The following is a 55536-nucleotide window of genomic DNA, read 5'->3' as shown; positions in this document are numbered from 1 at the left end:
CCGACGCCGCCACCGCCGCCCGGCTGTTCACCGTGACCGCCGAGGGCACCTTCGAACACGGCACCTCGGTCCTCCAACTCCTCGCCGAACCCGAGGACTTCACAGAGTTCGAGGAGATCCGGGGGCGGATGCTGGAGGCCCGCGCCACCCGGCCCGCACCCGCCCGGGACGACAAGGTCGTCGCCGCCTGGAACGGCCTCGCCATCGCCGCCCTCGCCGAGACCGGCGCCCTGCTGGAACGCCCCGACCTCGTCGAGGCCGCCGAACGCGCCGCCGACCTGCTCCTCGCCGTCCACCTCACCCCCGACGGGCGGCTCCTGCGCACCTCCCGCGACGGCAGGCCCGGCGCCAACGCCGGCGTCCTCGAGGACTACGCCGACACCGCCGAGGGCTTCCTCGCCCTGTACGCCGTCACCGGCTCGCCCGAGTGGCTCCAACTCGCCGGCGGACTCCTCGACACCGTGCTCAAGCACTTCACCGACGAGACCTCCGGCGCGCTCTACGACACCGCCGACGACGCCGAGGAACTCATCCGCCGCCCGCAGGACCCGACCGACAACGCCACCCCCTCCGGCTGGACCGCCGCCGCCGGGGCACTGCTCGGCTATGCCGCGTACACCGGCTCCGAGCGCCACCGCACCGCCGCCGAACGCGCCCTCGGCGTCGTCGGCGCCCTCGCCGCCCGGGCACCCCGCTTCATCGGCTGGGGCCTCGCCGTCGCCGAGGCCCTGATCGACGGGCCGCGCGAGATCGCCGTCGTCGGACCGGACGGCGACCCGGCCCGCGCCGCACTGCGCCGGGCGGCGCTGCTCGCCACGGCCCCCGGGGCCGTCCTCGCGGTCGGGACCCCGGCCGACGGGGAGGTGCCGCTGCTGGCCGACCGGCCGCTCGTCGACGGGGCCTCCGCCGCGTACGTCTGCCGGCACTTCGCCTGCGACCGACCGACCACCGACCCGGCGGAGCTGGGGGCGCGGCTCGGGGTGGTCGTCGCGTAAATATGTGTTGGCGGAGGTCGTCCGAGGCGGTGAGGATGGGCCATGACTTGGACACTCTCCACCTCCCTCGACGACTTCCGCGCCGAAGCCGGAGCCTTCCTCGCCGCCCGGCCCGCCGAGAACACCGTGCTGCTCACCATCAGCCACCGGCTCGCCGTGGCCGGCCTCGAAATCTTCGGCGAGCCGCCCGTGTTCGGCTGGTGGCGCCCCGAGGTGGACGGACCGGTCGAGGCCGCCTTCCTCCAGACACCGCCCTTCGCCCCACGGCTCTCGTCCATGACGGAGGCGGCCGCCGCCGACCTCGCCACCCGACTGGCCGCCGCCGGGCCCGGGTTCACCGAACTGACCGGAGTCGGCGGCGGCGCCGCGGCCGTCCGCGCCTTCGCCGACGCCTGGACCGCCGCCACCGGCACCACCCGGACCGTCCGCGTCGAGGAACGGCTCTACCGGCTCGGCCGCCTGACCGACCCCACGCACCCGCCCACCGGCCGCCACCGCCTCGCCGCCCCGGCCGACCGCGACCTCGCCATCCGCTGGTACGCGGAGTTCCTGGCCGAGGTCGACGTCCCGCCGATGGACATCCCCAAGGCCGTCGACGACCGCATCGCCGGCGGCGGCCTCCACCTCTGGGAGGACGACGGCACGCCCGTCGCCCTCGCCGGCGCCAGCCCGATCCTCGCCGGCATGTCCCGCATCGGCCCCGTCTACACCCCCGCCCCCCTCCGCGGCCGCGGCTACGCCACCGCCGCCACCGCCGCAGCCTCCGCCCACGTCCTCACCCAGGGCGCCCAGGAGGTGCTCCTCTACACCGACCTGGCCAACCCGACCAGCAACTCCATCTACCAGCAGATCGGCTACCTGCCGGTGGAGGACTGCCTGGTCGTCGACTTCACGGCGCCGTAAGGGAGTTACGCGTCGCTCTCGAGCGGCTTGCCGCCGATGAGCTTCGTCTTGAAAGGGTCGGGGACGGTGACGGTGGGCGTGGGCGGCATCGGAAGCGTGTCGCCGCGCTGGTAGTTGTCGGCGCAGTTGATCAGGTTGCCGCCCACGCCCTTCATGTCGTTCGCGAGCCGGTCGAGCAACTTCTTCCACGCGGCACCGCAGTTCTGCAGAGGAGCCGCACTCTGCCAGCCGGCCAGGCTCGCGACCGCCCCCGTGGTCGGCTCGGCCAGCTTCGCCGTCTCGTCCGGGATCCTCCCGCCGACCGTCACCGCGTTGTTCCCGGCCGCCTTCAAGTCGTCCGGCTTGGCCATGAACCCGGTCTCGCCCGCCATCGATCTCCTCCTTGGCCTGTTCGCGTCGGATGTGGACGCTACGGTAGCGGCAGGCAGCAAGGAGATTGACGGACAGTCAGGATCTATGGGGGGTGGGGGCAGGTGGATCTGGCGAGTCTGAAGAACGCCGACCTGGCGCATCTGATCACTGCGGCGGACGCCTACGACGCGCTGCACAGGGCGTTCACCCAGCACGTCGAGGACTGGAGGAAGGGCACCGCCCTCCCGGTGCGCGACCTCTACTGGACGGGCGAGGCGGCCCGGGCCGCCGCTCCGATCATCTACGCCACCAGCAAGAAGCTGCACGGGGCCGATCTGGAGATGACGGCCATCGGCAAGAACCTGCGCGACTACGCCGACCTCTTCGCGCTGGCCCAGTCGAAGCTCCGGAAGGCGCTCGACGACGCGGCGGCCAAGGGCTTCTCCGTGGGTGACTCCGGTGCGGTGTCCTGGCTGCCGTCGACGAGCGCGTACACGGCCCCGGGCTGGGAGGACAAGCAGCGGGCGGCGGCCGAGGAGATCAACAAGCGGATCGTCGCCGCACTCACCGAGGCGACGGAGGCAGACCGGCAACTGGCGGCGCTGCTCACCACCTACACCAAGCACGCCGACACCGGGAACGGCCTGGGCATCGCCGCCGAGATGGACCTGGCGGCGGCGAACGCCACGGGCCACGAGCCCTGGAAGAAGGACATGCCGGAGGAGAAGGCGACCCCGACGGAGGTCAACGCCTGGTGGAGGAGCCTGGACCCGCAGGGGCAGGAGTGGTTCCGGAAGCAGCACGCGGACGCGATCCGGAATCTGGACGGCATTCCGGCGCAGGAGCGGGACCAGCTGAACCGGACGTATCTGAACTCCCGTCTCAATCAGCTCTGGGACGAGGGGAAGAAGGAATCGGAGGAGTACAAGAGGCTCCGGGCGATCCAACTGCGGCTCGAGGACAACCGGGCGAACCCGGCCACTCAGCCGCTCGCGTACCTGCTCGGCGTCAGCACCGAGGGCAACGGGCGGGCGGTCATCTCCTTCGGCAACCCCGACACCGCCACGGACGTCTCCGCCTACGTCCCCGGGATCACCTCCACCCCCTATTCGCTGGGCCCGAAGGGGGAGCCGTACCAACCCGGCACCAACGAGTCGGAGAACACGCTGAACCTGTGGCGCGAGGCGGACCGCAGGAAGAAGCCCGGCGGCTCGGTCGCGTCCGTCGTCTGGCTGGGCTACGACGCCCCCGACGCCGACCCGACGGCGGCCTCCGGCGAAGCGGCGGCCAAGGGCGCCCCCGACTACGCGAGGTTCCTCACCGGGCTGCGGGCGAGCCACGAAGGCGGCGCGCCGCCGCACATCACCTCCATCGGGCACAGCTACGGGTCGCTCGTGACGGGCCTCGCCACGAGGCTCACGGTCCACGATCCGTCCTACGCGCCGCCGGACGACGTGGTCTTCCTCGGCAGCCCGGGCGTCGGCACGCACAAGGCGTCCGACCTGAAGATGCCAGGCCATGTGTGGGTCGGCGCGGCGGCGGACGACCCGGTGACCCATCTGCCCTCGTACGACGACCTGAGGAACGCCACGACCTTCGGGACCGCCGTCGCGGTGGCCCAGCACCTGGCCTTCGACCCGGACGGGACCTGGTACGGGACGGACCCGGCCAGCAGGACCTTCGGGGCCACCCGCTTCTCCGTCGACGACTGGAGTGCGGCGGCCAGCCCCATGTACGGCGCGCACACCAAGTACCTCACCCCGGAGAACGGCGGCCCCTCGCTGGGCAACATCGCCGCGGTGGTCACCGGACACGGCGGCGACGTCCAGCGGGTGGACCGCAGGTGAGGGTGCGTCTGCCGGTGGTCGTGCCGGCGGTGGCCGTGATGTGCGTGATCGCCGTGGTGGTGCTGTACGAGAACAGCTACTTCTTCGCCGGGATGGGGGACCGGGCGAAGGTGCGGTTCAGCGCCGGCCAGGCGCGGGAGCGGATCGACGGCGCCCTTCGGGCGACCGTGGACGGGATATCGCCTCTGCTGACGTACGCGTCCGGTAACTACCAGGTGGCTCGGGACCCTGACCTCTACGACGGCGAGCACAGCGTGCGCTCCTCCGTATCGGGCGGGATGTACGCGGCGACCAGGATCTCTCCCGCCAAGCTGCCGCAGTTGATGGACCAGGTCGCCCTGACCTGGAACGGCCGGGGGTGCCACGTGACGGACAGGCACGAGCCGGGCGACAGGACCGGGTTTCCGGTGGGCTTCGGATGCCTGGACGGCGACGGGATGCTCCTGACGCTCCACGCGGACGAGAGGCTGGGCACGTACCTGGTCTGGTTCGTCGCGGATCTGGGCGACGTGCGGTACCGGCCGGGCGTGCCCGAGCCGCCGCTCGGCCTGCCCGCGACGACCTACGACGCCGACACCCACCGCTCGGTGACGATCGCCGTCGACGACCCGTACTGGTCGGCCTGAGCCGGCTACTCCCAGTCCCAGCCGATGCCCAGGAGGCAGGGGCGCAGGGCGGTGGCGACGAGGTGGACGCAGTGGTGGCCGTCGAGGGTCAACTCCTCAGTTTCGTAGGGGGGTTCGCCGGGGGAGCGGAGGGCGAAGCGGTGGCAGCGGACGGGCAGGGCGGTGGGGTGGAAGGTGACCTGGAGGACGTACTGGGCGGCGCCGGAGTTGAAGCCGCGGACGTACTCGCAGCTGGGGTCGGGGGCGGGGGAGTCGTCGAAGCCGTAGCCGAGGAGGTGGGTGTCGCCGGCGCGGAGGCGGCGGTCGAGGAGGAGTTCGGCGGCGAGGAGGTGGTTGGCCTGGTCGCGGCGGATGCGGCCGGGGCGGCAGTTCTCCTCGGCGCGGACGCCGACGCGGGTGATGTCGCTGCCCGGGTCGCCCTGGTAGAGGGCGAGGTAGCGGTCGATGCCGTCGCGGTGGGCGCGGAGGGCGTGTTGGGAGTCGCGGCGGGTGAGGCGGCGGTCGGGGCCGATGCGGATGCGTTCGATGTGGGTGAGGGTGTGCAGGCCCGTGTCGCGGGGGCCGGAGAGGGCGGCGAGCAGGTCGTCGACGGCGGTGGCGGGGGCGATGAGGTCGCGGTAGGGGCGTACGGGCGGGCCGGCGGGGGCGGTGTCGGCGGTGCGGCGGGGGCCGAGGAGCCGGGTGAGGGAGTGCGGGGGCAGTTCGAGGACGTCCTCGAGGGCGGCGACGGCCCGCAGGGATTCGGGGCGTTCGGGGCGGCGGTGCCCCTGCTGCCAGTAACTGAGGCTGGTGAGGCCGACGTTGACGCCGCGCAGGGCGAGGTGGCGGCGCAGGCGGTGGAGGGCGAGGCCGCGGGTGGTGATGGCTGTGCGCAGGGCGAGGTGGAAGGGGCCGGTGCGCAGGGCGGCGGCGAGGTCGGCGGGGTCGCTGCGGCGGATGGCTGCCTCCTGGCGCGGAGCGGGGGACGCGGGCGTTCCGGGTTTTGACCGTGAATATTCACATCAGGGCGGTGGTTTGTCACCGGTCCCGGCGCTCCACGCGGGGGTTTTCCGGGCGGTGTTCACACCTGTGGCCGCTCGTTCACACCCGAACTTCGGTGCCTCCGAGGCCCGTTGACCACCTCGCGAGGGCGGCGCGATGCTCGTGGCGCGATCCGGACCGCACCCCCACGATCCCGGACCGCACCCCCACACCCCCACATCGCACCTCGCTCCGCTGGTGCAAGGAGGCATCCCCCATGCCAGTTCCACTTCCGCGGATTCCGCGGATACGGCCGCGCCGCGCGGTCGCCCTGCTCACCCTGGGCGTCCTGGGCCCGGCTCTCACCGCCGCCGTCTGCACCCCCGCCGTCGCCGCGCCCGCGACCGCCGCCGCTCCGGCGCACGTGCGCCAGGCCGCCGCGCCGGGCAGCACGGCCGACCTGGCCGGCACGTACAAGAAGCTCAACATCAGCATGCAGCAGCAACAGCAGACCAACTGGTGCTGGGCGGCGAGCGGCAACACGATCGCCACCTGGTTCGGCTACAACTACAGCCAGAACCAGTTCTGCAACGCCGCCTTCGGCCGCTCGGTCGACTCCTCCTGCCCCAACAGCCAGGCATCGCTGGCCGATGTGCAGAACGGCCTGGACTGGGTGGGCATCGCCCCGGGCTCGTACGTCAGCGGCTACCTGCGCTACGCCACCGTCCAGGCCGAGGTGGACGCGAACCGCCCGATCGAGACCCGCATCCAGTGGAGCTCGGGCGGCGGGCACATGCACGTCGTGTACGGGTACGACACCGGCAACAACTGGGTCTACTGGGGCGACCCGTGGCCGTCCAACTACCGCTACAACTGGGGCGACTACTGGTACTACGTCAACAACAGCACGTTCTCCTGGACCCACTCCCTCTACCGGATCGGCGCGTGAGGTGGCGACCATGACCGACTCCCAGCGCATCCTCCGGGCCGCCGCGGCCGCCCTGCTCACCGCCGGTCTCGGCCTGGCGGTGGCGGCCCCCGCCGCGCACGCCGACCAGCCCGCCGGAGCCCCGGCGCCCGTGCCCGCCGCCGAGCTGGCGCAGGCGCGGGGAGCCGTCCAGGACCCTGCCGTCCTGGACCAGGTGGGCCACTTCTTCGCCCGCAAGGGCGTCCCGCCGACGCAGCAACTCACCATCGGCGCGGCCGAGGAGGCGAGCGCGGCCAGTGCCTCCGCGCCCCGCCTGGCCGGGGACACCGTGCCGGTCTACACCCTGGACGCGGGCTTCGTCGCGGGCACCCCGGGCGCGCCGGTGGCCAAGGCGGAGTTCACCGCGAGCAAGGTGGTCGGGGCGGACGGGCAGAGCGCCTCGGTCTGGACCGTCCGCCAGGGCGGCGCCTGGCGGGTGGTGAACATCGCCTCCGGCGGCGACGAGAGCGACTACGCGGCGAAGGCGGCGAGCGGCGGCGGTACGGCCTTCCGCGAACCGCAGATCAACGCCTGGTACGTGCTGCGCGACGGGCGGGTGCTGCCGCTGGACGACGAGGCCCGGCGCTCGGTCGGCGCGGGCGGGGTGTCGCTGACGGCGTACCAGAAGCTGGTGCACCAGCGGTACGGCGACAAGCTGCCCGGCTCGGCGTACGACCGGGCCGGCGAGGGCGGCGGGTACGACGTCGCCCGGGCGGCAGAGGCGGACACGCGGGCGGGCGGAGGCTCGCCGCTCCCGGCCGTGACGGCGGCCGCGGCGCTGGGCGTCACCGCTCTGGCGGGCACGGGCGCGGTGCTGCGGCGGCGCCGCACCGCCCGCTGACTCAGCAACGCGGCGGCGGGGCCCTCGCCCGGGGGCCCCGCCGCTCCCGTCACAGCCCCGCGAACGCGCTGGTCAGCAGCTCGAAGGCCCGGTCGACGAGGTCGGTGATGTCCTCCCGCCCGTCGCTCTCCGCCCACCGCATCACCGCCTCGGTGGTGGCGGCGCCGAGGACGGCGGCGGCGACGCGCATGTCGTACGTCGGCTCCTCGACGCCCGCCCGCCTGGTGAGCACGGCGAGGAACAGCTGCTGCGGGCTGTCGTTCGCCCGGTGCAGCCCGGCGCGCAGCGAGGGCACCTCGTGGACCAGCCGCATCCGGGCGAACAGTTCCTCCCGGTCGTGTTCGCGCAGGTGCCGGATCATGCCGAGCAGCGCCGCCCGGCAGGACTCCAGGAAGGGCTCGCCGGCCGGGCGCTGGAGTACGGCGGCGAGGATCGCCGGGTCGTACTCGTCGGTGAGGACGAGGTCCTCCTTGGTGGCGAAGTACCGGAAGAAGGTGGAGGGGGAGACCTCGGCGGCGGCGGCGATCTGTTCGACGGTGGTGCTGTCGAAGCCCTGGGCGGAGAAGAGCCGGTACGCCTCGCGGCGGATGGTCTGGCGGGTCTTGAGCTTCTTGCGCTCGCGCAGCGACAGCGGCGCCTCCAGCATGGCCTGGACCTCGTCGGTCGGGGCGTCCGGGAGGGCCGCGGTCGGCTGCTCGGTAGTCATGCCCTTGATTATCGGCGATCCGCCGCGGCGGCTGGAGCCCCCGCGGCGGGCATCCGGGCCGCGACCAGGAGCGCGGAGAGCACCGCGAGCACCCCGGCGACGAGCAGTACCAGCCCCATGCCGTGGACGTACGCCGCGTGCGCGGAGGTGCTGAGCGCGGGCTGTCCGGTGGTACGGGCGAGGGCGTCGGCGGCGACCACCGAGCCGCCGGCCCGGTGTGCGGCGTCGGCGGCCAGTCCGCCGGTGTCGAGCGCGCCCCGGTAGGCCCCGGCCAGCAGGCTGCCGAAGGCGGCGATGCCGATGGCGCCGCCGACCTGGCGCAGGGTCTGGAGCAGACCGGAGCCGACGCCGGCGCGGGCGGGCGGCAGGGTGACCAGGGCGGTGGCCTGGGCGGTGATCAGGGACAGGCCCATGCCGAAGCCGAGGACGACCAGCCAGATCACGGTGCGCCCGTAGCCGTCCGAGGCGCCGGTGCGGCTGCCGAACAGCAGGGCGGCGCCGAGCATGGCCAGGCCCGCGGTGATGACCGTACGGGCGCCGATCCGGTCGACGAGCCGGTCGGTGAGCCTGGCGGCGACCAGCAGGCCGAGCATCATCGGCATGAGCCGCAGTCCGGAGCCGAGCGCGTCGGTGCCCAGCACGCTCTGGAAGTAGAGGGGCAGGACGAAGAAGGCGCCGAAGAGGACGAGCGATATCAGGGTGGCGGCGACGGCGGACCAGCGGAAGGTCGGGTCGGCGAGCAGGCCGAGGTCGAGCATCGGGTCGTCCTGGCGGCGGCTGCGCAGCACGAGGGCGGTGAGCGCGAGCACCGAGCCGATGAGGGTGGCGAGCACCAGCGGGTCGCCCCAGCCGCGGTCGGCGCCCTCGATGATCCCGTAGGTGAGGGCGCTGAGGCCGCCCGCGGCGAGGAGGGTGGCGAGCGGGTCGATCCTGGGTGCGGCGGGGTTGCGGGTCTCCGGCAGCAGCAGGAGGCAGGCGAGGATGCCGACGGCGGTCAGCGGGACGTTGACGGCGAAGACCGAGCCCCACCAGAAGTGCTGGAGCAGGAGGCCGCCGATGAGGGGGCCGAGCGGGGCTCCGGCGGCGAGCGCGGCGGCCAGGACCGCGGTGGCGCGGCGCTGTTCGGCGGCGGGGAAGAGCCCGGGGATGACGGCCAGGGCCATCGGCATGACGAGGGCGCCGGCCAGGCCCATCGCGGCCCGGGCGGCGACGAGGGTGCCGGGGGAGTCGGCGAGCATGCCGATCACGGAGGCGAGCCCGAACAGGGCGAGGCCCACGGTGAGGGTGAGGCGGCGGCCGAAGCGGTCGCCGAGCAGTCCTGCGGGGAGCATCGCGGCGGCGAAGACGACGGTGTAGGCGTCGACGATCCACTGTTGCTGCCCGGTGCCGGCGTGCAGGTCCGCGGCGAGGGTGGGCAGGGCGACGTTCATGATCGTCATGTCGAAGCCGATCACCAGGGCGCTCAGGGCGACGGCGACCAGGGCGAGCCGGCGGCGCGGGTTCGCGGTGGGGGCGGCGGTGTCCTCGGCGGTGGCGGACACGGGCGGTGCGGTGGACATGGGTGACCTCCGGCGGGCCTCGGCGGGCTCCGTGGCGGGGCCCTTGGTGAGAGTCTCTGTCAAATGACAGTAACTCTCAAATGATTGTGACCGCCACGTGAATATGAGTGACCGCACGGCTGCGGAGTGTGATGTGTCCTGGAAGTGCTGCTTCCGCACACGGAATTGACGCAACGTTGATCTGTCGTTCGCCGCCCCGGGGCAGCCGCGAGTGACTGTCGGTAGATACCATGTGGCAATCGGTCAGTGCTGGCCGACGCGTGCCGAGAGCGGAGAAGGGGTGGGGCGGCAGGAGCCGACCACGAGCCCGGCGCCGGGAGAGGGGAAGCCGAAGTGGCCGACGACGGGAACGACGGGCGGGCGAGTGCCCAGGTGTGGAGCGGGGTGGTGGTCGTGGCCTCCGCGCTGGCCGTGGTCGCGGCCTATCTGATCAACGGCGCCCTGCTGGTCCTGACGGTCGCGGGCGTCGAGGTGCTGCTCGTCATGGTCCACGTGGCCCGCCGCTGGAGGGCGCTGCACCGGTCGCCCTCGCCCTCGCCCGCCGGGCACCGCCCGTCCCGGGGCATCCCCGATGCCGCGCACTGCGAGCGCTGCCGCCGGGCCCGCGAGGCGCTGGACGCCCGGCAGGCGCGCGGTCGCACCGCGTCGGCCGGGCGGCGGCCCGTGGCGGAGGCGGTGCTCCCCGAGGTCGGAGCGGACCTGCCGGGCATCGACGGTCCCGGCGTGGCCGAGCAGCTTCCGTACCCGCGCAGGTCGCCGGGCCGGGCTCCGTACGAGCGGCCCTGGACGGCGGAACGGGCGGCCGCCAGGTCCGTGGACCGTGCGACCGCCCGTCACAACGCGCCGGGTTCAGCCGGCCGTGCTGTACGCCACCAGTGAGACGCCGACGTACTGGACGATGAAGGCGCCGAGGGTGAAGGCGTGGAACACCTCGTGGAAGCCGAACCAGCGCGGTGAGGGGTTGGGCCGCTTGAGCCCGTACACCACGCCGCCGATGCTGTAGAGGACTCCGCCGACGATCATCAGCACCAGGACGGCGACGCCGCCGGTGCGCAGGAAGTCCGGCAGGAAGAAGACGGCGGCCCAGCCCAGCGCCAGGTAGACCGGGGTGTAGAGCCAGCGTGGCGCGCCGACCCAGAACACCCGGAAGGCGATCCCGGCGAGCGCCCCGCCCCAGGCGACCCAGAGCAGCACCTGCTGGTCGGCGCCCTTGAGCAGCAGCATCGTGAACGGCGTGTAGGTGCCCGCGATGATCAGGAAGATGTTCGCGTGGTCGAGCCGGCGCAGCACGGCGTCACCGCGCGGGCCCCAGTTGAAGCGGTGGTACACCGCGCTGACCCCGAACAACAGCCAGGCGCTGACCGAGTAGATCGCGCACGCGATCTTGGCGGGCGTGGAGTCGGCCAGGCAGATCAGGACGATCCCGGCGGCCACTGTCGCGGGGAACATTCCGGCGTGCAGCCAGCCCCGCCACTTCGGCTTGGCCTCGGTGGGCGCACTCTCCGAGAGCGCAGCAGCAGTCATGCGCAGCATGCTACCCGCTACCTACGCATCCGTAGGTTACTGATGCGTACGGAAGTGACGATCGCCACTCTTGGACGTTTTGGAGTATTCGAGGCCATGTTCGAAGCCTCCTGGACCGGCCGCCGAGGCCCTGTTACTGGCCAGTAATCATACTGACTGTAGTAAAAGATGCGTCAATTTCGCCTCGCCGCCCCAATCGGGCCCGAACCCCGGAGCTACGCTGCAAGCACCCTCAGACCCCCGCTACGCCGTCTCCTCGCCGAGATGGCGTGAAGGAGCGATCGTGTCGTACGAGATCTCTGCTCTCAGCGCCTCCGCGCCCACCCGCCACAAGCAGCTGCTTGCCTGGGTGAGTGAGATCGCCGAGCTCACCAAGCCGGACCGCATCGAGTGGTGCGACGGCTCCGACGAGGAGTACCAGCGCCTCGCGGACCTTCTGGTGGCTCAGGGCACCTTCAAGAAGCTGAACGAGGAGAAGCGCCCCAACTCCTACTACGCCGCCTCGGACCCGACGGACGTGGCGCGCGTGGAGGACCGCACCTACATCTGCTCCGAGCAGGAGAAGGACGCCGGCCCGACCAACAACTGGAAGGCCCCCGCCGAGATGCGGGAGCTGTTCCAGGGCGAGAAGGGCCTGTTCCGCGGCTCGATGAAGGGCCGCACGATGTACGTCGTGCCCTTCTCGATGGGCCCGGTCGGCTCCCCGCTGGCCGCCTACGGCGTCGAGATCACCGACTCCGCCTACGTCGCCGTCTCCATGCGCGTCATGACCCGCATGGGACAGGCCGTCCTGGACCAGCTCGGCGAGGACGGCGACTTCGTCAAGGCCGTGCACACCGTCGGCGCCCCGCTGGCCGAGGGCCAGGCGGACGTGGCGTGGCCGTGCAACACCACCAAGTACATCTCGCACTTCCCGGAGACCAAGGAGATCTGGTCCTTCGGCTCGGGCTACGGCGGCAACGCCCTGCTCGGCAAGAAGTGCTACGCGCTGCGCATCGCCTCGACCATGGCCCGCGACGAGGGCTGGCTGGCCGAGCACATGCTCATCCTCAAGCTCACCCCGCCGGCCGGCGGCGAGCCCAAGTACGTCACCGCCGCCTTCCCCTCGGCCTGCGGCAAGACCAACCTGGCCATGCTCCAGCCCACCATCGAGGGCTGGAAGGTCGAGACGATCGGCGACGACATCGCCTGGATGCGCTTCGGCGCCGACGGCCGCCTCTACGCCATCAACCCCGAGGCCGGCTTCTTCGGCGTCGCCCCCGGCACCGGCGTGGACACCAACGCCAACGCCATCGACACCCTGCACAGCAACACGGTGTTCACCAACGTCGCCCTCACCGACGACGGCGACGTGTGGTGGGAGGGCCTCACCGAGGAGCCCCCGGCGCACCTCACCGACTGGCGCGGCAACGACTGGACCCCCGAGTCCGGCACCCCGGCCGCCCACCCGAACGCCCGCTTCGCCGTCCCGGCCGCGCAGTGCCCGACCATCGCCCCGGAGTGGGAGGACCCGGCGGGCGTGCCGATCTCGGCGATCCTGTTCGGCGGCCGCCGCGCCACCGCCGTCCCGCTGGTGACGGAGTCCTTCGACTGGCAGCACGGCGTCTTCCTCGGCGCCAACATCGCCTCCGAGAAGACCGCCGCCGCCGAGGGCACCGTGGGCGAGCTGCGCCGCGACCCGTTCGCGATGCTGCCGTTCTGCGGCTACAACATGGGCGACTACTTCGCCCACTGGCTCAAGGTCGGCGCCGAGGCGGACGCCGCCAAGCTGCCGAAGATCTACTACGTCAACTGGTTCCGCAAGAACGCCGAGGGCAAGTTCGTCTGGCCCGGCTACGGCGAGAACAGCCGCGTGCTCAAGTGGATCGTCGAGCGCCTGCAGGGCACCGGCGAGGGCGTGGAGACCCCGATCGGCGTGCTGCCCACCGTCGAGGGCTTCGACCTCGGCGACCTGGAACTGTCCAAGGAGGACCTCGACCTGCTCTTCACCGTGGACGCCGACATCTGGCGCCAGGAGGCCGCGCTCGTGCCGGCCCACCTGGAGCTGTTCGGCGAGCACACCCCGAAGGAGCTGTGGGACGAGTACCGGAACCTCGTCGCGCGTCTGGGCTGAGCCTGAGCCTCGGACGAGACACAGGCGGACGCGCGGCACGAACCGCGCGCCCGCCGAGCGACAGGACGGCCGGAGTTCCGCCGGGCGGTCTTTCCCCGACCAAGGAGACCGCACGGCCCGGGACTCCGGCCGTAGTGTTACTACGGATGTAGTGGCACTACGCATGTAGTGCCACTACCGGAGTAGTGCCGCCGCGGCTACGGCTGCGGCTACGGCTGCGCGTAGCCGCCGAGGAAGTCGCCGATGCGGGTGACGGCGTCGGTGATCTCCTCGGGGCGGGGGAGGGTGACCAGGCGGAAGTGGTCGGGTTCGGGCCAGTTGAAGCCGGTGCCCTGGACGAGCAGGATGCGCTGGGAGCGCAGGAGGTCAAGGACCATCTGGGCGTCGTCCTTGATCTTGTGGACCTTCGGGTCGAGCCGGGGGAAGGCGTAGAGCGCGCCCTTGGGCTTGACGCAGCTGACGCCGGGGATCTGGTTGAGCAGCTCGTAGGCGGCGTCGCGGGAGGCGAGGAGGCGGCCGCCGGGCAGCAGCAGGTCCTTGATCGACTGGCGTCCGCCGAGTGCGGCGGCCACCGCGTGCTGGGCGGGCATGTTGGCGCACAGGCGCATCGAGGCGAGCACGGTGAGGCCCTCGATGTAGCTGCGGGCGCGGCTGCGGTCGCCGGAGAGCACCATCCAGCCGGAGCGGAAGCCCGCGACGCGGTACGCCTTGGAGAGTCCGTTGAAGGTGACGCAGAAGAGGTCGGGCGCCAGGGTGGCCAGCGGGACGTGCACGGCGTCGTCGTAGAGGATCTTGTCGTAGATCTCGTCGGCGTAGACGACCAGTTGGTGGCGGCGGGCGATCTCGGCCAGGCCCTCCAGCACCTCGCGCGGGTAGACCGCGCCGGTGGGGTTGTTGGGGTTGATCACGACCAGGGCCCTGGTCCGGTCGGTGATCCTGGCCTCGATGTCGGCGAGGTCCGGGTACCACTCGGACTGCTCGTCGCAGCGGTAGTGCACGGCGGTGCCGCCGGCCAGGGAGACGGAGGCCGTCCACAGCGGGTAGTCCGGAGCCGGGACGAGTACCTCGTCGCCGTCGTCCAGCAGTGCGGTCATGGCCAGCTGGATCAGTTCGGAGACGCCGTTGCCGAGGAAGACGTCGTCGACGCTCAGCCCGTGCAGGCCCCGCTCCTCGTAGTGCATGACGATGGCGCGCCGCGCGGAGAGCAGGCCCTTGGAGTCGCCGTAGCCGTGTGCGTTGGCGAGGTTGCGCAGGATGTCCTGCAGGATCTCCGGGGGCGCCTCGAAGCCGAAGGTGGCCGGGTTTCCGGTGTTGAGCTTGAGGATGCGGTGGCCCTGCTCCTCCAGCCGCATCGCCTCGTCGAGTACCGGGCCGCGGATGTCGTAGCAGACGTTGGCGAGCTTGCTGGACTGAATGACCTGCATGTCCGCCTACTTTAGGGGTACAAACGGTCCGCTCGGCGGGTCTCGGAAGGGGGGCTTCCGAGGGCTCGAACAGCCCCTCCGGGGCGGCCTTGGATCGACAGGCGGGGGCGTCGGGCGGCCTTCCAAACCGGCCGCAGGATGTCCGGAATGCTCGCGTATGCGAGGAGCACTGCCGCCCTCCCGTGGAGAAGGAGACGCACGGCACATGGCCCGGCACCCCTGCCGGCACGGCAGGATGTGGCCGACAGCCGGGTGGAGGAGGGGTGCGTCCGTGGTGACGGTCGTGGTCGTGGCGGTGTTGGTCGCTCTCCTGGCGGCCCCGGGGCAGCGCGCCCTGGTCGCCAGGTTCGCCGTGCCGGAGGGCGAACCCTGGTGCAGGGCCTGCCCGTCCTGCGGGCGGGGCTTCCGGCTGCTGCCGCCGACCGGGCGGTGCCCGCACTGCCGGGAGCGCCTCGGTTCCGGCCCCTGGTCGGTGGAGGCGGCGGCCGTGGCGGTGGCCGTCGCGGTGGCGTACGCGGCACACCGCCTGCCGGCCATGGCGCCGGCGCTGGGCTGGGCCGCCGCCGTCGGCGTGGTGCTCGGCGTCGTCGACGCCCGGGTGCGGAGGCTGCCCTACCGGCTGACCGTGCCGCTGATCGCCGGGGTGGCCGCCGCACTGGTCCTGGCGGCGGTGGCCGAGGGCCGGCCGGAGGCACTGCCGCGCTGCCTGCTGGTCGCGCTGGCGGTCGGCGCCGTGCTTGAACTCGCCGTCTGGCTGGGCGCGTTGGGCCCCGGAGACTCCCCGCTCGGCTTCGCCCTGGGCGGGCTGCTCGGCTGGTACGGCTGGTCGGCGGCGCTGAGCGGGCTGTTCGCCGCGGGGGTGCTCGCCGGCCTGTGGGCCGTCGTCCGGGCCGCCGCCGCGCTCGCCCGCCGCCGCCCGGTGCGCGGACTCCACCTCCCGGTGGGCCCCGCCGTACCGGGTGGGGTACGGCGGGCCCTGCCGCCGGCGCGCAGGCCCCACCCTCAAGGAGCGGCGCGCCGGGGGGAGTTGGGCTCAGGGGTGGAACCTCACGGCATCTTGTGCACGAAGGGGCCGACCGTGGTGGAGAACGCGTTGCCGTTGTTGGCGTCCCAGTTGGTGGACCAGGTCATCGCGCCCCGGATGGTGGGCCACTTGGCCGGCGGCACGAAGGTGCCGCAGTTGTTGCCGGTGGCCAGGCAGTCCAGCGCGTTGTTCACCACGGTCGGCGAGACGTAGCCGCCGCCGGCCGCCCGCGAGGAGGCGGGGACGCCGATGCCGACCTGGTCGGGCCGCAGGCCGCCCTGGATGTGGGTGCAGACCTGCGAGGTGATGAAGTCGATGGTGCCCTGGTTGTAGACCTTGCCGTCGCAGCCGTTCATGCCGCCCGAGTTGTAGAACTGGGTGTTGACGACGGTCAGGATGTCCTTGGTGTTCAGCGCCAGCTGGAAGTACGCGCCCGCGGTGCTGTACATCCCGATGGTCTCCGGGGCCATCGTCAGGATGAAGCCCGGGCCGACCTTGGCCTGGAGGGCGTGCAGCGCGTTGCCGAGCGGACCGGCCTGGACGCCGTTCTCCAGGTCGACGTCGACGCCGTCGAAGCCGTAGTCCTTGATGATCCCGTAGGCGCTGTTGGCGAAGTTGTTGCCGGCCGTCGCGTCGCCCACCGTGATGGCGCCGTTCTGGCCGCCGATGGAGAGGACGACCTTCTTGCCGGCGGCCTGCTTGGCCTTGATGTCGGCGCGGAACTGCGCGTCGGTGTAGCCGCCGAGCGCCTTGGACAGGCCCGGGTCCAGGGTGAAGCTGATCGCGCCGGTCTGCGTGGGCACCGCGTCGGCGAAGGAGACCGCGATGATGTCGTACGCGCTCTGCACGTCGCTCAGGCGCTGCGCGGTCGAGCCGTTGTCGAAGTTCTGCCAGTAGCCGGTGATCGCGTGGGCGGGCAGGCCCGTGACCGGCGGGGTGGTGCCGGTCGGGGTGGCGGTCGGCGTGGCCGTGGGGGTCGGGGTCGCCGTCGGGGTGGCGGTCGCCGTGGGAGTGGGCGTCGCGGTCTGCGTGGGCGTGGCGGTGGCGGTCGGGGTGGCGGTCGGGGACGGCGTGGAGGTGCCGCCGGGGCCGATCAGCTGGACGTCGTCGGCCACGTACGCGCTCTGCCCGTACCAGCCGTGCAGGTAGACGGTCACGCTGGTGGTGTTCGCGCCGGTGGTGAAGCTGGTGGAGAGCTGGTTCCAGCTGTTCTGGTTCGACCAGGTCGACGGGTCGGTGCCGCCGGTGCCGCGGGCGCCGAGGTAGACGTACGGGCCCTGCACCCAGGAGCTCAGCGTGTAGCTGGAGTTGGGCAGGACGCTGATGGTCTGGGTGCACTCGCCGGTGTCGCCCGCGCCGGGGGTGGCCTGCAGCGCGCCGGTGCCGGAGTGGACCGGGGAGGAGACGGCGGCCGCGGCACCGGTGCAGGACCAGCCGCTCAGGCCGTTCTCGAACCCGCCGTTGGAGGCCAGGTTGCCGACGGCCGCGCTGGCGCCGCCGGCGAAGAGGGCGAGGCCGCCGCCGGCGATGGCGAGGGCGGTGGCACCGGCCGCGACGGCCGGGAGGGGGCTGCGCCGGCGCTTGTGGGCAGGCTGGTTCGGCGTACGGGCCATGGGGTGACGCTCCTGGGGGAGGAGCGGCCGCTGCGGTGGGGGGCGCGGCGGCCGCGTGTGGGGGAGGGCGTTGCGTCTGGAGTGAGCCGGTGAGGCGAGCGGGGGTCGCTGCGTCCTGGGTCACAAGCTGGACTAGACCATTGCCGGTCGTCAAGCATTGGACGAACGGTTTACGGATTACTTAAGGAATCGGAGACCGTTCCGTGTTCATGGCGCAAACGCCCTCCGGAGCCCCGCGACACGCCGCGCGACACGCGCCGCGGCAGGCCCCCGCCACACCCCCGACACGCCTGCCGGGACAGACTCCGTACAGGACCGTGACCAGACCGCTACCTGCGGCTTTACCGGGTGCCTGCCCACCGGAGTAGGCTGCGCCGGGGGCTGAGACGCACCACCTGAACGAAGCACGGAGGGGCCGGGAACCATGGGTCTGCGCGATGTCGCCGAACGGACGCCGGGGCTGCGCACCCTGCTGGACGGGATGTACGGGCTCTACGGCCGCCGCGTCGAGGTGCACCTCGCGCGCACCCCGCACCACATCGGCGTGATCCTGGACGGCAACCGCCGCTGGGCGAAGGCGACCGGCGGCTCCACCGCCTACGGCCACCAGCGCGGCGCCGACAAGATCACCGAGTTCCTCGGCTGGTGCGACGAGACCCACGTCAAGGTCGTCACCCTCTGGATGCTCTCCACCGACAACCTCGACCGCCCGGCCGACGAGCTCGTCCCGCTGCTCGGCATCATCGAGGAGGCCGTCACGGGCCTGGCCGCCGCCCGCCGCTGGCGGGTCAACCCGGTCGGCGCCCTGGACCTGCTGCCCGAGCACACCGCCGGCGTCCTCAAGCGCGCGGCCGAGCAGACCGCCGGGATCGACGGCATCACCGTCAACGTCGCCGTCGGCTACGGCGGCCGGCACGAGATCGCCGACGCCGTCCGCTCGCTGCTCCAGGAGCAGGCCGGCCGCGGCACCTCGATCGAACAGCTGGCCGAGGTCCTGACCGTCGAGCACATCTCCGAGCACCTCTACACCCGCGACCAGCCCGACCCGGACCTCATCATCCGCACCTCGGGCGAGCAGAGGCTGTCCGGATTCCTGCTCTGGCAGAGCGCCCACAGCGAGTTCTACTTCTGCGAGGCGTACTGGCCGGCCTTCCGCAAGGTGGACTTCCTGCGGGCCCTGCGCGCGTACGAACAGCGTCAGCGCCGAATGGGTCTCTGACCCCCGACGGGGGTCCGACAGGGGTCCGTTGGCGGGCCCGCCCGCCGAATGACCGCCGTAGGGCTGGCCTACCCGAGCCCCTCGCGAGGCCAAACGTTCACCGGCAATGATCCGTCAGTTCGCCGGGGGCGCGAATGCACCGCCGCTCGCCTGGGAATACTCCCTTCCAGACCGGCCTCGAGGCCACCGGGGCAGCGGGGGCCGGCATGCCGCGGATGACGCAGGGTCATCCGCTCTGGAGGCCACGTGGTCAGTTCCAAGAGCCGCCGGACACCAGACCGGCGCACGTACGTTCTCGACACCAGCGTGCTCCTGGCGGACCCTCTCGCCATGACCCGCTTCGAGGAGCACGAGGTCGTGCTCCCCGTGGTGGTGGTCACCGAGCTGGAGGACAAGCGACACCACCCGGAGCTGGGGTACTTCGCCCGGCAGGCGCTGCGCCTGCTCGACGACTACCGCATCCGCTTCGGCCGGCTCGACGAGCCGATCCCGGTGGGGGAGCTGGGCGGCACGATCCGCGTCGAGCTCAACCACTCCGACCTGTCGATACTGCCGGCCGGTTACCGCGCCGGTGGAGGTGAGGCCGACGCCCGCATCCTGGCCGTCGCCCGCAACCTGCAGGCCGAGGGCTACGACGTCACGGTGGTCTCCAAGGACCTCCCGCTGCGGATCAAGGCCAGCTCGGTGGGCCTGCTCGCCGAGGAGTACCGGGCCGAGTTGGCGATCACCTCGGGCTGGACGGGCATGTCCGAGCTGCACGTCCCGGCGGACCAGGTGGACGCGCTGTTCGGTGCCGGTCACGACGCCTCGGTGGACATCGACGGCGCCGGCGAACTGCCCGTCCACACGGGCCTGGTGCTCACCTCGGAGCGCGGCCGGGCGCTGGGCCGGGTCACCGGTGACGGGCGGGTGCGGCTGGTGCGGGGGGAGCGCGAGGCGTTCGGGCTGCGGGGACGCAGCGCCGAGCAGAGGGTCGCGCTGGACCTCCTGCTGGACCCGGAGATCGGCATCGTCTCGATGGGCGGCCGGGCCGGCACCGGGAAGTCGGCGCTGGCGCTGTGCGCGGGCCTGGAAGCGGTCCTGGAGCGGGGCCAGCACCGCAAGGTGATGGTCTTCCGGCCGCTGTACGCGGTGGGCGGGCAGGAACTGGGCTACCTCCCGGGCAGCGAGGCGGAGAAGATGGGCCCCTGGGCCCAGGCGGTGTTCGACACCCTCTCCGCGGTGACCACGCCGGACGTGATCGAGGAGGTCATCTCCCGCGGGATGCTGGAGGTGCTGCCGCTCACCCACATCCGCGGGCGCTCGCTGCACGACGCCTTCGTGATCGTGGACGAGGCGCAGTCGCTGGAACGCAACGTCCTGCTGACGGTGCTGTCCCGGATCGGCCAGAACTCGCGGGTGGTGCTCACCCACGACGTGGCGCAGCGGGACAACCTTCGGGTGGGCCGGTACGACGGCGTGGTGGCGGTGGTGGAGAAGTTGAAGGGGCATCCGCTCTTCGCTCACATCACGCTCACGCGCTCGGAGCGTTCGCCGATCGCGGCGCTGGTCACGGAGATGCTGGAGGACATCCAGCCGTGATCCGCCCCTGATCGGGGCATAGTCGGACAATACGGTCAACTGGCCGCGCGGGGCCCGCTTCTGAGGGAGCGGGCCCCGCTTCCCGTGCGCCTGTGACGTCACGGTGAATGTGACATGCGCCACGCGGGCGGGAATTGCGTCGACACCGTCGCTTGCGGCATGGTGAGGGTTCTGTCAGGCCCCGCGTACGGCGCGGCAGGGCCTCCGAGTATCGGGGGTCAGGCCCCGGATGGTCCGCCAACTCCGGTCGGTGGACACACAATTGAAGACCGATGGGCCGTACGCCGCCCGATCCAAACGCTCGGTCGCCTCATCTCGACCGGACGCCGGGCCAGCACCTCCCGTGACCAGAGCACCGTGCGGAGGTCCGTGTTCAGGGGCATCTTGCGCCCGTACGGTCACGCGTGGGCGATGCTGGAAGGAATCCATGTGACTCGGATCTCGGTCCGGGGAGTCGCTGTGGCCTCTGCCACCGCCGTCACCGCAGTCGGTGCCGTCGTGGGCATGGCCTCGGGCAGCGAGGGCAAGACCACGCAGACGGTCGACGTCGCCGGCGCGACCCTGCTTGCCGAAGTCCCCTCTGGCGCCCAGGCGCAGACCATCAGCGACAACATCGGTCAGCAGGCGACCGCCCAGCAGGCTTCCGCCGACGCCGCCGTCAAGGCCGCCGCCGAGCAGAAGGCCGCCGAGGAGGCCGCGCGCCAGAAGGCCGCCGCGGACGCCCAGGCGAAGGCCGCTGCCCAGGCGAAGGCCGACGCCGACGCCAAGGCCGCGGACGACGCCCGCAAGGCCGAGGCCGCCAACCGGTCCAAGGCCCGGTCGGCGCTGACCGCCACCGACAGCGCGCCCCCGGTCTCGGTCAGCCCGGGTTCCGTCCAGGACATCGCCCGCCAGATCGTCGGCGACGACGCCCAGTTCCAGTGCTTCAGCAACATCGTGAAGCGCGAGAGCGGCTGGGACTACACCGCGACGAACAAGGGCTCCGGCGCGTACGGCCTGGTCCAGGCGCTGCCCGGCTCCAAGATGGCCTCCGCCGGTGCCGACTGGCGCACCAACCCCGCCACCCAGATCAAGTGGGGCCTCGGCTACATGAACAGCCGCTACGGCAGCCCCTGCGGCGCCTGGTCGTTCTGGCAGAGCCACAGCTGGTACTAAGGAGCCCCCGCTCTTTCCGACGGCCCCCGGCCGACCCGTCCGCGTGACGGGCCGACCGGGGGCCGTCGCCGTTCCGGCTGCCGCCGGTCCCCGAGGGGTGCGGACGCGGCGCGCGGGGAGGGGTCCTGGTGCTCCCCGCGCGGCCGGTCCGCCGGCGGTTGGCTCTCGATCCGCTGCCGGTAGGGCTCCCCGTTCGGAGTCCTCCCCGGAGGTTTCCGTCCGAAACGGTTGGAACATAGGTATTTGTCCACTTTTTTCGAATGAGTGGATCGAGTCGAACGCGCTGTGGGGCGGACCGGCCGCCCCCACGCCCGGTAGCGTCATCCCTGACGGCCGTGGCGGGACCCACGGCGTCCCGCCGTGGGCGGGAGGGAGCGGCAGGGAAGCGGTGGGCACGAGGATGGCGCGGGGCGGAAAGGCTTTCAAGGCCGTGGCCAAGGGCATGGCCGTGGTCGCGAGCGCGGCCGCCGTGATCGAACGGCGCCGGCGCGCCGCGATGGCGGCCGAACCGCACGAACTCGCCGCCGCCGACGCGGCCGGAACGGCGGCGGAACCGCACATCGACCAGGCCCCCTCGGCCTCTCCTGCGCTCTCGGCCTCCTCGGTCTCCTCAGCATCCGGGGCCGTCGCGGTGCCGCAGCCCGCGCCGGCCGCGCCCGCGCCGCTGCCCGCCGTGCCGACGGCGGGGGCGGCCGCGGCGCCCAGGCCCGTCGCCGTGGCCACCGCGCCGCCCGCGCAGGCCACCCTCGGGCGCGAGTACCACCCGGGCCGGCCGGCGACCCCCGCCGAGGCGGTGCCCTGGGGGTTGCGGGTGGCCGCCGAGTCGACCTGGCGGCTGCTGCTGCTCGGCGCCGCGCTCTACGTCGTCTTCTACGTCGTCGACATGCTGCGGCTGGTCGCGCTGTCGATGCTGGCCTCCCTGCTGATCACCGCGCTGCTGGAGCCCTCGGTCTCCTGGCTGCGCCGGCGCGGGGTGCCGCGCGCCCTGGCGGCGGGCGGGGTGTTCCTGAGCGGTCTGGCCGGGATCGGGCTGGTCGGCTGGTTCGTCGTCTGGCAGGTGACGGACAACGTGGGCACCGTCACCACCAAGGTGAAGACCGGTGTCGACCAGATGCGGGACTGGCTGATCGACGGGCCGTTCCACCTGACCCACCAGCAGATCACCGACTTCGCCAACCAGATCACCGGGGCGATCACCACCAACACGGATCAGCTCACCTCGGTCTCCATCACCGGGGCGCAGATCGCCGTCGAGGTGCTGACCGCGCTGATGATGACCTTCTTCACCACCTTCTTCTTCCTCTACGACGGCGCGAAGATCTGGAACTGGGCGCTGCGCTGCCTGCCCCGCCAGTCCCGCTTCGCGATGGCCGGGGCCGGGCCGAAGGCGTGGGCGACGCTCACCGCGTACGTGCGCGGGACGGTCTGCGTGGCCTTCATCGACGCGGTCTGCATCGGCGTCGGCGTGGACGCGCTGGGCGTGCCGCTGGCGATGCCGATGGCCGTGATCATCTTCCTGGGCGCCTTCGTGCCGCTGGTCGGCGCCCTGGTCACCGGCACCGTCGCGGTGCTGATCGCGCTGGTCACCCAGGGGCCGTGGACGGCGTTGATGGTGCTGGTGGTGCTGATCGTGGTGATGCAGGTGGAGAGCCACATCCTGCAGCCGCTGATCCTCGGACGGGCCGTGCGGGTGCACCCGCTGGGCGTGGTGCTGGGCGTCGCGGCCGGCGGCATCGTCGGCGGGATCGGGGGCGCGGTGGTCGCCGTCCCGCTGATCGCGGTGACCAACACCGTGATCGGCCACCTGCGGCGGCGCAACGAGGCCGGGCAGGCCGTCTTCACCGCGCTGGAGGCCGCCCGGGAGGCCGCCGAGCGCACCGCCGCGGCCCCGCAGCCCCAGCCCGAGGAGCACCACGAGCCCGTGAAGCACCACGAGCCCGTGAAGCACCATGAACCCGAGAGGCACCCGGAGCCGCATCCGCACCCTCAGGTGCAGCCCGCGACGGAGTAGCCGGCGACGGAGCAGTCGGCACGGTACGGCGAAGGGCCCCGCCCGGACGTGGTGTCCGGGCGGGGCCCTTCGCGCGTGGACCGCGGGGTGGTGCGGGTGCGTCAGGCGTCGATGGAGGCCAGCGCGGCCTCGGAGTCGAGGACGCTCGCCACGGCCTGCAGCACGGAGGCGATCTTGACCGACGCCTGGACGACCTCGCGGTCGACCCCGGCCTTGCGCAGCACGGCCTCGTGGGAGTCGAGGCACTGGCCGCAGCCGTTGATGGCCGAGACGGCGAAGCACCACAGCTCGAAGTCGATCTTCTCGACGCCCGGGGTGCCGATGATGTTCATCCGCAGACCGGCCCGCATCGTGCTGTACTCCTTGTCGGAGAGCAGGTGCAGCGTCCGGTAGTAGACGTTGTTCATCCCCATGATCGCGGCCGCGCCCTTGGCGGCGGTGTACGCCTCCGGGGAGAGGTTGGCCTTGGCCTCGGGCTCCAGCTCGCGGAGCAGGCCGGGGCTGCGGGTGGCCATCGCGCAGGAGAGCACGGTGCCCCAGAGCTGCTGGGCGGGGAGGTCGGAGTTGCCGATGACCGAGCCCAGGTTGAGCTTGAGGTCCTTGGCGTAGTCCGGGAGGGCGGCCTTCAGGTCGTCGAGGGCCATGGGTCAGCCGGCCAGCAGGGACTCGGCGTCGAGGGTGTCCTCGCCCTTGTTCCAGTTGCAGGGGCACAGCTCGTCGGTCTGCAGGGCGTCCAGCACCCGCAGGACCTCCTTGGGGTTACGGCCGACGGAGCCGGCGGTCACCATGACGAACTGGATCTCGTTGTTCGGGTCGACGATGAACACGGCGCGCTGGGCGGTGCCGTCCTCGTTCTCGACGCCGCAGTCGCGCATCAGGTCGTGCTTGATGTCGGCCAGCATCGGGAAGGGCAGGTCGCGCAGGTCCTTGTGGTCCTTGCGCCAGGCGTGGTGCACGAACTCGGAGTCGCCGGAGACGCCGAGGATCTGGGCGTCGCGGTCGGCGAACTCGTCGTTCAGCTTGCCGAACGCGGCGATCTCGGTCGGGCAGACGAAGGTGAAGTCCATCGGCCAGAAGAAGACGACCTTCCACTTGCCCTCGTAGGACTTGTGGTTGATGTCGGCGAAGGCGCTCGCGGCATCCAGGTCGACACAAGCCTTGAGGTCGAACTCGGGGAACTTGTCACCGATCGTGAGCACGTGCGCTTCTCCTGAGGTGAGACTGAGGGAAATTTGTCCGGATTCCGGACGCGTTCCACATTTCCACATCGTGGACTGATCAGGGAAATCGCTACCCTGGATGTGTCTGATCGGAGGTTGTTATCAGTACCGAATCGTCCACGTCGCGCCCGGGCGCCCGCAGGGGCTCCGCGGCCAAACACGACGGGCCTGTGGCGAGCGCCACAGTCCGCTCCCCGCGCACGCCCACCGTCGCCCAGCTGCGGGCCTTCGTCGCCGTCGCCGAGCACCGGCACTTCCGGGAGGCCGCCGCGGCCACCGGGACCAGCCAGCCCGCGCTGTCGGGGGCCGTCGCCGCCCTGGAGGAGTCGCTCGGGGCGCAGCTCATCGAGCGTACGACGCGCAAGGTGATCGTCACCCCTCTGGGGGAGCGCGTGCGCGTTCACGCGCGCCGGGTGCTGGCCTCGCTGCAGGCGCTCACCGAGGAGGTCGAGGCCGCCCGCCGGCCGTTCACCGGGCCGCTGCACCTGGGTGTCATCCCGACGGTGGCGCCCTACCTGCTGCCCACCGTGCTGCGGCTGGTCCGCGACCGCTTCAAGGAACTGGAGCTGCACGTCCACGAGGAGCGCACCCCCTCGCTGCTCGAGGGCCTGGCCTCCGGGCGACTCGACGTGCTGCTGCTCGCGCTGCCGGCCGGCGGCAGCTCGCCGACCCGGGACATCCCGCTGTTCGACGAGGACTTCGTGCTGGTCACCCCGCCCGGGCACCCGCTGGCCGGGCGGATCGACGTGCCGCGCGACGTGCTGCTCGACCTGGAGGTGCTGCTGCTCGAGGAGGGGCACTGCCTGCGCGACCAGGCGCTGGACATCTGCCGCGAGGTGGGCGCCGACCCGGGGGGCTCCACCACCCGGGCGGCGGGGCTGTCCACGCTCGTCCAGCTCGTCGCCGGGGGGCTCGGGGTGACGCTGCTCCCGGCCACCGCGCTGGACGTCGAGGCGGGGCGCACCGACCGGCTGGCCGCCGTGCGCTTCGCCGGCCCGGCGCCGGGCCGGCGGATCGGGCTGGCCACCCGGCCGGGGTCGGCGCGCAGCGCCGAGTACGAGTGGTTCGCTGCGGCGCTGCGGGAGGTGCTGGCGGAGCTGCCGGTGCGGATCGTCAGCTGACGGGGTGCGGCCGGCCGACCGCGGGCTCGCCCAGGCAGAGTCCGACGGTCGTGGCGACGAGCAGTTCCAGTCCGCGCAGGGTCTCGGGGTCCGGCTCGTCGTCGGTGCTGCGCAGTGTGAGGTGGCGGGCGGTCAGGCCGTCGAAGCCGCTGAGGAAGTGGACGGCGATCAGGTTCGCGGGGAGTGCCAGGGTCAGGCCGTGGGCCTCGGCCAGCGCGGTGAGCATCTCGGTGGCGGTGCCCTCGATCTCGCGCTGGAAGCCCTGCATGATCTCCTTCACGTCCGCGTCGCGCATCGCCAGCGCGCCGAACTCGCTCAGCAGCATGCAGTGCCCGTCCGCGCAGGTGGCGGCCTCCCAGATGGCGTGGACGAGGGTACTGACCTGCTCGCCGAAGGTGCCGTCGCCGGGGGAGGAGGCGCGCACCGCGCCCATGAAGTCGGCGGTGACCTGCTCGACGACGGCCCGGTAGAGGTCCTTCTTGGTGCCGAAGGTGTAGTGCACCGTCGCCTGGGCCACGCCGAGTTCGGCCGCGATGGCCCGAGTGCTGGCGGCCGTGACCCCCACGCGGGTCATCAACTCGATGGCGGCCTGGACCAGCTGTGGGCGGCGTTCGGAGGCGGGGACGTGTGCCATGGCGCCAGGGTATCGCCATGGTCGACCAACTGCGTCAAACGATCCTGTCGGCCGATTGGGTCGCTCAACTTTGTCACTCGACAAAGTTGAGCGTACGGTGGTTGACCGAGACCAGCGCCAGGCGTCCGCCTGCCCGAGGAACGAGCCGCGAGAGGTCACCCATGGCCACGTACCTGTACCGATTGGGCCGCTACTGCTTCCGGCGGAGGCGGGCCGTCCTGGCCGTCTGGATCGCCGTGCTCATCGCCGTCGGCGCTGCCGCGGGGGCCTTCGCCGACAAGCCCAGCACCGAGTTCAAGGTGCCCGGCACCGAGGCCCAGGCCACCCTGGACAGGATCACCGGCGCCTTCCCGGAGCAGGGCCACGGCTCCGCCCGCGTCGTCTTCGCCGCCCCTGCGGCCGCAGGAGCCACCGCCCCCGAGGCGGGCAAGGCCGTCAAGGAAGCGGTCGGCAGGATCGCGGCCGTCCCGGGCGTGGCCGCCGTGCCCGACCCGTACGCCACCGGCGCGATCTCGCCGGACGGCCGGGTCGTCATCGCCCTGGTCTCCTTCGACCACAAGCTCGCCGACGTCACCGACCGGCAGCGCGAGGCCGTCAAGGCCGCCGCCGAACCCGCGAAGGCCGCCGGGCTGGACGTCGCCTACGGCGGCGACGTCTACCAGGAGATGGCCAAGGTCGAGGGCGGCAGCGAGTCGATCGGCCTGCTGGTCGCCGGGGTCGTGCTGGTGATCACCCTGGGCAGCCTGGTCGCCGCCGGGCTGCCGCTGCTGACCGCGCTGATCGGCGTCGCAGTGGCGATGGCCGGCCTGCTCGCGCTCACCGGCCCGTTCGAGATCATCACCACCGCACCGGTGCTCGCCCTGATGGTCGGCCTCGCCGTCGGCATCGACTACGCGCTGTTCATCCTCTTCCGGCACCGCCGCCACCTGCACGAGGGCCTGGAGCCCGAGGAGGCCGCCGCCCGCGCCACCGCGACCGCCGGCAGCGCCGTCGTCTTCGCCGGGCTCACCGTGGTCGTCGCGCTCGCCGGGCTCGCCGTCGCCGGCGTCCCCTTCCTGACCGTGATGGGCCTGGCCTCCTCCGGGGCCGTCGTCGTCGCCGTCCTGATCGCGATCACCCTGCTGCCCGCAGTCCTCGGCTTCGCCGGGCGCTCCCTCGACAGGCTGCCGGTCTGGAAGCGGGCGCTGACCACCGGCGGCGGGACCACCATGGGCGAGCGCTGGGCCCGCTTCGTGGTCCGCCGCCCGCTGCCCGTCCTGCTCATCGGCCTCGCCGGGCTGGGCACGCTCGCCGTGCCCGCCGCCAGCCTGAACCTCGGCCTGCCGGGCGCCGGCTCCCAGGCCACCAGTACGGACGCCCGCAAGGCGTACGACCTGATCAGCGACAGCTTCGGGCCCGGCTTCAACGCCCCGCTGGTCGTCGTCGTGAACACCCACGGCCACGGGCAGCCCGAGCAGGCCGTCCAGGGCGTCGCGGCCGAGCTCCAGGCCCTGCCCGGCGTGAAGACGCTGCTGCCGCCCGCCGTCGACCGGGCCAGCGGCACCGCCCTGGTGACCGTCATCCCGCAGACCGGCCCCGACCACGCCGACACCAAGGCGCTCGTCAACGAGATCCGCGACCGGCGCGCCGCGCTCGAGACCTCCACCGGCGCCGAGATCGCCGTCACCGGCACCACGGCCGCCAACATCGACGTCTCCACCAAGCTCGGCCAGGCCCTGCCGCCGTTCCTCGCGGTCATCGTCGGCATCGCGGTGGTGCTCCTGGGCATCGCCTTCCGCTCGGTGCTCGTCCCGCTCAAGGCCGTGGCCGGCTTCCTGCTCAGCATCACCGCCTCGCTCGGCGCCGTCGTCGCCGTCTACCAGTGGGGCTGGCTCGACGGGATCATCGACGTGCCCAAGGTCGGGCCGGTGGTCAGCTTCGTGCCGATCCTGCTGATCGGCGTGCTGTTCGGGCTCGCCATGGACTACGAACTGTTCCTGGTCTCCGGCATGAAGGAGCAGTACGTCCACGGCGCCACCCCGCGCGAGGCGGTCGTCGGCGGTGTGCGGGGCGGCGCCCGGGTGGTGACGGCGGCCGCGCTGATCATGGTCTCGGTGTTCGGCGCCTTCGTCCTCGGCCACGACCCGATCGTCCAGCCGATCGGCTTCGCCCTGGCGATCGGCGTGCTGGTGGACGCCTTCGTGGTGCGGATGGCCCTGGTACCGGCCGCCATGGCCCTGTTCGGCAGGGCCGCCTGGTGGTTCCCCGAGCGGCTGGAGAAGGTCGTTCCGCGCGTCGACATGGAGGGCGAGCAGCTGATCGCCGAACTGGAGGCGCAGCAGCGGCCCGTGACGAAGGAACCCGCCGGGGTGTGACGTTCCGCCGGTCCTGGGGAGCCCTGTTCCGACAGACCCTAGGACCGGCTCTGCGTCGGCAGCCGCTGCTCGAACCAGACCACCTTGCCCGTGCCCAGCCTGGTCGCACCCCAGCGCTCCGCGCACCGGGCCACTATCTGCAGCCCGCGCCCGCGCTCGTCCTCCGGGCCGGTGCGGCGCGGGCGCGGCAGCAGCGGGCTGTCGTCCCCGACCTCGCAGCGCAGCCGGGTGGTGCGCACCAGGCTCAGGGTGACGGGCCGGGTCGCGTGCTGGACGGCGTTGGTCACCAGCTCGCTGACCATCAACTCGGTGGCCTCGCTCAGCTCCTCCAGCCCCCAGCGGCGCAGCGTGTGCGCGGCCAGCCGGCGGGCCCGGCCCGGCGTCTCGTTGCGCGGCTGCAGGTACCAGTGGGCGACGTCCCCGGCCGGGATGCCGTCGAAGCAGGCGCCCAACAGCGCGATGTCGTCGCCCCGGTCGCCCGGCGGCAGGATGCGCAGGGCCTCCTGGCACAGCTGCTCGGGCGAGCGCCAGCGGGCGCTCTCGATCCGGGCGCGCAGCAGCTCCAGTCCGTCGCTGAGCGGGCGGCTGCGGGTCTCCACCAGGCCGTCCGTGAACAGCAGCAGCGCCGAACCGGGCGGCGCGGCCAGCTCCACCGAGTTGAAGTCCACCCCGCCGACGCCGATCGGCGCCCCCGAGTCCAGCTCCACCAACTCGGCCGTGCCGTCCGGGCGGACGAGTACCGGCGGGACGTGCCCGGCGTTGGCCAGTACCAGCCGGTTGGCGATCGGGTCGTACACCGCGTACACGCAGGTTGCCAGGTGCTGCTCTCGGCCGAGCCGCTGCGCCTGCTCGTCCAGGTGGTAGAGCACCTCGTGCGGCGGTAGGTCGAGGGCGGCCAACGTCTGGGCGCTGGTGCGCAGTTGGCCCATGATGGCGGCCGAGGTGAGGGAGTGCCCCATCACGTCCCCGACGATCAGGGCGACGCGGTTGCCGGGCAGCGGCACGGCGTCGTACCAGTCGCCGCCGACCTGCGCGCCGCGCTCGCCGGGCAGGTAGCGCTGGGCGAGCCGGACACCGTGCGGCTGCGGCAGGCGCAACGGCAGCATGCTGCGCTGGAGTTCGTTGGCGATCTCCCACTCGCGCGCGTACCGCAGCGCGGTGTCCACGGCCAGTCCGGCCTGGGTCGCCAGCAGGGCGGCCGTCGCGATGTCGGCCGCGTCGAACGCCGGACGGCCGGTGCGTTCGGGCGGCCGGCGTATCAGCACCAGCAGCCCGAGGACGGCCTTGCGGCCGCGCAGCGGCAGGGCGATCACGGAGGTGCCGGGGGCCAGCCGGGCCGGGCCGCGGGTGCCGTACAGCTCGCGCAGCAGGGCGGTGGCGCGCTCGTCCCCCGGGGTGCCGAGGACGGCGGCCTCGGCGGGGCGGCGGCTCAGCAGGGCGTGCGCGAGCGCGCCGCCGCGGGTCACCGGGGTGGCGGGGCCGTCGTCGGCGGAGGAGCGGGAGCCGTACCGGTGGCGGTTGCGGTCGTCCGGGCTGTTGCGCCGGCCGCGGCGGCCGATCCGGGTGCCTGCGCTGTGGTGGATGCGCAGCTCGTCCGGAAAGCCGGGCTCGCGCTCGACGTTGGGCAGCGGGTCGCGCAGGTGGATCACGGCGGCGTCGGCGAGCGTCGGCACCAGCACCCGGCCGATGTTGCGCAGGGTCGCGGCCAGGTCGAGGGCGGTGTTGATCCGGCGGGTGGCGGAGTCGAGGTAGGCGAGGCGGTCCGCCATCCCGGGAAGGGCCGCCGCACGTCGGGGCGCTTCGGCGCGGGGCGTCGCCGGGGCCGGGAGACGACGACGCGGGCCCGGGACGGCGGGCGGCTGCTCCGCCTCGGTCTTGAGCTGGTCGCGCACGGCTGCCTGTCCTGGAATCGGTGTGGTCGATGGGTCGTCGTTCAGTGGTGCTCTTGGTGCCCTCTTTTGGTGCCCTTTTACCGTGCTCGCCCTGGTCAGCCGACGCGTCGACAGCACAGGAACAGCTGTTCCTCCGGCGGCAGCGCGGTACTGGCCGGAGCGTACGGATGCCCCGAGCACTCCTCGACGGCGAAACCTGCGGCAACCAGAACCCGCTCCAAATCCTCCCTCAGATAACCACTGATCCGCAGCTCTCTGCCAAGGAACGGAAGCGGAACGTGATCCAAGTCCGTTTCCACCGTGCCGAGCGCCAGCAGCCCGCCCGGCCGCAGCAGGCTCCGCAGCCTGGTCAGGACGGCCGGGATGTCGTCCTGCGGCAGCATGATCAATGAGAAGAACGCGGTGACGGCGGAGAATGTCTCAACGCCCGCAGGACCGAGTCCGGGGAGGTTCCAGGCGCGGGCGGCGCGCTCGGTGGCCAGATCGTAGAGGTCGATCCGATGGAATGAGGGCGGGTGCGGGCCGGGGTGGTGTGCGGCCCGGGCGAGCGCGAGCATCCCGTCCGAGAGGTCCACACCGGTCACCCGCAGCCCGCCGGCCGTCAGCTGCCGGACCGTCGGGTCCCCGCTGCCGCACCCGACGTCCAGGACCCTGGCGCCGGGCTCCAGCTCCTCCAGGAGGCGGCGCCCGCAGGCCAGTTGCCCGTTCTTGGCGGGGAACGCCTCGCCGTACCCGGTGCCGATCGAGTCGAACTCGGCGGCCTGCAGGGCCCGGGCCGCCCGGCGGCGGTGCTCGTCGGCCTCCTCGCCCCCGCCCACGGGGAACGCGTCTGATATCCGTCCGGTCGTCACGATGAGAGGCACCCTTCCACCCGTGGCCTCCGCCCGCACCGGCCCCGCCGGGGTGTTGCCGACAGACACTCGTGTGTGCACTTGGCATCCGAGAATAAGCGTGATCACCGGGCGATGGGGTCCCTTTCCGGCCAACTCGTCATGGTTGGGCCGATGCGCGCGGTCTTGCGGAAGCACATCGGTACGGCCAGGGTGGTGCACTCGGCTCCGCACGCCGCCTGGCGCGCCGGGCTGGCGGTTCCGACCTGCGGTTTTACGTACTCCGCAGGCTGACAATAGGACGTTTATCGAACGTCAATCGCCGAGGTGCAGAGTAGAACCCAGCGCCGGGGAAGCGTTGAGGGCGCTCCCGCAGCCGGGGGGCTGCGGGAGCGCCGTGACGCGAAACGGGGGAGGCGCTCCGTCGGGGGACGGAGACCTCACGGCGCGGGGGGAGATGAAGGAGGCTCGGTGTGCTGCCGGGAGATGAGATCCGCCACGGGCGAGGACTCAGGCACACCGAGCCGCGTGAAGATCGCGTGGGCCTCGGAGAGGCACGCGAGACCACGGGCCGGCTGGGCGAGGGCGAGTAGCGCCTCGCCGAGTGCGGCGTTGGCGAGGCCCTGGCAGTAGGCGGAGTCGAGTTCCTGTCCGATCGCCAGGGAATCACCCGCCGCCTCGGCCGCCTCGGCGTGCTGGTCCGCAGCGAGCAGCGCGGATGCCAGGCGGGCGAGGGTGTAGCCCTCCCAGAGCGGGTTCTGATGGGACTTGTACAGCTGGTGAGCCTCTTGGAGGTGGGGAACTGCCTCGGCGCCGGGGAGCACCACGCCCAACTGGTAGAGCGTCTGGGCGAGCAGTGGGCCGTCCCTGGACTCGCGGGCGGCGGCGACACCGTCGCTGGCGGACTTGATCGCCGTGTCGATCATGCCCAGACGGTGCTGGACCCGCGCGATGTTGCCGATCAGCCGGGCCTCGCCGATCGACGTGCCGATCTGCCGGTTGATGGAGAGGGCCTGTTCGAGGAACGGCAGGGCTTCGGTCGGGCGGTTCCCGACGCTCAGCATGATGCCCAGGGTGTTGGCCGTGGCCAGCAGCATGATGGTCGGCTCGTCCGGCGCCTGGTGGTGGAGGCTGCGGCGCAACGACTGCTCGGCCCCAGGGAAGTCGCTGGTGACGGACTGGAGGGTGCCGAGGGCGAAGTACGCGCGCGCGAGTACCGGCGAGTCCCCGCGGAGTTCCGCGTCACGGTTGATGGTCTCCAGGACCCGGCTCACCCGGGGGCCGCGGGTCGGGTCCGGGTCGATGCTGAACATCAGGTTCAACAGGTCGATGGCAGGGCGTTGCAGGGCGCCGGAGCCGTGTGCGGCCGCTTCGACGGAACTCAGCAGCAGGGAGCCCTCGGTGCGGAGCCAGTCCCGTGCGGCGCCGCTGGTCGGCAGGCCGATGCCCGGGGAGACGGGCGTGGTAAGCAGTTCCGGCAGTGTTCCGTTCGGTTCGATGACCTCGGCGGCGTTTCGCATGGTCGGGACCAGCAGGTCGAACAGCCGGTGGACCGCCTCACTCTGGGCTTCGGCGTCGCCGCTCCGTTCGTTCTGCCGCTGGGCGTAGAGGCGGAGCAGGTCGTGGTACCGGTAGCGGCCGGGGGAGAAGCACTCCAGCATGTTCGCCTCGACCAGTGCCTCGGCGAGGTCTTCGGCGGTGTCCTCGTCCGTTCCGAGCAACGCGGCCGCGGCGGGCAACGGGATGTCCGGCGAGTCGATCAGGGCGAGAAACCGAAAGGCACGGGCCTCCGATTCCGAGAGCTGCCCGTAACCGAGCCCGATGGTGGTCTCCACCGCGAGGTTGCCGAGTTGGAGTTCGTCCAGCCGTCGCCGCTGATCGGCTAACCGTCTGGCCAGGTCGGAAACGCTCCAGCGGGGGCGACTGGCCAGTCGGGCGGCGGCGATACGGACGGCCAGCGGCAGGAAGCCGCACGCGGTGACGACGGTCAGGGCCGCCTCCGGTTCGGCCTTGACCCGTTGCTCGCCGACGATGGCCGAGAAGAGCGCCAACGCCTCGTCCGAAGTCAGCTCCTCGACGTCGAAGAGCTGTGCGCCGGGTATGCCGGCAAGCCGGGACCGGCTGGTCGCGAGGACCGCCGAGCCGGAGACCCCGGGGATGAGCGGTCGGATCTGATCGGCGTCGTGCGCGTTGTCGAGCAGGATGAGCATGCGCCGGTTGGCGAGCAGCGAGCGGTAGAGGGCGGAGCGCTGTTCGAGCGAGTCCGGGTTCTCGGTGACGCCCAGCGCATGGAGGAAGTCGCCCAGGACGGCCACCGGGTCGGCCGGAGAGGCGCCGGCGCCGCGAAGGTCGACGTAGAGCTGGCCGTCCGGGAACACGGCTCGCACCCGGTGGGCGACGTGCACAGCGAGGGTGGTCTTGCCGACGCCGCCGATTCCGGCCAGCGAAGTCACCACGACGGCCTGGCCGGTGGCGCCCATCAGGATCTCGGAGAGATCGTCCACCAGGTTGGATCGCCCACTGAAGTCCGAAATATCGGCGGGGAGTTGAGCCGGTGCCGGAGGAGCGGCCGGGCCGTCCTCGCGGGGTGCGGAGGCGGTCGCGGCCGGCAGAACCAGCGTCGGGTCCGCAGCGAGGATGCGGTTGTGCATCGTGGACAGGCCGGCGCCCGGCTCGACCCCGAGTTCCTCGATGAGCAGCTTGCGGGTGTCGGTGTAGACGCCGAGCGCCTCGGCCTGGCGCCCGCACCGGTACAACGCGAGCATCAGGAGTTCGCGCAGTCGCTCGCGGAGCGGGTGCTCGGCTGTCAGGTTGTTGAGCTCGCCGACGATCTCGGCATGCAGGCCGATGTCCAGGGCTGTGGAACAGAGTTCCTCGGAGGCGGCCACCCGGCGTTCGGCGAGCCTCAGTCGCTGGGCATCGGCGTAGGTGCCGGGGATGCCGATCAGTGGCGGGCCGCTGAACAGGTCCAGTGCCTGGGTCAGCAGTCGGTGTGCCTCGTGATGGTCGCCCGAGGCGCGGGCGGCCGCGGCCTCGGCGGTGAGACGTTCGAAGACCGTCAGGTCGAGGGCGTGGCCGGGGATGCGCAGGGCGTAGCCGTCCGCGACGGAGACCAGGAGTTCGGCGGGTTTGCGCATCTCGCGGCTGGGCTCGATGACGGCGCGCAGACGGGAGACGTACGTGCGGAGCGCGGCCACGGCCTGGGTCGGCGGGCGGTCGCCCCAGAGCCCGTCGACCAGGTCCTGGGTGGTGACCGGGCGGCCGGAATGCAGGAGGAGGGCGGCCAGAACGGCTTGCTGCTGGGGGGTGCCGAGGGTGAGGGGTTTGCCGTCCAACCAGGCTTGGACCGGGCCCAGGACTTGGAAGCGCAGCGCAGGCGTCGGCGGCGTCTCCCGAAACTCCATGAAGTCCCCCGATGGCCTGTGGTGTCGATTATGCGGAGGGCGTTCGGCGGTCCCGCCGTGGTGCCTCAGCCTAGGCGGGCGCCCGACTTGATCGATCGGCACCGCAAGCCGGGCGATGTTTATCGGACATTTAATCAACCCTACGATACTGTCCGCGCGCCCGTGCCAAGCAGGTCGGGCCGAACACAATTGATGACCGAAAGGCGGCCGCCCAATGGCCAACGACCAGAGCGCGACCCAGGTGCCGTCGACGCCTCAGAACGGGACGAAGACCGAGGCTCCTGCTACCGCTGTGGAGGCGGGCAAGGCTGTCGAGGGCGCGGTGGCCGCGGCCTCGAACCCGACCGAGTACACCGCGCCGACTGCCGACCGGAAGGCGGCGCTCGAGAACGATCTGTTCGGCGACGAGGCCGACCACGTGGTGGAGCCGGCCAAGCCGGCCGCCGACGAGCCGGGCAAGAAGTACGGGCCCCAGGATGTCATCGCCGGTCACCCGTAAGTCGGCCGGCCGTCCTGCATCCCGTGCCGCGGGGGCGCGGGATGTGTCCGCATTGTCTTGGAGCGGCGCCTCGATCGCCCATAGATCGAATGCATGTTCGATGCCAGGGTTGATCGGTTGAGCTGGAGGGGGGACCTATGAGCAAGCTCCGTCGAATTGCCGTGGTTGCGGTGTCGACCGCCGTTGTAGCTGCCGGCTACATGGTGACCGCAGTGGGGGCCTTCGCCGACACCATTGCCGGCCACCCGTAAGTCGGCTGCCCCGCCGCCCCTGTGACCACTCCGGTTGCGGGGGCGGCGTGCGTTTCGGGTGGGTCAATTCCGGGGGGATGCTGACCGGGTGGCCGATTTGTGCTCGCGGTGCACGCAAGGTGACCGTGGTTATCCGTAACGTACCCGGCGGTGCGCGGGTGGCGTTCCGGAATTCCGGATTCAGCCCGGGGGGTGGGAAAGCCCGAAATGAAGCAGTTCGCGTGGATCCTGCCGCGAATTCAGGGCAGCTGATCGCATTCGGCTGAATCGCGGGGTTCCGGCTCGGCGGCGGGGGAGATGTGGTTCGGTTCGGCGGTCCATTCGCGGCCGCCGCCCCGGGGGCGGAGGTAGTGCTCGCCGCCGAGGGTGTCCATGTAGATGCCGGTGCGACCGGTTCTGCGGTCGTGGACGAGTTCGCCTGCCCGGGGCCGGTAGGCCGGGGTGCTGCGCTGCCGGATGTTCACCGCACTGCTCCTCGCTGTGGTGGGCGACTGGCCAGCATCTCTAGAGAAGCTAATATCTCTAGAGATGTCAACGGTTGTCGTATCTCCTTACCGGCAGCCGGGGGCGCGCCTACGATTCATCCGTGGCAGAGGGAGCGGCGATGAACGGCAGCAGTGGCGAGAAACAGCCCAAGTACCAGCGGATCGCCGACTCGCTCAAGGCGGCCATCGACGCCGGCCGCTACCGCGCGGGGGACCGCCTGCCCGGTGAGAACGACCTCATGGACGAGTACGGCGTGGCCCGGATGACCGCCCGTCAGGCGCTCGGCGTCCTGCAGAGCGAGGGCATCGCGGAGGCCCGCCGCGGGGCGGGGGTGTTCGTCCGGGACTTCCGGCCGCTGCGGCGGCGGGGCATCCAGCGGCTGGCGCAGGGCCAGTGGGGGTCGGGCCGGTCGATATGGTCGGCGGACATCGACAACCGCACCCTGGTGGTGGACCAGGTGTCCGTCACCGAGCAGGGCGCGCCCGAGCACGTGGCGCGGGTGCTCGGGACCGACCCGGGGGTGCCGATGTGCGTACGGCACCGCCGCTTCGTCCTGGACGGCAAGCCGGTGCTGCTCTCCACCTCGTACCTGCCCGCCCTCCTGGTCGCGGGGACGGCCATCACCCGCGAGGACACCGGCCCCGGCGGCACCTACGCCCGGCTCGCGGAGATCGGCGCGAAGCCCGTCCACTTCCGCGAGGAGGTGCGCTCCCGCATGCCCAGCGCCGAGGAGTCCTCCCGCCTCGACCTCACCGCCGGCACCCCCGTCATCCTCATCTGCCGCACCGCCTTCGCCGACGAGGGCCAGGTCGTCGAACTCAACGAGATGATCCTCGACGCCGCCTCCTACGTCCTCGAGTACGACTTCGACGCCTGAGCACCGTGACGGATGCCACCGGAGCTACTGGTAGTGGTAGCGGGCCTTGAGGATCACCACCTGCTTCTCGTCGGCCCGGTAGACCAGCCTGTGCTCGTCGTCGATCCTGCGTGACCAGTAGCCGGCCAGGTCGCCCTTGAGTGGCTCGGGCTTGCCGATGCCACCGAACGGGTCGCGCTGGATCTCGCCGATCAGGCGGGTGATCCGCTGGGCCATTCTCCGGTTCGAGCCGAGCCAGAACAGGAGGTCTTCCCAGGCGTGCGGGTCGAAGTGGACGCTCCTCACACCTCACCCGCCAGGGCTTCCAGCTCCTCCATGGTCCTGCTGGCGCCGAGGTCGCCCGCCTTGTCGCGGGCGACGGCCTCCATGAGTCGCTGGGCGTTGGCGGGGGAGCGCAGGAGGTAGATCGTCTCCTGCCAGGAGTCGTAGTCCTCGGCGGACATGAGGACCGCGTCGCCGCTCTTCGAGGTGATTCTTATCGGGGCGTGGTCGTCGTTGACCTTCTTGATCAACGGGAACAGTTGGGTGCGTGCCTCGCTCGCGCTGATCGCCATCGATGTGCCTCCGTCGTCCGCTCGGGTTTCCTGTACGTCGATGGTACGGGTTTCCGGTACGAGAGGCCATGAGAAAACCGCCCCGGTCGCGCTGGGGGCGACCGGGGCGGTGACGTGTGCGCCGGGGTTACTCCTTGGAGCGGACGCGGAGGTTGGTGATGAGGGGGCCCTCGGTGGTCTCGCGGAAGAAGTCGTTGCCCTTGTCGTCGACGACGATGAAGGCGGGGAAGTCCTCGACCTCGATGCGCCAGACGGCCTCCATGCCGAGTTCGGCGTACTCCAGGACCTCGACCTTCTTGATGCAGTCCTGGGCGAGGCGGGCGGCGGGGCCGCCGATGGAGCCGAGGTAGAAGCCGCCGTGGGTGGCGCAGGCGTCGGTGACCTGCTTGCTGCGGTTGCCCTTGGCGAGCATGACCATGGAGCCGCCGGCGGCCTGGAACTGGTCGACGTAGGAGTCCATGCGGCCGGCGGTGGTGGGGCCGAAGGAGCCGGAGGCGTAGCCCTCGGGGGTCTTGGCGGGGCCGGCGTAGTAGACCGGGTGGTCCTGGAGGTACTTGGGCATGCCCTCGCCGGCGTCCAGGCGCTCCTTGATCTTGGCGTGGGCGATGTCGCGGGCGACGACCAGGGTGCCGGTGAGGGAGAGGCGGGTCTTGACCGGGTACCTGGAGAGCTCGGCGCGGATCGCGGACATCGGCTGGTCGAGGTCGACGCGCACCACGTCGTCGTCCAGGTGCTCGTCGGTGGTGTCCGGCAGGTACTTCGCCGGGTCGGTCTCCAGCTGCTCCAGGAAGACGCCCTCGGCGGTGATCTTGCCGAGCGCCTGGCGGTCGGCGGAGCAGGAGACGGCCATGGCGACGGGCAGCGAGGCGCCGTGGCGGGGCAGGCGGACGACGCGCACGTCGTGGCAGAAGTACTTGCCGCCGAACTGGGCGCCGATGCCGATCTTCTGGGTGAGCTCGGTGACCTTGGCCTCCAGCTCCAGGTCCCGGAAGCCGTGGCCGGTCTTCGCGTCGCCCGAGGTCGGCAGGTTGTCCAGGTAGTGCGCGGAGGCGTACTTGGCGGTCTTGAGCGCGAACTCGGCGCTGGTGCCGCCGATCACGATGGCCAGGTGGTACGGCGGGCAGGCCGCGGTGCCCAGGGAGCGGATCTTCTGCTCCAGGAACGAGAGCATGCTCGCCTCGTTCAGGATGGCCTTGGTCTCCTGGTACAGGTACGACTTGTTGGCGGAGCCGCCGCCCTTGGCCATGAAGAGGAACTTGTACGCGTCGCCGTCGGTGGCGTACAGCTCGATCTGGGCCGGCAGGTTGTTGCCCGTGTTCTTCTCGTCCCACATGGTCACGGGGGCCATCTGGGAGTAGCGCAGGTTGAGCTTGGTGTACGCGTCGTAGACGCCGCGCGCGATCGAAGCCTCGTCCGCGCCGGAGGTCAGCACGTTCTGGCCGCGCTTGCCCATGACGATCGCCGTGCCGGTGTCCTGGCACATGGGCAGGATGCCGCCGGCGGAGATGTTGACGTTCTTGAGCAGGTCGAGCGCCACGAAGCGGTCGTTGGGGCTGGCCTCCGGGTCGTCCAGGATGCGGCGCAGCTGGGCGAGGTGGGCGGGGCGCAGGTAGTGCGAGATGTCGTGCATCGCCTCGGCGGTGAGCAGGCGCAGCGCCTCGGGCTCGACCTGGAGGAAGGTGCGGCCGCCGGCCTCGAAGGTGGAGACGCCTTCGGAGGTGAGCTTGCGGTACGGGGTCGGGTCAGCGCCCAGGGGGAGCAGGTCGCTGTACTCGAAGTCTGGCGTGGGAGCCATGGGGGCGGTCCTTAGGTGTCCAGGTGGTCCGGCTGCGTCGGCGAAGCACCATCCAGGGTAGGACCCGCGCCCGGCGCCTTCGCGGACGGGGCACCGGGCGTGACCGGGCTCACTCGGGCTGGAGTGCGACCCACTAGGCTGGTGCCGTGGACAACTCGCCGCCGCAGGACGACCCGGGGCAGCCGCCGGTGCCGGCGCCCGTACCGATGACCAAGCCCGAGCACACTCCCGAACCCAGGCCCGTCCGTGAGCCGGAACCGGCCCGCAGGCCCGTGGATCACACTCCGGTCGCGCACGCGGAGATGCGCGTCTCGGACTCCGACCGCGAGCGCGTCGCGGAACTGCTGCGCGACGCGTACGCCGAGGGCCGGCTGGACGCCGAGGAGCACGCGGAGCGGATCGAGGCCGCGTACTCCGCCAAGACCTTCGGCGAACTCGTCCCGCTCACGCGGGACCTGCCGACCCACCGCCCGATCTCCTTCGAGAAGCCGCCGCTGGAGATCCCGCGCCCGGCTCCGGCCCCGGCGGCCCCGCAACTGCCGCCCGCGCGCCAGGAGTCGCCGTCGATGGTGGCGGTGTTCGGCGGGGCCTCGCGCCGGGGCCGCTGGCGGGTGGGCTCGCACCTGCGGGCGTTCGCGGCCTTCGGCGGGGTGGACATCGACCTCACGGACGCCGTGTTCGAGTCGCCCGAGGTGGAGATCGAGGTGACGGCCCTGTTCGGCGGGGTCGAGATCCGGGTGCCGGAGAACGTCAGCCTGCACGGCGGCGGGGTCGGCATCTTCGGTGGTTTCGACGTCAAGGAGCAGACCGCGGCCGATCCGTACGCGCCGGTGGTGCGGGTCAAGGGCATTGCGGTGTTCGGCGGTTGTGACGCCAAGCCGCGCCGCGGCAAGAAGGTCAGGGAGTGGGTGCGCAAGCAACTCGACTCCGAGTGACGGGCGTTGCCGCTGGCGGGTGTCGGGTCGGGGATCAACTCCCGGGTCGGCACCCGTCGTTGCGTCGAGTGCACTCCGTAGCCGATTGCGTGCAGTGTGCATGAATCGGGGCCGGGCGGGGTAGGTCCCCCCGCACATCGCTTCTTGTACGGCTGTGCACCGGAGGCGGCCCAGCGGCCGGTTCGGGGCTGGACAGCGGGGGCTCGCAGCCGGGCAGGAGAGCGAGGTTCCCCCGTGTCCGAGAGCCTCGTCAGGAGTACGGCCGTGCTGCATCCGATCGAGTCCCGCACCACCTCGCCCGTCCTCGCCGCGCAGGTGCTGGAGCGCCCCCCGGCGCCCCGGCCGCAGGCGCAGCCGCCGGTCGGCCCGGCGAGCGGGTCACCCGCGGGGGAGGACAACCCCTGGCACACCGGTGCGGCCTGCCGCAGGGACGAGGTGGGGCTGTTCTTCGCGCCGTCCAAGGAGCCCACGGCGGCCCGGCTGTCGCGCGAGGAGCAGGCCAAGCGGGTCTGTGCGCGCTGCCCGGTGCTGCTGGAGTGCCGGGAGCACGCGCTGGCCCAGCCGGAGCCGTACGGCGTCTGGGGCGGGCTGACGGCCGCCGAGCGGCGCGTGGTGCTGGCCCGCCGTCGTCGGAGGGACGCGGAGCTGCGGGAGGCGGCCCGGGTGGCGGCCGCGGGACGGCGCCGGATAGCCGGTTGAGACTCACGGGGGCGGCCGGGGGCGGCGGACGCACCGCGGCCCCGGCGGAGGGGGGATTCCGCCGGGGCCGCGAGGGGTGTCGCCGGGTGCCTCAGTTGGCGCGGTCGAAGTCGATCGCGCTGTAGGCGCGCAGCTTCGACAGCTTGTGCACCGAGTTGATCTCGCGGATGGTGCCGCTCTTGGAGCGCATCACCAGCGAGCTGGTGGTGGCGGTCTCCGAGCGGTAGTGCACGCCGCGCAGCAACTCGCCGTCGGTGATGCCGGTGGCGACGAAGAACACGTTCTCGCCGCTGACCAGGTCGTCGGTGGTGAGCACCCGGTCGAGGTCGTGCCCGGCGTCGAGGGCCTTCCGGCGCTCGGCGTCGTCCTTGGGCCACAGACGGCCCTGGATGACTCCGCCCATGCACTTCATCGCGCAGGCGGCGATGATGCCCTCGGGGGTGCCGCCGATGCCCATCAGCAGGTCGACGCCGGTGCCCTCGCGGGCGGCCATGATGGCGCCGGCGACGTCGCCGTCGGAGATGAACTTGATCCGGGCGCCCGCCTCGCGGATCTCCCGGACCAGGCCGTCGTGGCGCGGGCGGTCGAGGACGACGACGGTGACGTCCTCGACGGCGCTGCCCTTGGCCTTGGCGACCCGGCGGATGTTGACGGCCGCGGGGGCGGTGATGTCGACGAACTCGGCGGCCTCGGGGCCGGCGACCAGCTTGTCCATGTAGAACACGGCGCTGGGGTCGAACATGGTGCCGCGGTCGGCGACGGCCAGGACGGCCACCGCGTTGTTCATGCCCTTGGCGGTCAGCGTGGTGCCGTCCACCGGGTCGACCGCGACGTCGCACTCGGCGCCGGTGCCGTCGCCGACCCGCTCGCCGTTGTAGAGCATCGGGGCTTCGTCCTTCTCGCCCTCCCCGATGACGACGACGCCGTTCATCGAGACGGTCGAGACCAGGGTGCGCATCGCCTTGACGGCCGCGCCGTCCGCGCCGTTCTTGTCGCCACGGCCGACCCACCGGCCGGCGGCCATGGCCGCGGCCTCGGTGACCCGGACGAGTTCGAGCGCGAGGTTCCGGTCGGGAGCCTCGGGCGCGACCTCGAGGGAGCTGGGAAGGTGGTTCGGGTACTGCGTGGTCATCGTCGTTACCTCTCTGTACGCGACGGCCAGTGAGCGCCCGACTACTGCCTGGTCGAACGCCGTGGTGAGGGTCCTGCGATCGTATCTGCCCACGAATGGCCTGTCTGTGGCGCGGGTCCCCCTCGGCCTCCGGAACACCCCGGTTCGTCCCGCTTCACCCGTACGTGGGCACCCCTGGTGGAGGGCCCGGCGTGTGGATGAGTCACCATGTGGGGGTGGCTGGAGAGAGCAAGGGCATGAGGGGCCGGCAGACCGTACGGGACATGGTCCTGTCGATGCTGGCCGTCGGTGTCGTCGTCGGGACCGGGTACCTGTTCCTGCCGCACGACGCGAAGGGCGACGGGGTGCGGGTGGTCTCGTACACGGTGGAGGCGAGCACGGCCAAGCGCGCCGCGCCGTACCCGGTGCTCGCCCCGCAGGGGCTGTCGGACAAGTGGCGGGCCACCTCCGTCAGCTACCGGGCGGCCGCGCTGGGCGAGGGCAAGGGCAATGCCTGGCACCTGGGCTTCGTGACGCCCTCGGGCCAGTACGCGGCGATCGAGCAGAGCGACCTGCCGCGCGAGGCGATGGTCGCCGACAAGGTCGCCGGGGGGAAGCCGGACGGCACCTCCGAGGTGGCCGGGCGTACCTGGGACCGGGTGCAGGGCGACAAGGCCCGCGCACTGACCGTGCAGAACGGCGGCGGCACCACGCTGCTCACCGGCACCGCCTCGTACAAGGAGCTGGCCGAGCTGGCGCAGTCGCTGAAGTAGGACTCGTGCGGAAGGGCCCCGCACCGGACGAATCCGGTGCGGGGCCCTTCCGTGTGCGCGGGGTGCGTCAGACGGTGGTGACGACCTGGTCGTACTCCAGGCGCGGGGAGCGCGGGAACCAGGCGTCCTCGCCCGGCTTGCCGATGTTGACGACGGCCAGCACCGAGTGGTCGCCCTCGCCGAAGAACTCCTTGTTGATGCCCTCGGCGTCGAAGCCGGTCATCGGGCCGGCGGCCAGGCCGGCGGCGCGGACGCCGATGATGAAGTAGGCGGCCTGCAGGGCGCCGTTCAGCGCGGCCGAGCCCTCACGGACGGCGCGGTCCGAGAAGAAGACGTCCTTGGCCTGCGGGAAGTGCGGGAACTGGGTCGGCAGCTCCTCGTGGAACTCGTTGTCCGCGGCCAGGATGGCGACCAGCGGGGCGGCGGCGGTCTTGGCCTTGTTGCCGTCCGAGAGGTGCTGGACGAGGCGCTCGCGGCCCTCGGTCGAGCGGACCAGGACGACGCGCAGCGGCTGCTGGTTGAAGGCGGTCGGGCCGTACTTCACGAGGTCGTAGATCGCCTGGACCTGCTCCTCGGAGACGGGCTCGTCGGTGAAGGTGTTCGCGGTGCGGGCCTCGCGGAACAGCAGGTCCTGAGCGGCGGCGTCGAGTACCAGGGCGTCGGTGGTCATGCTTCTGCACCTCAAGCTGGAGGGGGTTCGTCGGTGTGACCGGCCGCGGCCGATCGCTTCCTCCAACATAGGTGAAGATTCAACGATTCCCCAAGCCGTTGTGACGCCCGTCACATCCGGCCGGAATCCTCGCCCTCCTCGGCCGCCAGCGCGGCGTCCAGCCGGGCCCGGGCGCCGTCCAGCCACCGCTGGCACACCTTCGCCAACTGCTCGCCACGCTCCCACAGGGCGAGGGACTCCTCAAGGGAGATTCCGCCGTTCTCCAGCTGCCGGACGACGTCCAGCAGCGCGTCCCGGGCGTGCTCGTAGCCCAGCGCGTCGTCCGCGCTCGGCGCCGCCGGGGCGGCCTGCTCCTGCTGCTGCTCTGCCATGCCCGAAAGCCTAGGGGCTGGAGCCGACAACCCGGGGGCCCGCCGCCGGGTGCCGGGTCTCCACCGGTTCTTGAGCGGTTCTCCAGTGATCCCTTAGCAATCCTCCGGTGATCCTCTAGCGATCCTCGACCGTCACGCCGAAGCCGCCGCCCGACACCCGGGCGTGCAGCCCCTCCCCGGCCTCGACCTGCGACGGGTCCGTCACCACCGTGCCGTCCGCCCGCTGCAGCACCGCGTAGCCGCGCTCCAGGGTGGCCGCCGGGGACAGCGCCACCACCCGGGCCAGGGTGTGCCCGAGGTCGCTCTGCGCGTGGTCCAGCCGATGCCTCAGGGTGCGCCGGGCCCGCTCCAGCAGGGCCTCGACCTCCTGCCCGCGCCCGTCCAGCATCCGGTGCGGCGCGGCCAGCGCCGGGCGGCTGCGCACGCCGTCCAGCCCGTGCTGCTCCCGCTCGACCCGCGCCAGCACGTGCCGGCGGGCGCGGTCGCGCAGCTGGCGGACCTTGGCCAGCTCCTCGCCGACGTCCGGGACCACCCGTTTGGCGGCATCGGTCGGCGTGGAGGCGCGCAGGTCGGCGACGAAGTCCAGCAGCGGCTGGTCCGGCTCGTGCCCGATCGCACTGACCACCGGCGTACGGGCGGCCGCGACCAGGCGCACCAGCGACTCGTCCGAGAACGGCAGCAGGTCCTCCACGCTGCCGCCGCCCCGGGCCACGACGATCACGTCCACCTCGGGGTGCTCGTCCAGCTCCCGGACGGCCTCGCTCACCCGCTCCACCGCGCTGACGCCCTGCACGGGCACGTTGCGCACCTCGAAGCGCACCGCCGGCCAGCGCCGCCGGGCGTTCTCCAGGACGTCCCGCTCGGCCGCCGAACCGCGCCCGGTGACCAGCCCGACGCACTGCGGCAGGAACGGCAGCGGCTTCTTGCGCTCCGCCGCGAACAGCCCCTCCGAGGCCAGCTTGCGCTTCAACTGCTCCAGCCTGGCCAGCAGTTCACCCAGGCCCACCGGCCGGATCTCCGAGGCCCGCAACGACAGCTGCCCACGCGCCGCGTACCACTCCGGCTTGGCGTGCACGACGACCCGCGCGCCCTCCTGCACCACGTCCGCGACCTGGTCGAAGACCGAGCGGAAGCAGGTGACGGTGAGCGAGACGTCCGCCTGCGGGTCACGCAGGGTCAGGAACACCACGCCCGCCCCCGGCCGGCGGCTGAGCTGGGTGATCTGACCCTCCACCCACACCGCGCCGAGCTTGTCGATCCAGCCGCCGATCAGCGCGGAGACCTTGCCGACCGGGAGCGGCGCTTCGGGGGAGCTGGAGTTGGCCATGCGTACGAGGCTAGCGGCGCTCGCCGACACCGGGCCGACAGGAGCGTCAGCGTTGCCCGCCGACACCGGGAAGAGGAGCGTCAGCGTTGCCCGCCGACAGGCACGCCTCCCTGGACGCCGAGCACCACCAGCCCCGCCGCCAGCCAGATCAGGCCCACGAGCTGCGCCGTCGTCGACGCCTCGTAGACCACGGCCGCGATCACCACGATCCCCAGGAGCGGCACGACCAGGTGCGCCAGCCACCGCCGGGAGCCGTGCCGCAGGGCGTACCAGCCGACCACGGAGGCGTGCAGCAGCGCGAAGGCCGTCAGCGCGCCCACGTTCACCACCGAGGTCAGCTGGTCGAGCCCGTCGTCCCGGCTGGCCGCCCAGACCGCCGCCGCCATGGTGATCACCGCGGCCGCGAGCAGCGCCCGGCGCGGCACCGCGCTCGACGGGTCCACCGAGCCGAGGGCCCGCGGCAGCCGCCCGTCCCGGCCCATCGCGAAGACCAGCCGCCCGGCCGCCGCTTGCCCGGCCAGCGCCGCGAAGGCCGCGCCGATCGCCTTGCCGGCCGCGACCAGTACGTGCAGCCAGTGCCCGACACCGCTCTCGACGGTGTCGTAGAAGGCCGAGCCCTGCGCGGCCGGGTCGGCGGCCAGCTGCTGCGGGGAGGCCGGCTCCAGCAGCGCCGCCAGGTACGTCTGGGCGACGAACAGCACCCCGGCCAGCGCCAGGCACCACAGCACCGCCCGCGCCACCGCCGCCGAGGCGCCGACCGCCTCCTCGACGAAGGTCGCGATGGCGTCGAAGCCCAGGTAGGAGAGCACGGCCACGGACACCGCCGAGACCACCGCCATCAGCGAGAAGTCCCCGACCGCCGTGAACGGGGTGTCCCAGCCGCGCCGGGCGCCGTCCTGGACGAGCACCACCACGGCCGCCGCCACGAACACCGCCAGCACCGCGATCTCCATCGCGAGCACCGCGAAGCCGACCGCCGCAGCCGTGCGCACCCCGACCAGGTTGAGCGCGGTGGTCACCACCACCGCCAGCGCCGTCCACACCCAGCGCGAGACACCGGGCACCAGCGAGTGCAGGGCGATCCCCGAGAAGAGGTAGGCGACGGCGGGGATGAGCAGGTAGTCGAGCATCGCCATCCACCCGGCGATGAACCCGGGTCCCTCGCCCAGCCCGGCCCGGGCGTAGGCGAACACCGAGCCGGTCTGCGGCACCGCGCGCACCATCTGGGCGTACGAGAAGGCGGTGAAGCCCATGGCCACCGTCGCCGCCAGGTACACCGAGGCGACGGCGCCGTGGCTCTTGGCGTCCAGGACGCCGAAGACGCCGACCGGGGCCATCGGGGCGATGAACAGCAGCCCGTAGACCATCAGGTCGCGTACGCCCAGGCTGCGGCGCAGCCCGCCCGGCTGTTCCGGCTCGATCACAGTGCTCATAGGCACCAGATTCGATCACCTGTGACCGTTTCCGCCCGGAAAGCTCCGCCAAGCGATGTCGGGTGGCAGCCTCCGGCCGTACGGGCGGGTGCGCACCGCCGCCGCCCGTACGATGGAGCCATGTCCAACACCGCGCAGCGCCGTGTCCTGCTCGCCGCCCCCCGGGGCTACTGCGCGGGCGTCGACCGCGCCGTGATCGCCGTGGAGAAGGCCCTGGAGCAGTACGGGGCGCCCATCTACGTCCGTAAGCAGATCGTCCACAACAAGTACGTGGTGCAGACCCTGGAGAAGAAGGGCGCGATCTTCGTCGACGAGACGGAGGAGGTGCCCGAGGGCTCGATCGTGGTGTTCTCCGCGCACGGCGTCGCGCCGTCCGTCCACGACGAGGCCGAGGCCGGCAAGCTCGCCACCATCGACGCCACCTGCCCCCTGGTCACCAAGGTGCACAAGGAGGCCGTCCGCTTCGCCGACGAGGGCTACGACATCCTGCTGGTGGGCCACGAGGGCCACGAGGAGGTCATCGGCACCATGGGCGAGGCCCCGGACCGCATCCACCTGGTGGACGGCGCCGAGGACGTGGCGAAGGTGAAGGTCCGGGACGAGTCCAAGGTCGTCTGGCTCTCCCAGACCACCCTGTCGGTGGACGAGACCATGGCCACCGTCGGCGAGCTCAAGCAGCGCTTCCCCGCGCTGGTCAGCCCGCCCAGCGACGACATCTGCTACGCCACCCAGAACCGCCAGGTCGCCGTCAAGCAGCTGGCCGAGGAGACCGACCTACTGATCGTGGTCGGCTCCAGGAACTCCTCCAACTCCGTGCGCCTGGTCGAGGTCGGCCTGGAGTACGGCGCCAAGGCGGCCCATCTGGTGGACTTCGCCGACGAGATCCAGGAGGAGTGGCTGGAGGGCGTCACCACCGTCGGCCTGACCAGCGGCGCCTCGGTGCCGGAGATCCTCGTCGAGGGCGTGCTGGAGTTCCTGGCCGCGCGCGGCTACGACACCGTCGAGACGGTCAAGACCGCCGAGGAGCACCTGATCTTCTCGCTGCCCAAGGAGCTGCGCCGCGACCTGCGCGCCGAGGCGGCGGGCAAGCTCTGACCTTCGCGACCTTCGCGACCTTCGTGACCTTCGCATGGACGGCCCGGCTCCCCGCTCCCGGGGGCCGGGCCTTCTGCTGTGCGGGCGCTTTCGTCCTCTCGTAGGTTTGGTGCACAGGCTGTGGACAGGCGGTCCACACCCGGACGGCGGAGGGCGGACGCGATGACGGCGGTATTCGGTGTGGACATCGGCGGGTCGGGCATCAAGGGGGCCCCGGTCGACCTCGCCCGGGGCGCCCTCACCCAGGAGCGCCACAAGGTGCTCACCCCGCAGCCGTCCGCCCCCGAAGCCGTGGTCGAGGCCGTCCGCGAGGTCGTGCGCCACTTCGACCACCAGGGCCCGGTCGGCCTCACCTTCCCCGGCGTGGTCGTCGACGGCCGCACGAGGACGGCGGCCAACGTCGACAAGGGCTGGATCGGCCTGGACGCGGCGGGCCTGTTCCGCGAGGCCCTCGACCTGCCCGCCGTCGTCCTCAACGACGCGGACGCCGCCGGGATCGCCGAGACCGCGCACGGCGCCGGGCGCGGCGAGCGGGGCGTCGTCCTGGTGCTCACCTTCGGTACGGGCATCGGCAGCGCGCTCTTCGTGGACGGTGTGCTGGTGCCCAACACCGAGCTGGGCCACCTCGAACTGCGCGGCAAGGACGCCGAGCGCCGGGCCTCCTCGGCCGCCAAGGAGCGGCACGACCTGAACTGGGAGCAGTGGGCCGAGCGGGTCGACGAGTACCTGGACCTGGTGGAGGGGCTGTTCTCGCCGCAGCTGATCGTGATCGGCGGCGGGGTGAGCCGCAAGCACGAGAGGTTCCTGCCGCTGCTGCGCGAGCGCGAGGCGCGGGTGGTGCCGGCCGAGCTGCGCAACGACGCGGGCATCGTCGGGGCCGCCATGGCGGCGGCCCGGGCGGCGTGAGCTGTCCCCTCGGTACTCGGCAGGCTCGGGTGCTCAGCGGGAGCGGTGGATGCGGCGCTGGGCGATGAAGCGGGCCAGCACGATCAGCGCCGCCAGCCCCGTGCCGGAGAACAGCCAGCCGGCCCGCAGCGCCAGCCCCGTCGCCAGCGCCACCACCTGGGCGGTGACGCCCGGGGACTTGACCGGCGCGAGCGCCAGCATGGCGACGGCGAAGGCGATCGGCCCGCTGATCGGCGCGGCCAGCAGGTCGGCGTAGCGGACGCGGACGGCCAGCTGGAAGCAGACCACCAGGTACCCGAGGCCGAACAGCCAGCCCAGGCCGCCGAACAGCAGCCGGTCCACGCCCGCCACGGCGAGCGTGGCCAGCACGGCGACCACGCCGGTGCCGATCGCCGTCAGCCGGGTCGGGCGGCCGGTGCGCCGCCGCCCGTACAGCGGGGCGTCGCCGCGCCGCAGCGGCAGGCGCAGCCGCAGCCGGGGTACGGACGGGCGGGCGGCGGGCTGGCCGGCCACCGGGCGCAGCCGGGAGGGGCGGGCGGCGGGGGCTCCGTCGGTCTCGGGAGCCCGGCCGGGCCCGGGCACGGCGGCACCGGCCGCGCGGTTCGGCGGCCGGCGTCTTGGCCCTGGCGTCTGGGTACGGATGCTCTGCTCCACTCGCCCAACGTACGGTCCGATCATCGCCACACTGTGTAATGGACCGTTCAGGTCTTGTCCCGTGTCTCCGGATGGCGTAGTCCTATGATCGTCGATTGATCATCGGGCGGGTAGCCGACTCGCTCGGCCGATCCGACGCAGCACGATCATCTGACGATGTGCCACGGGGGCCCGCCATGACCGACGAGTTCAGCTTCGTCCGACTCGACCACGTCCAGCTGGACATCCCGGCCGGCGCCGAGGACGAGTGCCGCGCGTTCTGGAACGGCGTCCTCGGCATGGACGAACTGCCCAAGCCCCCGGTGCTCGCGGCCCGCGGCGGCTGCTGGTTCCGCGGCGGCGGCGTCGAGGTGCACCTCGGCGTCACCCCGGACTTCCGCCCCGCCCGCAAGGGCCACCCCGGCATCCTGGTGCACTCCCTCGACGCCCTCGCCGAGCGGCTCGCCGCGCACGGCCACGAGGTGGTCTGGGACGACAACCTGCCCGGTCACCGGCGCTTCTACGCCGACGACACGGTGGGCAACCGCCTGGAGTTCCTGGAGCCGGAGGCGGCGCCCACCGAGGCGTGAGCCCGGCGCGGGGCTGCCCGTAGACTTGGGGGTCGGCCCCGCAAAGGGCCGGCCCAACTCCTCCAAGCCCCGGGACTGCGCTTCATGTCGCTCACGATCGGAATCGTCGGCCTGCCGAACGTCGGCAAGTCGACCCTGTTCAACGCCCTGACCAAGAACGACGTGCTGGCGGCCAACTACCCGTTCGCCACCATCGAGCCCAACGTCGGCGTCGTCGGCGTCCCGGACGAGCGGCTGGCCAAGCTCGCCGAGATCTTCGGCTCGCAGCGCATCCTCCCGGCCACCGTCGACTTCGTCGACATCGCCGGCATCGTGCGCGGCGCCAGCGAGGGCGAGGGCCTGGGCAACAAGTTCCTCGCCAACATCCGCGAGTCGGACGCCATCTGCCAGGTCGTGCGGGCCTTCACCGACCCCGACGTGGTGCACGTGGACGGCAAGGTGTCGCCCAAGGACGACATCGAGACCATCCACACCGAGCTGATCCTCGCCGACCTCCAGACCATCGAGAAGGTCCTGCCCCGGCTCCAGAAGGAGGCGCGCCTCAAGAAGGAGACCGCCGCCGTCCTGGCCGCCGCCGAGGCCGCGCAGGCCGTCCTGGAGACCGGCAAGACCCTCTTCGAGGCCGGCTTCGACACCACCCCGATCCGCGAGCTGCACCTCCTCACCGCCAAGCCCTTCCTCTACGTCTTCAACGTGGACGAGGACGAGCTGTCCGACGAGGACTTCAAGAACGCCCAGCGCGAGCTGGTCGCCCCGGCCGAGGCCATCTTCCTCAACGCCAAGATCGAGTCCGAGCTGATCGAGCTCGACGACGCCGAGGCCCTGGAACTCCTCCAGTCCATGGGCCAGGACGAGCCCGGCCTCGCCACCCTCGCCCGCGTCGGCTTCGACACCCTCGGCCTGCAGACCTACCTCACCGCCGGCCCCAAGGAAACCCGCGCCTGGACCATCAAGAAGGGCGCCACCGCCCCCGAGGCCGCCGGTGTCATCCACACCGACTTCCAGAAGGGCTTCATCAAGGCCGAGGTCATCGCCTTCACCGACCTCGTCGAAACCGGCTCCACCGCCGAGGCCCGCGCCAAGGGCAAGGCCCGCATCGAGGGCAAGGAATACATCATGCAGGACGGCGACGTCGTGGAGTTCCGCTTCAACGTGTGATCAAGTAGCTACTGCGTGTCACTTGATGTGGCAAGTGCGCAGGTCGGAGAGGGTCGGGCTCATGGAGTCCGACCCTCTCCTCATTTCCGTGCTGACTTGGTGCTGACTCGCGGGAGTCGGTATCGGCCGTCGATCCACCCGGAAGCCCCGCTTGAGTGGTACGTTATTCGGTACCACTCGCCGAAGGGGGTTCGCGCCATGTCCATCACCGCGAGCGAGGCCCGCAGGGATCTCTTCCCGTTGATCAAGAAGGTCAACGAGGACCATGACGCCATCGAGATCGTGTCCAAGCACGGAAATGCCGTGCTGGTCTCCGCCGAGGATTACGCCTCCTTGCGCGAGGGCTCCTATCTCTTGCGTTCGCCGGCGAACGCGCGTCGCCTGCTGAAGGCGTACGACAATGCGCTGAACGGCATAGGGCTCTCCGAGCGCACGCTCATCGACCCCGACTCGGCTGATGCCGGGCGGGGTGTCGAGTGAGGCTCTTCTTCGAAGAGCAGGGCTGGGAGGACTACACGTCCTGGCTCAAGAACGATCGCAAGATGCTCGCGAGGATCAACAAGCTCATCGAGGACGTCCTGCGCGATCCATTCACCGGGATCGGCAAGCCCGAGCCGCTGAAATACCATCTGCCAGGGGCCTGGTCGCGGCGGATCGATGACGAGCATCGCCTCCTCTATCTGGTCACCGACCGCGAAATCATCGTCCTGGCGGCCCGCTACCACTACTGATCCTCGGTCGTGCCGCTCGGCCCGCCGATCGGCAGGCCGAGCGGCACCTCCCGTTTCGGTGTCCCGTCGGCTCAGGCGAAGGTGATCTTCACTCCGGGTCCGCCGGCTCCCGTACGGTTCCTCCGCCGTTCTCCAACTCGTCTATGGAGGCCAGCAGGCGGCGGGCGTTCGCGGGGCTGCGCAGAAGGTAGGCGGTCTCCTTGAGGGACTGGTGGTCCTCCCGCGAGACGAGGACCACCGGCTCGTGTCCGGCGCGGGTGATCACGATCCCCTCACGGTCGTCGGTGACCGCGTTGAGCACCTCGGCCTAGCGTGCGCGGGACTCCGAGTAGGTCATCGTCTTCATGGCTCGACTCCTCCGCCCGCTCAGGGGTGGATGGTGAGGGTGAGGGTGCCGTCGGGGTTGGGGGTGACGGTGACGGTGGTGAGGTCGGGGGTGAGGGCGGTGGGGTGGTGGGCGGCGGCGCGGGGGCCGATGCCGAGGGTGGGGATGCCGGCGGCGTGGGCGGCGGCGAGGCCGGCGGCGGAGTCTTCGAGGGCGAGGCAGTCGGCGGGGGCGAAGCCGAGGGCGGCGGCGCCCTTGAGGAAGCCTTCGGGGTCGGGCTTGCTGGCGCCGACGGATTCGGCGGTGATCAGGACGGGCGGGAGGGGCAGGCCCGCGGCGGCCATGCGGACCTTGGCGAGGGGCAAGTCGGCGGAGGTGACGAGGGCGTGGGGGAGGCCGGCGAGGGAGGCGAGGAAGGCGTCGGCGCCGGGGATCTGGACGACGCCCTCGGTGTCGGCGCGCTCCTCGGCGAGTATCTGCGCGTTCTCGGCGAGGTTGAGCTCGGCGGGGCGGTCGGGGAGGAGGGCGGCCATGGTGGCGTGGCCCTGGCGGCCGTGGGCCACGGCGAGGACGGCGGCCGGGTCGAGGCCGTGCTTCACGGCCCAGCGGGTGAAGCAGCGTTCGACGACGGCGTCGGAGTTGACCAGGGTGCCGTCCATGTCGAGGAGGAGGGCGCGGGTGGTGAGCCGGATCGGGGCGGGGGTGGGCATCGGGCGGCTCCTGGGGAGGCAGAAAAGCGAGCTCTTTGTTTCGAGATGATACAAAAACTCAGTGGAGCAGGTGGGCGTTGACCGCCCTCGCCTCCTCGGCCAGCTCCGGCAGCTCCACCACCTCGGCCCCGGCCGCCTCCAGCAGGGCCGTCCCCTGGCAGTCGGTGACGAACAGGTCCGGCTCGCGCCAGGCGACGACCACCCGCGGCACCCCCGCCGCGATCAGCAGCCGGGCGCAGGGCGCCGGCCGGGAGGCGCGCTGTCCGCAGGGCTCCAGGCTGCTGTAGACCGTCGCCCCGCGCAGTCGCGGGTCACCCGCCGGGAGCTTGGCCAGGGCCGCCTCCTCGGCGTGGTCGTGGGGGTCGGTCTCCCGGCTGAAGCCCTCGGCCAGCACCTCGCCGTCCGCGCCGACGATCACCGCGCCGACCGAGAAGGCCGTCATGGAGGGCGGGCACAGACGGGAGAGCTCGACCGCCCGGCGCAGGTGGTCGAGGTCGGTGGCGGGGCTGGTCACGGGGCGGGCTCCTTGGGGGCGTACCTGAGCAGGACGACATCGCCCACCGTACGTGCCTCCAGCAGGCGCATCCTTCGCCCCGGGCCGCCGGGGAACGCGGCCGGGCGGACGAACCTCGGCGCCTCGGCCTGGCCGACGAGCAGGGGGGCGACGGCCAGTTGCAGTTCGTCCGCCAGGCCCTGGGCCAGGAACTGGGTGTGCACCCCGCCGCCGCCCTCGACCATCAGCCGGCGCACCCCGCGCGCGCCCAGGTCGTCCAGCACCGCGCCGAGGTCCACCGCCGTGCCGAGGGCGACCACCTCCGCCAGCCCGTCCAGCCGGGGGCGCAGCACGGCTGCCCCGGCGTCGGTGGTGTAGGCGAGCCTGGCGCCGCCGGTGTGCCAGAACCGTAGGTCGGCGTCGAGGGCGCCGCTCGCGCTGAGCGTCACCTTGAGCGGGTACTCGGGGCGCCCGGCGGCGATCCGGTCGGCGCGCCTGGCGGGGGAGTTGACCAGCAGGCGCGGGTTGTCGGCGCGCAGGGTGTTGCCGCCGACCAGGATCGCGTCGGCCGCCGCGCGCTCCTCGTCGACCCGGTCGAAGTCGGCGGCGTTGGAGAGCAGCAGCCGCTCGGGGGAGGCGTCGTCGAGGTGCCCGTCGAGCGACATCGCGGCGCTCAGCAGGACGAAGGGGCGCTGGCCGGGCATCGGCGGACCGTTCTCTCGGGAGGCGGGACGGTCTCCACGGTACGGCGGCACGGGGGCGCGGTAGCGTCGGGTGACCGGAATGTGGGACGAATCTTCTCGAAATGTGGATCGTCGGCTAGCGTCGGAGCCGATCGCAGAAGAGGCTCGACGAGACACCCGCAGGGGGACTTCCATGACCGGTCAGCAGCCCGCCGCCGTCTACACCCACGGCCACCAGGAGGCCGTGCTGCGCTCGCACCGCTCCCGTACGGCCGCCGACTCGGCGGCGTACCTGCTGCCCGAACTGCGGCCCGGGCAGGCGCTGTTGGACATCGGCTGCGGCCCCGGCACGATCACCGCCGACCTGGCCGAGCTGGTCGGACCGCAAGGGCGGGTCGTCGCGGTGGACACCTCCGCCGAGGTGCTGGCGCAGGCGGCCGAGTACGTGGCCGGGCGTGGCCTGTCCAACGTCGAGTTCGCCTGTGCGGATGTGCACCGACTGCCGTACCGGGACGGGGAGTTCGACGTCGTCCACGCCCACCAGACGCTGCAGCACGTGACCGACCCGGTGGGCGCGCTGCGCGAGATGCGCCGGGTGACGGCGCCCGGCGGGGTGGTCGCGGCCCGGGACGTCGACTACGCGACGATGACCTGGTACCCCGAAACCCCCTCGCTGGAGCGGTGGTTGGAGCTGTACCGGCAGGTTGCCCGGGGCAACGGCGGCGAGCCGGACGCCGGACGGCGGCTGCTGGCCTGGGCCCGGGAGGCGGGCTTCACCGAGGTCGAGGCGAGTGCCACCACCTGGACCTTCGCGACGCCCGACCGGCGCGCGTGGTGGGCCGCGATGTGGGCGGACCGGACGACCGGCACGGCGTTCGGACGGACGGCGGTCGAGCGGGGCCTCGCGGAGGGAGAGGAACTGGAGCGGATCGCGGACGGCTGGCGGGAGTGGGCGGCGGCCGGGGACGGCTGGTTCTCGATGCTGCACGGCGAGGTCCTGGCGCGGGGGTGAACGGTGGGGGTGAACAGCGAGGTGAACGGCGGAGGTGAACGGCGGAGGTGAACGGCGGAGGTGAACGGCGGGGGTGAACGGCGGGGGTGGACGAGGGGTCCGGGGCGGGGCCGGGGGTTGTGGCGCGGCGAATGGTCGGGATGATCCGGTAGAGTCGCGCGTCCGCTCGTACCGGGTCGGTTCGGGTCCGTCCGATCCGCCGCCGCCGGGGAGTCGAGCCGACGAGTCGAACCACCGGAGCTGAGGTCCGCCGCGGCGGGCCGGGGGAGTCCTACGTGTCGAAGTCCGAGCTGCCCGGCCCGGAGCCGGAGTCGCCCGCCGCTCAGGCCGCCAAGGCCGCGCCGCAGCGGGACCCGCGCATCGACCTCCTGAGGGCCGACGCCGAGGCGCCCGCGCCCGCACCGGCGGAGGCGCCCGCCCCTGTCGCGGAGGAGGCCCCGGCGCCTCCCGCCCCGGCGCCTCCCGCCCAGGAACCCGAGGCGCCCGCCCCCGCCGCCGAGCCGGCCAACCCGTGGGCTCCGCCGCAGGCCACCCCTGCCCCCGCC

51 protein-coding genes and 3 pseudogenes (1 of these 54 only partly in view) are annotated in these 55536 nt (G+C 72.1%); 28 read left to right on the top strand and 26 right to left on the bottom strand.

The genetic code is table 11. From position 1 onward, the window contains the following. Together IH61_RS0132660 and IH61_RS0132655 are read left to right on the top strand one after the other, a co-directional pair. Nucleotides 1–995, top strand: the end of a protein-coding gene (locus tag IH61_RS0132660; RefSeq protein WP_031076540.1) for a thioredoxin domain-containing protein. It extends 1048 nt beyond the left edge of the window; the window shows 995 of its 2043 coding nt (coding positions 1049–2043); the start codon falls outside the window, past its left edge; the stop codon is at nt 993–995. 42 nt (nt 996–1037) lie between these two features. After that, entirely contained in the window at nt 1038–1898 is an 861-nt protein-coding gene (locus IH61_RS0132655) for a GNAT family N-acetyltransferase (RefSeq protein ID WP_031076538.1), read from the top strand. A 5-nt stretch (nt 1899–1903) separates the two neighbouring features. On the opposite strand, the gene IH61_RS0132650 is transcribed toward IH61_RS0132655, so the two are convergent. Beyond that, the gene (locus IH61_RS0132650) at nt 1904–2269 is read right to left on the bottom strand and encodes a hypothetical protein (RefSeq protein WP_031076536.1); all 366 of its coding nucleotides are present in this window, start codon (nt 2267–2269) and stop codon (nt 1904–1906) included. A 102-nt stretch (nt 2270–2371) separates the two neighbouring features. Between IH61_RS0132650 and IH61_RS0132645 the strand changes: the two genes are divergently transcribed. Then, complete coding sequence (locus IH61_RS0132645; protein WP_031076534.1) at nt 2372–4096, top strand: alpha/beta hydrolase; 1725 nt, start codon at nt 2372–2374, stop codon at nt 4094–4096. Continuing rightward, nucleotides 4093–4722 carry a hypothetical protein gene (locus IH61_RS0132640; RefSeq protein WP_031076532.1) on the top strand — a complete coding sequence of 210 codons (630 nt, stop codon included), beginning with the start codon at nt 4093–4095 and terminating at the stop codon, nt 4720–4722. The genes IH61_RS0132645 and IH61_RS0132640 overlap by 4 nt, the downstream gene beginning before the upstream one ends. Before the next feature lie 5 nt (nt 4723–4727). Here IH61_RS0132640 and IH61_RS49160 read toward each other — a convergent pair whose 3' ends face one another. After that, nucleotides 4728–5660 (bottom strand): hypothetical protein, encoded by a 933-nt coding sequence (locus IH61_RS49160; protein ID WP_031076531.1) that lies wholly within the window; start codon nt 5658–5660, stop codon nt 4728–4730. 299 nt (nt 5661–5959) lie between these two features. Between IH61_RS49160 and IH61_RS0132625 the strand changes: the two genes are divergently transcribed. Next, complete coding sequence (locus IH61_RS0132625; protein ID WP_031076529.1) at nt 5960–6631, top strand: papain-like cysteine protease family protein; 672 nt, start codon at nt 5960–5962, stop codon at nt 6629–6631. A 10-nt stretch (nt 6632–6641) separates the two neighbouring features. Then, complete coding sequence (locus IH61_RS0132620; protein ID WP_031076528.1) at nt 6642–7490, top strand: hypothetical protein; 849 nt, start codon at nt 6642–6644, stop codon at nt 7488–7490. A 49-nt stretch (nt 7491–7539) separates the two neighbouring features. On the opposite strand, the gene IH61_RS0132615 is transcribed toward IH61_RS0132620, so the two are convergent. Continuing rightward, a complete protein-coding gene (locus IH61_RS0132615; RefSeq protein ID WP_078911573.1) occupies nt 7540–8196 on the bottom strand; it encodes a TetR family transcriptional regulator in 657 nt (218 codons plus the stop codon). Nucleotides 8197–8204: 8 nt separating this feature from the next. Beyond that, on the bottom strand, nt 8205–9755 hold the full coding sequence (locus IH61_RS0132610; protein ID WP_051838467.1) for an MFS transporter: 1551 nt from the start codon (nt 9753–9755) through the stop codon (nt 8205–8207). A 333-nt stretch (nt 9756–10088) separates the two neighbouring features. Between IH61_RS0132610 and IH61_RS0132605 the strand changes: the two genes are divergently transcribed. Next, on the top strand, nt 10089–10634 hold the full coding sequence (locus tag IH61_RS0132605) for a hypothetical protein (protein ID WP_031076525.1): 546 nt from the start codon (nt 10089–10091) through the stop codon (nt 10632–10634). Here IH61_RS0132605 and trhA read toward each other — a convergent pair. Continuing rightward, complete coding sequence (gene trhA, locus IH61_RS0132600; protein ID WP_031076524.1) at nt 10605–11279, bottom strand: PAQR family membrane homeostasis protein TrhA; 675 nt, start codon at nt 11277–11279, stop codon at nt 10605–10607. The genes IH61_RS0132605 and trhA overlap by 30 nt on opposite strands. 283 nt (nt 11280–11562) lie before the next feature. Here trhA and IH61_RS0132595 point away from each other — a divergent pair, with 283 nt between their 5' ends. Then, nucleotides 11563–13392: a phosphoenolpyruvate carboxykinase (GTP) gene (locus IH61_RS0132595; protein ID WP_031076522.1), complete on the top strand. Its 1830-nt coding sequence runs from the start codon at nt 11563–11565 to the stop codon at nt 13390–13392. Between the two features lie 209 nt (nt 13393–13601). Here the strand turns inward: IH61_RS0132595 and IH61_RS0132590 are convergent, their stop codons facing one another. Further along, a complete protein-coding gene (locus IH61_RS0132590; protein WP_031076520.1) occupies nt 13602–14816 on the bottom strand; it encodes a pyridoxal phosphate-dependent aminotransferase in 1215 nt (404 codons plus the stop codon). Between IH61_RS0132590 and IH61_RS50070 the strand changes: the two are divergent. After that, nucleotides 14806–15684: pseudogene (locus tag IH61_RS50070) on the top strand (prepilin peptidase); the annotation flags it as partial. The gene IH61_RS0132590 and the pseudogene IH61_RS50070 sit on opposite strands and share 11 nt — an antisense overlap. 179 nt (nt 15685–15863) lie before the next feature. Here the strand turns inward: IH61_RS50070 and IH61_RS0132585 are convergent. Next, nucleotides 15864–17453, bottom strand: a complete 1590-nt coding sequence (locus IH61_RS0132585) for a chitinase (RefSeq protein ID WP_031076518.1) — start codon at nt 17451–17453, stop codon at nt 15864–15866. A gap of 424 nt (nt 17454–17877) precedes the next feature. Between IH61_RS0132585 and IH61_RS0132575 the strand changes: the two genes are divergently transcribed. The 4 genes from IH61_RS0132575 (at nt 17878) to IH61_RS0132560 (ending at nt 23419) form a co-directional block, all read left to right on the top strand. Continuing rightward, entirely contained in the window at nt 17878–18672 is a 795-nt protein-coding gene (locus tag IH61_RS0132575) for an isoprenyl transferase (protein WP_051838466.1), read from the top strand. A 246-nt stretch (nt 18673–18918) separates the two neighbouring features. Beyond that, a complete protein-coding gene (locus tag IH61_RS0132570; protein ID WP_031076515.1) occupies nt 18919–20253 on the top strand; it encodes a PhoH family protein in 1335 nt (444 codons plus the stop codon). Between the two features lie 429 nt (nt 20254–20682). Further along, nucleotides 20683–21408 (top strand): transglycosylase SLT domain-containing protein, encoded by a 726-nt coding sequence (locus IH61_RS0132565; RefSeq protein ID WP_031076514.1) that lies wholly within the window; start codon nt 20683–20685, stop codon nt 21406–21408. A gap of 388 nt (nt 21409–21796) precedes the next feature. Beyond that, complete coding sequence (locus IH61_RS0132560; RefSeq protein WP_234327426.1) at nt 21797–23419, top strand: AI-2E family transporter; 1623 nt, start codon at nt 21797–21799, stop codon at nt 23417–23419. A gap of 101 nt (nt 23420–23520) precedes the next feature. Here IH61_RS0132560 and IH61_RS0132555 read toward each other — a convergent pair whose 3' ends face one another. Together IH61_RS0132555 and IH61_RS0132550 are read right to left on the bottom strand one after the other, a co-directional pair. Continuing rightward, nucleotides 23521–24063, bottom strand: coding sequence for an alkyl hydroperoxide reductase (locus IH61_RS0132555; RefSeq protein WP_031076511.1), 543 nt, complete (start codon nt 24061–24063; stop codon nt 23521–23523). Nucleotides 24064–24066: 3 nt separating this feature from the next. After that, nucleotides 24067–24618, bottom strand: a complete 552-nt coding sequence (locus IH61_RS0132550; RefSeq protein WP_031076510.1) for a peroxiredoxin — start codon at nt 24616–24618, stop codon at nt 24067–24069. Between the two features lie 191 nt (nt 24619–24809). Between IH61_RS0132550 and IH61_RS0132545 the strand changes: the two genes are divergently transcribed. Beyond that, the gene (locus tag IH61_RS0132545) at nt 24810–25760 is read left to right on the top strand and encodes a LysR substrate-binding domain-containing protein (RefSeq protein WP_031076509.1); all 951 of its coding nucleotides are present in this window, start codon (nt 24810–24812) and stop codon (nt 25758–25760) included. Here IH61_RS0132545 and IH61_RS0132540 read toward each other — a convergent pair. Beyond that, the gene (locus tag IH61_RS0132540; protein ID WP_037973669.1) at nt 25753–26394 is read right to left on the bottom strand and encodes a TetR/AcrR family transcriptional regulator; all 642 of its coding nucleotides are present in this window, start codon (nt 26392–26394) and stop codon (nt 25753–25755) included. The genes IH61_RS0132545 and IH61_RS0132540 overlap by 8 nt on opposite strands. A 161-nt stretch (nt 26395–26555) precedes the next feature. Here IH61_RS0132540 and IH61_RS0132535 point away from each other — a divergent pair, with 161 nt between their 5' ends. Further along, nucleotides 26556–28748 (top strand): MMPL family transporter, encoded by a 2193-nt coding sequence (locus IH61_RS0132535; protein WP_031076507.1) that lies wholly within the window; start codon nt 26556–26558, stop codon nt 28746–28748. A gap of 38 nt (nt 28749–28786) precedes the next feature. Here the strand turns inward: IH61_RS0132535 and IH61_RS0132530 are convergent, their stop codons facing one another. From IH61_RS0132530 to IH61_RS0132520, 3 genes are all read right to left on the bottom strand, one after another. Next, the gene (locus IH61_RS0132530; RefSeq protein WP_420714018.1) at nt 28787–30517 is read right to left on the bottom strand and encodes a SpoIIE family protein phosphatase; all 1731 of its coding nucleotides are present in this window, start codon (nt 30515–30517) and stop codon (nt 28787–28789) included. A gap of 218 nt (nt 30518–30735) precedes the next feature. Next, nucleotides 30736–31491 (bottom strand): class I SAM-dependent methyltransferase, encoded by a 756-nt coding sequence (locus tag IH61_RS0132525; protein ID WP_324607636.1) that lies wholly within the window; start codon nt 31489–31491, stop codon nt 30736–30738. Nucleotides 31492–31910: 419 nt separating this feature from the next. Next, entirely contained in the window at nt 31911–34874 is a 2964-nt protein-coding gene (locus IH61_RS0132520) for an AfsR/SARP family transcriptional regulator (protein ID WP_063763314.1), read from the bottom strand. Nucleotides 34875–35088: 214 nt separating this feature from the next. Between IH61_RS0132520 and IH61_RS0132515 the strand changes: the two genes are divergently transcribed. Beyond that, on the top strand, nt 35089–35373 hold the full coding sequence (locus tag IH61_RS0132515; RefSeq protein ID WP_158845530.1) for a hypothetical protein: 285 nt from the start codon (nt 35089–35091) through the stop codon (nt 35371–35373). A 490-nt stretch (nt 35374–35863) separates the two neighbouring features. Here the strand turns inward: IH61_RS0132515 and IH61_RS0132505 are convergent, their stop codons facing one another. After that, complete coding sequence (locus tag IH61_RS0132505) at nt 35864–36088, bottom strand: hypothetical protein (RefSeq protein WP_078911570.1); 225 nt, start codon at nt 36086–36088, stop codon at nt 35864–35866. A gap of 140 nt (nt 36089–36228) precedes the next feature. Between IH61_RS0132505 and IH61_RS0132500 the strand changes: the two genes are divergently transcribed. Then, nucleotides 36229–36987, top strand: a complete 759-nt coding sequence (locus tag IH61_RS0132500; RefSeq protein WP_031076495.1) for a GntR family transcriptional regulator — start codon at nt 36229–36231, stop codon at nt 36985–36987. A 24-nt stretch (nt 36988–37011) separates the two neighbouring features. On the opposite strand, the gene IH61_RS0132495 is transcribed toward IH61_RS0132500, so the two are convergent. The 3 genes from IH61_RS0132495 to IH61_RS0132485 all read right to left on the bottom strand — a co-directional run bounded on the left by IH61_RS0132495 (nt 37012) and on the right by IH61_RS0132485 (nt 39336). Next, nucleotides 37012–37272, bottom strand: a complete 261-nt coding sequence (locus IH61_RS0132495) for a Txe/YoeB family addiction module toxin (RefSeq protein WP_031076494.1) — start codon at nt 37270–37272, stop codon at nt 37012–37014. Continuing rightward, entirely contained in the window at nt 37269–37541 is a 273-nt protein-coding gene (locus IH61_RS0132490) for a type II toxin-antitoxin system Phd/YefM family antitoxin (protein ID WP_031076493.1), read from the bottom strand. Before IH61_RS0132490 ends, IH61_RS0132495 begins: the two co-directional genes overlap by 4 nt. Nucleotides 37542–37668: 127 nt before the next feature. Further along, nucleotides 37669–39336, bottom strand: a complete 1668-nt coding sequence (locus tag IH61_RS0132485) for a fumarate hydratase (protein WP_031076491.1) — start codon at nt 39334–39336, stop codon at nt 37669–37671. Between the two features lie 146 nt (nt 39337–39482). Here IH61_RS0132485 and IH61_RS0132480 point away from each other — a divergent pair, with 146 nt between their 5' ends. Then, on the top strand, nt 39483–40271 hold the full coding sequence (locus IH61_RS0132480) for a DUF1707 SHOCT-like domain-containing protein (protein ID WP_031076489.1): 789 nt from the start codon (nt 39483–39485) through the stop codon (nt 40269–40271). Between the two features lie 315 nt (nt 40272–40586). Further along, nucleotides 40587–40970 carry a WhiB family transcriptional regulator gene (locus IH61_RS0132475; RefSeq protein ID WP_031076487.1) on the top strand — a complete coding sequence of 128 codons (384 nt, stop codon included), beginning with the start codon at nt 40587–40589 and terminating at the stop codon, nt 40968–40970. Between the two features lie 91 nt (nt 40971–41061). On the opposite strand, the gene glpX is transcribed toward IH61_RS0132475, so the two are convergent. Further along, on the bottom strand, nt 41062–42102 hold the full coding sequence (gene glpX / locus IH61_RS0132470; RefSeq protein WP_031076486.1) for a class II fructose-bisphosphatase: 1041 nt from the start codon (nt 42100–42102) through the stop codon (nt 41062–41064). A 215-nt stretch (nt 42103–42317) separates the two neighbouring features. Here glpX and IH61_RS0132465 point away from each other — a divergent pair, with 215 nt between their 5' ends. Then, nucleotides 42318–42854 carry a DUF4245 domain-containing protein gene (locus tag IH61_RS0132465; RefSeq protein WP_324607635.1) on the top strand — a complete coding sequence of 179 codons (537 nt, stop codon included), beginning with the start codon at nt 42318–42320 and terminating at the stop codon, nt 42852–42854. Between the two features lie 67 nt (nt 42855–42921). Here the strand turns inward: IH61_RS0132465 and IH61_RS0132460 are convergent, their stop codons facing one another. The 4 genes from IH61_RS0132460 to IH61_RS0132445 form a co-directional block, all read right to left on the bottom strand. Continuing rightward, nucleotides 42922–43524: a malonic semialdehyde reductase gene (locus tag IH61_RS0132460; protein WP_031076484.1), complete on the bottom strand. Its 603-nt coding sequence runs from the start codon at nt 43522–43524 to the stop codon at nt 42922–42924. Between the two features lie 110 nt (nt 43525–43634). After that, the gene (locus IH61_RS41875) at nt 43635–43895 is read right to left on the bottom strand and encodes an exodeoxyribonuclease VII small subunit (RefSeq protein WP_031076483.1); all 261 of its coding nucleotides are present in this window, start codon (nt 43893–43895) and stop codon (nt 43635–43637) included. A gap of 115 nt (nt 43896–44010) precedes the next feature. After that, the gene (xseA, locus tag IH61_RS0132450; protein ID WP_031076482.1) at nt 44011–45222 is read right to left on the bottom strand and encodes an exodeoxyribonuclease VII large subunit; all 1212 of its coding nucleotides are present in this window, start codon (nt 45220–45222) and stop codon (nt 44011–44013) included. A gap of 80 nt (nt 45223–45302) precedes the next feature. Further along, nucleotides 45303–46655, bottom strand: coding sequence for an APC family permease (locus IH61_RS0132445; RefSeq protein ID WP_031076481.1), 1353 nt, complete (start codon nt 46653–46655; stop codon nt 45303–45305). A gap of 120 nt (nt 46656–46775) precedes the next feature. On the opposite strand from IH61_RS0132445, the gene IH61_RS0132440 reads away from it, so the two are divergent. Beyond that, on the top strand, nt 46776–47750 hold the full coding sequence (locus tag IH61_RS0132440) for a 4-hydroxy-3-methylbut-2-enyl diphosphate reductase (RefSeq protein WP_031076479.1): 975 nt from the start codon (nt 46776–46778) through the stop codon (nt 47748–47750). 162 nt (nt 47751–47912) lie between these two features. After that, entirely contained in the window at nt 47913–48656 is a 744-nt protein-coding gene (gene ppgK / locus IH61_RS0132435) for a polyphosphate--glucose phosphotransferase (RefSeq protein WP_031076476.1), read from the top strand. Between the two features lie 33 nt (nt 48657–48689). Here ppgK and IH61_RS0132430 read toward each other — a convergent pair whose 3' ends face one another. Next, nucleotides 48690–49238 carry a DUF6542 domain-containing protein gene (locus IH61_RS0132430; RefSeq protein WP_051838464.1) on the bottom strand — a complete coding sequence of 183 codons (549 nt, stop codon included), beginning with the start codon at nt 49236–49238 and terminating at the stop codon, nt 48690–48692. A gap of 248 nt (nt 49239–49486) precedes the next feature. Here IH61_RS0132430 and IH61_RS0132425 point away from each other — a divergent pair, with 248 nt between their 5' ends. From IH61_RS0132425 to IH61_RS0132410, 4 genes are all read left to right on the top strand, one after another. Beyond that, complete coding sequence (locus IH61_RS0132425) at nt 49487–49879, top strand: VOC family protein (RefSeq protein ID WP_031076465.1); 393 nt, start codon at nt 49487–49489, stop codon at nt 49877–49879. 84 nt (nt 49880–49963) lie between these two features. Continuing rightward, the gene (gene ychF, locus IH61_RS0132420; RefSeq protein ID WP_031076464.1) at nt 49964–51037 is read left to right on the top strand and encodes a redox-regulated ATPase YchF; all 1074 of its coding nucleotides are present in this window, start codon (nt 49964–49966) and stop codon (nt 51035–51037) included. A gap of 198 nt (nt 51038–51235) precedes the next feature. Then, the gene (locus IH61_RS0132415; protein ID WP_031076460.1) at nt 51236–51517 is read left to right on the top strand and encodes a type II toxin-antitoxin system Phd/YefM family antitoxin; all 282 of its coding nucleotides are present in this window, start codon (nt 51236–51238) and stop codon (nt 51515–51517) included. Beyond that, on the top strand, nt 51514–51768 hold the full coding sequence (locus IH61_RS0132410) for a Txe/YoeB family addiction module toxin (protein ID WP_031076458.1): 255 nt from the start codon (nt 51514–51516) through the stop codon (nt 51766–51768). Before IH61_RS0132415 ends, IH61_RS0132410 begins: the two co-directional genes overlap by 4 nt. Nucleotides 51769–51856: 88 nt before the next feature. Here IH61_RS0132410 and IH61_RS41870 read toward each other — a convergent pair whose 3' ends face one another. From IH61_RS41870 to IH61_RS49155, 3 genes and pseudogenes are all read right to left on the bottom strand, one after another. Further along, nucleotides 51857–52069, bottom strand: coding sequence for a type II toxin-antitoxin system Phd/YefM family antitoxin (locus IH61_RS41870; RefSeq protein WP_234327425.1), 213 nt, complete (start codon nt 52067–52069; stop codon nt 51857–51859). Nucleotides 52070–52134: 65 nt separating this feature from the next. Beyond that, nucleotides 52135–52803, bottom strand: a complete 669-nt coding sequence (locus tag IH61_RS0132400; protein WP_031076456.1) for an HAD-IA family hydrolase — start codon at nt 52801–52803, stop codon at nt 52135–52137. Nucleotides 52804–52861: 58 nt separating this feature from the next. Continuing rightward, nucleotides 52862–54000: pseudogene (locus tag IH61_RS49155) on the bottom strand (dihydrofolate reductase family protein). Nucleotides 54001–54130: 130 nt separating this feature from the next. On the opposite strand from IH61_RS49155, the gene IH61_RS0132385 reads away from it, so the two are divergent. Beyond that, nucleotides 54131–54991 carry a methyltransferase domain-containing protein gene (locus IH61_RS0132385; RefSeq protein WP_420714016.1) on the top strand — a complete coding sequence of 287 codons (861 nt, stop codon included), beginning with the start codon at nt 54131–54133 and terminating at the stop codon, nt 54989–54991. Nucleotides 54992–55266: 275 nt separating this feature from the next. After that, nucleotides 55267–55536 (top strand): annotated as a pseudogene (locus tag IH61_RS0132380) (hypothetical protein); the annotation flags it as partial.

The organism is Streptomyces sp. NRRL WC-3742 (genome assembly GCF_000720635.1).
GTDB lineage: Bacteria > Actinomycetota > Actinomycetes > Streptomycetales > Streptomycetaceae > Kitasatospora.
The sequence above is the reverse complement of the archived record's forward strand: the minus strand, read 5'-3'. Positions and strand labels throughout refer to the sequence as shown.

What these genes read in the sequence shown, in the direction of transcription:
- IH61_RS0132555 (WP_031076511.1), bottom strand. Translation starts at nt 24,063, where the DNA reads ATGGCCCTCGACGACCTGAAGGCCGCCCTCCCGGACTACGCCAAGGAC.
- IH61_RS0132610 (WP_051838467.1), bottom strand. Translation starts at nt 9,755, where the DNA reads ATGTCCACCGCACCGCCCGTGTCCGCCACCGCCGAGGACACCGCCGCC.
- IH61_RS0132540 (WP_037973669.1), bottom strand. Translation starts at nt 26,394, where the DNA reads ATGGCACACGTCCCCGCCTCCGAACGCCGCCCACAGCTGGTCCAGGCC.
- IH61_RS0132515 (WP_158845530.1), top strand. Translation starts at nt 35,089, where the DNA reads ATGGCCAACGACCAGAGCGCGACCCAGGTGCCGTCGACGCCTCAGAAC.
- IH61_RS0132535 (WP_031076507.1), top strand. Translation starts at nt 26,556, where the DNA reads ATGGCCACGTACCTGTACCGATTGGGCCGCTACTGCTTCCGGCGGAGG.
- IH61_RS0132620 (WP_031076528.1), top strand. Translation starts at nt 6,642, where the DNA reads ATGACCGACTCCCAGCGCATCCTCCGGGCCGCCGCGGCCGCCCTGCTC.
- IH61_RS0132650 (WP_031076536.1), bottom strand. Translation starts at nt 2,269, where the DNA reads ATGGCGGGCGAGACCGGGTTCATGGCCAAGCCGGACGACTTGAAGGCG.
- IH61_RS0132655 (WP_031076538.1), top strand. Translation starts at nt 1,038, where the DNA reads ATGACTTGGACACTCTCCACCTCCCTCGACGACTTCCGCGCCGAAGCC.
- IH61_RS0132575 (WP_051838466.1), top strand. Translation starts at nt 17,878, where the DNA reads ATGGGTCTGCGCGATGTCGCCGAACGGACGCCGGGGCTGCGCACCCTG.
- IH61_RS0132615 (WP_078911573.1), bottom strand. Translation starts at nt 8,196, where the DNA reads ATGACTACCGAGCAGCCGACCGCGGCCCTCCCGGACGCCCCGACCGAC.
- IH61_RS41875 (WP_031076483.1), bottom strand. Translation starts at nt 43,895, where the DNA reads ATGGCAGAGCAGCAGCAGGAGCAGGCCGCCCCGGCGGCGCCGAGCGCG.
- IH61_RS0132440 (WP_031076479.1), top strand. Translation starts at nt 46,776, where the DNA reads ATGTCCAACACCGCGCAGCGCCGTGTCCTGCTCGCCGCCCCCCGGGGC.
- IH61_RS0132490 (WP_031076493.1), bottom strand. Translation starts at nt 37,541, where the DNA reads ATGGCGATCAGCGCGAGCGAGGCACGCACCCAACTGTTCCCGTTGATC.
- IH61_RS0132460 (WP_031076484.1), bottom strand. Translation starts at nt 43,524, where the DNA reads ATGACCACCGACGCCCTGGTACTCGACGCCGCCGCTCAGGACCTGCTG.
- IH61_RS0132415 (WP_031076460.1), top strand. Translation starts at nt 51,236, where the DNA reads ATGTCCATCACCGCGAGCGAGGCCCGCAGGGATCTCTTCCCGTTGATC.
- trhA (WP_031076524.1), bottom strand. Translation starts at nt 11,279, where the DNA reads ATGACTGCTGCTGCGCTCTCGGAGAGTGCGCCCACCGAGGCCAAGCCG.
- IH61_RS0132500 (WP_031076495.1), top strand. Translation starts at nt 36,229, where the DNA reads ATGAACGGCAGCAGTGGCGAGAAACAGCCCAAGTACCAGCGGATCGCC.
- xseA (WP_031076482.1), bottom strand. Translation starts at nt 45,222, where the DNA reads ATGGCCAACTCCAGCTCCCCCGAAGCGCCGCTCCCGGTCGGCAAGGTC.
- IH61_RS0132485 (WP_031076491.1), bottom strand. Translation starts at nt 39,336, where the DNA reads ATGGCTCCCACGCCAGACTTCGAGTACAGCGACCTGCTCCCCCTGGGC.
- IH61_RS0132530 (WP_420714018.1), bottom strand. Translation starts at nt 30,517, where the DNA reads ATGGCGGACCGCCTCGCCTACCTCGACTCCGCCACCCGCCGGATCAAC.
- ychF (WP_031076464.1), top strand. Translation starts at nt 49,964, where the DNA reads ATGTCGCTCACGATCGGAATCGTCGGCCTGCCGAACGTCGGCAAGTCG.
- glpX (WP_031076486.1), bottom strand. Translation starts at nt 42,102, where the DNA reads ATGACCACGCAGTACCCGAACCACCTTCCCAGCTCCCTCGAGGTCGCG.
- IH61_RS0132425 (WP_031076465.1), top strand. Translation starts at nt 49,487, where the DNA reads ATGACCGACGAGTTCAGCTTCGTCCGACTCGACCACGTCCAGCTGGAC.
- IH61_RS0132520 (WP_063763314.1), bottom strand. Translation starts at nt 34,874, where the DNA reads ATGGAGTTTCGGGAGACGCCGCCGACGCCTGCGCTGCGCTTCCAAGTC.
- IH61_RS0132400 (WP_031076456.1), bottom strand. Translation starts at nt 52,803, where the DNA reads ATGCCCACCCCCGCCCCGATCCGGCTCACCACCCGCGCCCTCCTCCTC.
- IH61_RS0132585 (WP_031076518.1), bottom strand. Translation starts at nt 17,453, where the DNA reads ATGGCCCGTACGCCGAACCAGCCTGCCCACAAGCGCCGGCGCAGCCCC.
- ppgK (WP_031076476.1), top strand. Translation starts at nt 47,913, where the DNA reads ATGACGGCGGTATTCGGTGTGGACATCGGCGGGTCGGGCATCAAGGGG.
- IH61_RS0132445 (WP_031076481.1), bottom strand. Translation starts at nt 46,655, where the DNA reads ATGAGCACTGTGATCGAGCCGGAACAGCCGGGCGGGCTGCGCCGCAGC.
- IH61_RS0132625 (WP_031076529.1), top strand. Translation starts at nt 5,960, where the DNA reads ATGCCAGTTCCACTTCCGCGGATTCCGCGGATACGGCCGCGCCGCGCG.
- IH61_RS0132590 (WP_031076520.1), bottom strand. Translation starts at nt 14,816, where the DNA reads ATGCAGGTCATTCAGTCCAGCAAGCTCGCCAACGTCTGCTACGACATC.